The sequence below is a fragment of the Pseudomonas sp. A-B-19 genome (assembly GCF_019947515.1).
In the GTDB taxonomy this organism is placed as follows: Bacteria; Pseudomonadota; Gammaproteobacteria; order Pseudomonadales; family Pseudomonadaceae; genus Aquipseudomonas.
Genome location: NZ_JAGYGN010000014.1, coordinates 1 through 56,173 on the forward strand (window position 1 = coordinate 1; position 56,173 = coordinate 56,173).

Here is a 56,173-nt window from a genome sequence, read left to right on the forward strand (position 1 = left end):
CCCCAACGCCAGCCCCGACCCCAACGCCAGCTGTCGATCCGGCGCCGGTCGCGCTGACCCTGGATCAGATGCGCGCCCAAGTCATGGCGGCGGACGGAGCCCGCCGCACGGCGATCAATGCCGCGTTCTGCGGTTCGCTGGTCACTAGCCACACCGAGTTGCTCAACACCTGCCTCAATGACCTGAGCTGTACGGCCGAGATGGCGCGGGAAAAACTGCTGGTTGCGCTGGGCTCGACCACCACACCGACGGGTGGACCTCACCACCATGGCCACATCGGCAACGGCAACCTGGTCGGCGATTCGGTGCGCGCCTCGTTGGCGGGTCGTTTGGGACAGGCGGAAAACCAGAAAGACAACGCCTATAACCACATGAGCCTGCGCGAGCTGGCCCGCGCTTCGCTGCATGATCGCGGCATCCTGGTGGCCACCCTTGATCCGATGGCCATGGTCGGCCTTGCGTTCACCCATGACTCCAGCGACTTCGGCAACATTCTGGTAGACAGCGCCGCCAAGTCGGTCCTGCTCGGCTGGGACGAGGCGCCGGAGACCTATCACCTGTGGACAAAAAAGGGCCGTTTGAGTGACTTCAAGGTGGCATCCCGGGTCGGCATGGGTGCGTTCCCGAGTCTGCGTGAAGTTCGCCCAGGGGCTGAATACAAGTACATCACCACCAACGACCGTGGCGAAAAAATCCGCCTGGCCACCTACGGTGAGATGTTCAGCATCACCCGTCAGGCGATCATCAACGATGACCTCGACCAACTGAGCACCGTGCCTTACAACATGGGTCTGGCCGCACGCGGCACCATTGGCGATCTGGTCTATGACACGCTGATCCATTCGCCGGTGATGAGCGACGGCAAAGAGCTGTTCGATGCCTCGCGCAATAACCTGTTTTCCGGTACCGGCGCCAATATGTCGATTGAAGCGCTTAGCAAGGCCAAGACCGCCATGGCCTTGCAGAAAACCGAGGTCGAGGGCGGCAAGCCTCGCACCTTGAACATTCGCCCGGCGTTTGTCCTGGTGCCGGTGGCGCTGGAAGACAAGACCAATCAACTGATTCGCTCGGCCTCGGTGCCCGGCGTCGATACCAATGCCGGCATCGATAACCCGATCCGCAATTTTGCCACGGTGATCGCCGAGCCACGCCTGGACGATGATTCGCCGATCACCTGGTATGAAGCCGCTCGCCAAGGCGCCGACACCATCGAAGTCGCTTATCTGGACGGCGTAGAGCAGCCCTACATGGAGCAGCAACAGGGATTCACCATCGATGGCGTGACGAGCAAGGTGCGGATCGATGCCGGCGTCGCGGCGCTGGATTATCGTGGTCTGAACAAGTCGATCGGTGCGGTAGCAACAAAAGCCCGCTGACGGTAGTGATTTCCCTCAATACCCCGCCGCGTGCGGGGTTTGTTTTTTCTGATCAGGAGAAATACGTATGTCCAAGAATTATTCGGGTCCCGGCAGCACGCTGACTTTTGTGGCGCCAGACGGTGGCGCGACGGCGGGGGTGCCGTTGGTGCTGGTGGATACGGTGGTCATCCCGATCGCCAGTGGCGCGGCGGGTGATGTCCTGGTCGGCCATCTCGACGGCGTTTGGCGCCTGCACGCCGATGCGGCGCTGCTACAGGGGCAAAAGGTGGCCCTGCAAGCCGGCGTCCTGGTTGATCCGCTCACGGCCATCGGTGATTTGGTGCCGTTCGGCAAGCTGATGAGCGCTCCGGTCGGCGGTATTGCCGAAGCGTTGTTGATCCAGTGACCACGCTGGGCCGCTTTCGTGACGTCACGGCCCGGATGGATGCCGTGCTGGTCGATCGCCTCGGCGATCGCGCCATCAAGCCGGACGGCCTAGCGCTGTACGGTGCGTTCTTCTCGCCCTTTGTCGGTGCGGATGTCGGCGGCAAATCGAAGAGCGTGCGTCTGGGCAATGCCATCGTGACGGATAACGTTCTGGCGCCGACCTTCACGGCTCGCGTGGTGGAGGCAATGGGCATCGAGAAAGACACCTTTCTTACCATCGATCTACCGGCGGAGCAGGGCGGCGGTCGCTACAAGGTCAGCAAGCGCGAGCCGGACGGTGCCGGCATGGTCAACTTCATACTGAGTTTGAACAATGGATGAGCTCACGACCTTACACAATGCGATCGAGGCGACCTTCCGGGCGGGCTTACCGACGGTGGTGAGCGTCGAGGCTTTTCCCGAGCTGGATGCGGAAGTGGGGTTGCCGGCAGTGTTGTTCGCCCTGACGGAAATCGGCGAAGCCGCCGACAATGGCAGCGGCAAAACCTCCCTGAGCGGCCGCTTTCAGGTGTGCATCATGGTCGATTCCACCATCAGTAAAGCGGCCTTGCAGGCTGCGATCCTGGCCGCCGAAATCAGCAAAATCCTGCGCGGGCAGTATTGGGATCTGGACTTTGTCGAAGAGGTGCAGGACGTCCGTGCATTCCCGGACGACTCGATGCCGGAGCTGGCGCAATTTGTGGTGTGGATCGTTGAGTGGAAGCAGGTGTTCCAGATCGGCGAAACCGAATGGTTATGGGCAGTCGAGCCGCCCGGTTCCCTGTACCTGAACGTCGACGGCTGCACCGGTACCGGCAACGAAGACCACTACTTTCAGCCGGAGGATCTGGCATGGGATACGCCAGCGCTGAACACGACCGGATGATCGCGGCGATGCTGCTGCCCTGTGTGGTGGTCGGCATCGATCTGATGGCCGGCCGGGTGCGGGTCAAGGCCGGTACCTGGGTCAGTGCCTGGGTGCGCTGGCACAGCCTGGCCGCCGGCAAGGCCCGCCACTGGCGGGCGCCGAGTCCGGGGGAGCAAGGCGCATTGTTCAGCCCCAGTGGGGACCCGGCCATGGGCACTTTTATCCCGGGGCTGTATGGCAACGCCGGAACGCCGCCGGACAACCGCGATCACGTTGAGGCCTGGTACTTCGACGATGGCGGCTCGCTGATCTACGACTGGCAGGTCGGCAGATACAGCATTGACCTGCCCAATGGCAGCCGCGCGACCATCGCGGTGGGTGGCTCGCAGTTTGAAGTGACGCCGGCTGAAATCCGGGTGACGGCCAGCCAGATCACCCTGGCGGGTGAGGTGAGCATCGACGGCGCGCTGAGTGTATCCGGCGACATCACCGGCGCCGGCACGATCATGGACGCCGGGGGCAACAGCAGCAATCACTCGCATTGAGTTCACATTCACCTTCAGCCCGCCGCGCGCGGGCTTTTTCATGTCTGGAGAAAAAGCATGACGAGTAAAACCAAGGCGGTTCCGGTCACCACGGATGCGCTCGCGTCGGCCACGCTGAGCTTCTTTCGCGACACGCTGTACACCTCGCGGGTGCTGGTCCTGCTGGACGCCGAGCGCACCTTGAACGTCGAAAAAGGCCAGGTCGCGGTGGCGTCGGATGACACGGTCGCGCTCGAGTATTTGCGCGGCCGTAAGGATTTTGTCGCGGTCGAGGACTGATCCAATGATCGGGATGATTGGACTGGACCGCCGCACCGGCCAGCTCATTTCCGGCCTCGATCACCTGCGCCAGTCCATCGAGGACATTTTGTCCACGCCGCTGGGCAGCCGGCGCATGCGCCCGGAATACGGCAGCAAGCTGCGGCGCTTTGTCGACCTGCCGGTCAATGACGGCTGGAAGAGTGCCGTGCAGGCCGAGGTGGCCAGCACGCTCGGGCGTTGGGAACCACGTCTGAAGCTGGGGCGGGTGCGCGCCGTGGCCATTCTCGACGGGCGTATCACGTTCGAGCTGACCGGGCAGTACCTGGGCAGCGACGTGACTTTGGAGGTGTCCACATGACCATGGAACTGGCGGCCCTGCCGCCGCCGCAAGTGCTGGAGGACCTCGACTTTGAAGAGGTCTACCAGGAGAAGCTGGAAGCCTTCCGCCTGAGCATGGGCGACAACTGGAGCGCGGAGCTGGAAAGCGACCCGGTGCTCAAGCTGATCGAACAGGCCGCGTATGGCGCCTTGCAGAACCGGGCGCGGGTCAACGACGCGGGCAAGGCCTTGCTGTTGGCCCATGCCGAGCGGGCCGACCTCGATCACCTGGCCGCCAACGTCAATCTGCAGCGCCTGGTGATTCAGGCGGGAGATCCGAGCACGGTGCCGCCGACGCCGCAGGTGCTCGAAGAGGACGATGCCCTGCGCGAGCGGGTGCAGCTGTCGTATGAAGGGCTGACCACCGCGGGGCCGCGTAACAGCTACATCTTGCATGCACGCAACGCATCGGGCCTGGTGGCCGATGCCACGGCGGAAAGCCCGTCACCGGCCGTGGTGGTAGTCACCGTGCTCAGTCTCGACGGCAGTGGCGCGGCCTCGACGGAACTGCTGGAAGAGGTCCGGCTGCACCTCAATGATGAGGACGTGCGGCCGGTGGCCGATCGGCTCACGGTGCAGAGCGCCGTGGTCATCGATTATCACATTGAAGCGGTGCTGTACCCGCAGGCACCGGGGCCGGAGAACGAAGCCTATCTGGCTGAAAGCCAGAAACGCCTGAGCGATTGGATCAACCCGCGCCGTCGCCTGGGTCTCGAGGTGGCGCGTTCAGGCATCGATGCGCAATTGCACGTTCCCGGCATCGCCCGGGTTGAGCTGCTGGGCTGGACCGATCTCAAGCCGAGCAAGGCCGAGGCGGCGTACTGTACGGGCTACAACGTGGTGTTGGGAGCCAGTCTGACATGAGCAGTCAGCTGCCCCTCAACAGCACACCGCTGGAGCTGGCCGTCGAGGCGGCCAACTACGAACACACGCTGATTCCGCTGCGCAGTTTGTACAACGCCGACACCTGCCCCGAACACTTGTTGCCGTACCTGGCCTCGGCCTGGTCGGTGGACCGCTGGAACAACAACTGGTCCCAGGAGGCCAAGCGCACGGCGATCCGTTCCGCGTACGACGTGCATGCGCGCAAAGGCACCATCGGTGCGTTGCGGCGGGTGGTCGAGCCCTTGGGCTACCTGATTGACGTTGTCGAGTGGTTCGACACCAAGCCGGAAGGTGTGCCCGGCACGTTCGCCCTGGAGGTCGGGTTGAATGACGCCGGCATCACCGAGGAACTGTACGAGGAACTGGCGTGGTTGATCGACGACGCCCGCCCGGTCAGCCGGCACATGACCAACCTGGCGCTCAGTCTGCAGACCGAGGGCGTGTTGGGCATCGCCGTGTGCGTGCAAGAGGGCGAAGAGATCGACGTGTACCCCCCGGCTCCGAAAGACATCGACGTGACCGGCACCTTTGGCCCGGCGCTCTGCGTCGATGAAACCGATACTTTGGACGTTTATCCCTATGATTGATAAAACCAGTCAGTTTTTTGCCATTCTCACCGCGGTCGGCGAAGCCAAACACGCCAATGCCATCGCCATGGGCCTGGACTGGATGTTTACCGAGATGGGCTTGGGCGATGCCAACGGCACCGACCCGATCCCTGACCGTCTGCAGACCCAATTGATCAACGAATGGCGTCGCGCACCGATCAACCAGATCCGCGTCGATCCGGCCAACCCCAACACCGTGATTACCGAGCAGATCATCCCGCCCGAAGTCGGCGGTGAATGGATTCGCGAGATCGGCCTGTACGACGTCGACGGCGACCTGGTGGCGGTGGCCAACTGCGCGCCGAGCTATAAGCCGTTGCTGGACCAGGGCAGTGGCAAGACCCAAGTGGTGCGGATGAACTTCATCGTCAGCAGCTCGGCGAACATCGTGCTGAAGATCGACCCGGCCGTGGTGCTGGCCACGCGTGAATACGTAGACCTCAAGATTCAGGAAGAACTGGCCAAACTGGATCACAAACAGTCAGCGCGGGTGGCGGCCACGGTCGCCATCACCCTGAACAACGTGCAGACCATCGATGACGTGGCCGTGGTCGTCGGTGACCGCGTGCTGGTGACCGCCCAGACAGAAGCCCAGGACAACGGCCTGTATGTCGTCAGCGCCGAAGGCTGGACGCGGGCCGCCGATGCCGATAACAGCCTGGAAGTGACACCGGGGTTGTTTATCCACGTCGAGCAGGGCACGACCAACGGCGACAGCCTCTGGCAGTTGGTCACCGACGCGCCGATCACCCTCGGCACCACCGGTTTGCAGTTTGAAATGATCGCGGGCGGCAATGGGGGCGGTGTCGGCACGTTTCGCAGTGTCACCGTCGATGCCCTTGGGCGTGTGATCGCTGGCACCAACCCGACCACCCTGGTCGGCTACGGCATCACCGATGCCATGGCAGTCAGCGAAAACCTGGGCGATGTTGCGGATGTGGTCGAGGCTCGGAATAACCTCGGGCTGGGCACCGCCGCGACCGCTGCTGTGCAGGTCCATCTGCACGATGAAACGCCTGATGCGCTGATGAAGGTCGGAGCGTTCGGCTGGGGCGGGGCCGCTTATGCGGTCAGTGATGTTGACATCGGTGACCTGAACGCGGTGACGGCCCTCTATTTCGTCAGCAATGGCGCGGGAGGGCCAGGTGGCGCGCCCTTTGAGGGTTGGGTTCGCGTCTCGGCGATTACACCAGGTCAATACGCCTTTCAGGAGATCTATGGGAATGCCGACCACACTCTAAACCGCCGGGCCTTGACTGCCGGTGTTTGGGGCGAATGGGAAAGCATCTGGGACTCAACCAATCTGGTTAAACAAATCTACCCCCAAGATGACACACCAGGCCGTGTATTGCTCACGGGTGCTTATGGCATCGGTCACGGGGGGATTGTCCTTCCCGACGGCACCGATCTAAACACAGTCACCACCGTGGGTATTTACCGGGTGAACCCGGGCCCGAACGTTCCAGAGGGCGGTCAATTCTCCCCCATGCTGGTTGCGGTCAGTCAAGACACCCTCTGGCAACAAATCATCGGCTATGACACCGGTACAACGCTTACTCGTGGCGGTGTTCAGACCCCAGAGGGATACGTATTCAGTGCGTGGGTAACGGGTTGGGACACTAGTAACTTTGACCCTGCTGCGTACCAACCTGCGTTGGGCTTCACGCCCGTACAGCAAGGCGGAGTGGCGGGTCAGGACGCCAATAAAATCTACATTGGCTATGCAAACGCCTCGGGCAAAATAAAAATACAGGTTGATGCGCAGGATTTCGGGGGGATCTGGACCGAAAGCAATTTTGATCCTGCTTCCATATTTTCCGTCCCTGTCGGCGTGCCGTTTCCATGGCCAACCGCTACGCCACCCGACAAATGCGTTTTGATGGGGGGGCAGGCGTTCAATGTCGAGTGGTACCCGGCATTGGCAACCGTGTATCCCAGCGGCTTCCTGCCAGACATGCGCGCCGAGTCGATTCGTGGTTTGGATGGCGGGCGCGGAATTGACCCCGACTCTGGGCGGCCCGTGTTGAGCCTTCAACTCGACGCGCTACAAAACATGACGGGTGAACTCAGGCTACAGGACGATGATTCGATGTTGCTGGTGAATACCGCGACCGGCGTATTTACGGCTACTGGTTACATGACGGGTGATATACCCGCTGCACCACGAGTCAGTACAACGGGCAATATGTCTGTAACTTTCAATCCATCGGCGGTTGCCCGTGTGAGCACGGAAACCCGTATGCGCAACGTGGCGTACAACTACATCTGCAGGATGTATTAATGACGACTTTAGTGAATGGTTTTTTTGATGAGAACGGTTGGATCGACGTTTACACGTTCAGTGAAACCACCACCGAATACCTCGGCCAACACGAAACCTATGTGAGCTGTGGCTGCGGTCTGCCAGCGGGCGCCACGTTGGAAGAACCGCCCGAAGCCGGGGACGGGGAGGTGGTGGTCTGGAGGGATGGCACGTGGCTGGTGGTGCCCGACTACCGAGGCGTAGCTTACCGCACCACCGATGGTGCCGAGGTGACGCATTCGATACCTGGCGAGTTACCGGCCGAGCTGACGACCATGCCGCGACCGAGTGCGGCCTATGTCTGGAATGGTCTTGTTTGGGTACTGGATGCCGCGCGCGATCTGGCGATTCAAAGCCTGCGAGAACGGTCATGGATTGAAAATGAACTGCATTGGGCGGGCCGAGAGATCGACAAGCATCTGGATGCTGACCCGGCTGCGCTGAACACCGAACTGGCCTGGCGCACCTATCGCAATGAGCTGCGGGCTTGGCCTGGGTCGCCGGACTTTCCGGCCAGTGATAAACGGCCGCTAAAGCCGGACGGATCGACCAACACCGCGTCCTGACGCCCCGCATTGCCGGGGCGTTTTCTTTTCCGTTACGCGTCACGTCACTCACAGCCTCGTTCGTGCGGGGCTTTTTCGTTTCTGGAGCATCACTCTATGAGTTTCTTTCACGGCGTCACCGTGACCTTGGTGGACACCGGCGCCCGGCATATCGCCACCCCGTCCGCGTCGATCATCGGCCTGTGCAACACCTTCACGGTGGGGCCGCCGGCGACCGCGGCGGCCAACGAACTGCTGCTGATCACCCGCGAAAGCGAAGCGGTGGCGGCCTGGGGCCCGGATGCGGCGATCACCCAGGACTGCAAGGCCATTTTCAAACGCTCGAAGGCGGTGATTGTCGCCGTCGGCGTGCCGCTGCTGGAAGACCCGGCCGAGCAGCTGTCGGCAATCATCGGCGGGGTTTGGGCCGATGGCAGCCGTACCGGCATGCAGGCGTTGCTCAATGGCAAAAGCAAGTTCAACGCCCAGCCACGGTTGTTGGTGACTCCGGGGTACTCGTCGACGCTGGCGGTGGCCACCGAGCTGGTGGCACTGGGCGACAAGATGCGGGCCATGGCCATCCTCGACGGGCCGAACACCACCGACGAAGCCGCGATCGCCTATGCCGCCAACTTCGGCAGCAAACACGCCTACATGGTCGACCCGGGCGTGCAGTTCTGGGACACCGGGACCAGTGCCACCGTCAACGCACCGGCGTCGGCCTGGACCGCTGGCCTGTTTGCCTGGACCGATGCCACCTACGGTTTCTGGGCTTCGCCGTCGAACAAGGAATTTGTCGGCATCACCGGCACCACGCGGCCGATCGAGTTTCTCGACGGCGATGCCTCGTGCCGGGCCAATCTGCTGAACAACGCCAACATCACCACGATCATTCGTGACGACGGCTATCGCCTGTGGGGCAACCGCACGCTGTCCAGCGACCCGAAATGGAAGTTCGTCACCCGGGTGCGCACGTTGGACATCGTCATGGACGCCATCCTCTACGCGCACAAGTGGGCCGTGGACCGCTCGATCACTGCGACCTACGTCAAGGACGTGACCGAAGGCCTGCAGGCGTTCATGCGCGACCTGAAGAATCAGGGTGCGATCATCAACTTCGAAGTCTATGCCGACGAGGAGTTGAACACCTCCAGTGAACTCAGTGACGGCAAGGTGTACTGGAACATTCGGTTCACCGACGTGCCGCCGGCCGAAAACCCGAACTTTCGCGTGGAGGTGACCGATCAGTGGATCACTGAAGTGCTGGACACCGCCGCCTAAGGAGGCCGCTTTATGATTCCGGAAGTGCTCTACAACACCAACCTGTTTGTCGACGGTATCAGCCTGCAAGGCGATGTGCCGAGCCTGACCTTGCCCAAGTTGACCCTCAAGACTGACGAATACCGCGCGGGCGGCATGGATGCGGCGGTCGAACTCGACATGGGTATGGAGAAGCTGGAAGCCAGCTTCCTCACCAATGGGGTGCGCCGCGAGGTGCTGAAGTTCTTCGGCCAGTCCGACTTGACCGGGTTCAACGCCTCGTTCCGCGGTGCCTTTAAGGGCCAGAAAGGTGTGGTCAAGTCGGTGGTCGCCACCCTGCGTGGCAGCCTCAAGGAAGTCGACCCGGGGGACTGGAAACCGGGCGAAAAGGGCGAGTTCAAGTACGCCGTTGCGGTGACCTATTACAAGCTGGAGATCGACGGCAGCGTGATGTTTGAAATCGATCCCCTCAACTCGATCCGCGTCATCGATGGTACCGATCAACTGGCCGCTGTGCGGTCCGCCTTGGGCATGTAAGGAGCAGCACCATGAGCAACGCGAAAGACAACGTCCTGCCGAAATGGCTGCAACTGGGCAGTGGCATCGCCACCGTAACCCTATCCCGACCGAGCGAGGCTAACGGCATTCAGGTCGACAAGCTGACCCTGCGTGAACCGACGGTGCGCGAGATGCGCGCCGCCACCTTGCAGGGCGGTAGCAACGAAGAAGAACAGGAAATGGTTTTGTTCTGCAGTCTTGCGAGCATCGGCCGCGCGGATCTGGAGGGGCTGCTGATGCGTGATTATCGTCGTCTGCAGACCGCCTATTTTCGTGTGGGAGCAGATGACGGGGTTTAACCCCGCGCTGCAAAAGGCCCTGGCCAAACGCTTGGCCGTCGAGCTGAACTTTTCGGCGGCCGAGATTCAGGGGTTGTCGTTTTCCGAGATGGTTTGGTGGCTCACGGACTGAGCCTAATCCCGTCGCACACAGGTAACCTGCATGGCGAACAAACTCTCGCTCGGGCTGGTGATTGGCGGTGCCGTCGATTCCTCCCTCGGCGCCGCCTTCAAGAATGTCAGCGGCGAAATGAAAAAGCTCGAGGCGCAAACCACACGCGCCAAGGGCTTGCAGAAAGTCATCGGCGAGACCATACGTCTACGCGATGAATGGAAAAAAGCCCACGACAGCGGGGCGGCCAATGCCGACGCCTTGCTGCGCAAACTGGAAACCAACACCAACAGCTTGCGCAAGCAGGGTGTCGAAGTCGGGCGCCTACGTCAGGAGTACCTGACGCTGGGCAAGGTGGTGCGCAGTGCCGAGTTCAAGGCCAAAGGCATAGGCCAAGTGCAGGAAGGGCAGGAAAGCCTGCGCAGCGGGTTTGGCACCGCGGTGGCCGGCACGACCCTTGCGGCGGTGCCGACCAAGGTCAGCGCGGATTTTCAGGCGATCATTCGCGACATCGCGATCAAGTCCGGTACCGCCAACACCCAACAGGAAGTGGACACCGCCCGCGACATCGTCCAGACCTCAAAAGACACTGGCATGGCCAACACCCAGGTGGCCGACCTGGTGAACCAGTTGGTCGGCGGCGGCATGGAGTTGGCCGAGGCGCTGAAGTACGCCCCGGTGGCGGCCAAGTTTGCAGTCGGGCAGGGCGCGTCGGGTACCGACACGGCAAAAATGATTCTGGCGATGCAGAACAACGCCAAGATCACCGACCCCAAAAAAATGGAACAGGCCTTGGCGTCGGTTGCCCTGCTGGGCCAGCAAGGCAGCTTCGAGGCGGCCGACATGGCCAAGTGGTTTCCGGAGTTGTTGGCGCAGATGGCCAGCAGCGGCATCACCGGTCAGGAGGCGGTGACCCAGTTGGGCGCCATGCTGCAGGTGCAGGTCAAGAGCGCCGGCAGCGCCGATGAGGCGGCGAACAACCTGAAAAACTGGATCGCGAAAATCGGCTCGGGGGAGACGGTCAAAGGTTATGCCGATGCCGGGATCGACTATCAGGGCTCAATGAACGCCGCCATTGGCAAGGGCCTGTCGACCTTTGAAGCCAGCTTTGAACTGGCGCGCCGGTATGTGGAAAAGACCGACCCGAAAAAGGCCAAGCAGCTGAATCAGGGGCTGACCCAAATCAGCCAGGAGACGGACCCGGCTAAGGCGCAAGCGATGGCCGATGCCTTGGCCGCCACGTTGCGTACCGGCGATCTGTTTGCCGACATGCAGGTCAAGACGGCCCTGATGGCGTACACCCAGAACAAAAAATTCTACGCGGAGCTGAAAAAAGGCGCCTCGGACCCCGACGGCCCGCGCAAGGACATTCTCGACAAAAACCTAAACGAACGTCGCGAGAGCTCGTCGCAACGCTGGGCCGAAACCGGTCAGGCGTTCAACGATTCGCTGCGTGCGATCGGTGATGCCCTGCGGCCGGCGACAGATGCGCTGGCCACCGGTATCGGTGCGGCAGCGCGTGGCTTGACCGCCTTGTCCGAGGAGACGCCCAAGGTGGTGCTGGGCCTGGCGGCGTTGAGTGCCGGAGCGTTGCTGGCGGGCAAGGCCTGGGCCGCGCTGAAGATCGGTCGGGGGCTGGTGAACATCGCGCGCGGTTCGGCCGGCGACCGGTCCAATATCGTGCAGCGGGTATTCGTGACCAACGCGAATGACGGCGATGACGACGGGCTGGATCACGGCAAAGAAGGGAAGGGCGGAAAGGGCAAAGGCCCTGCAAGTCGGCTGTCCCGTGGCCTGAAAGTGGGTGGGGCGCTGGCGGCGGTCGGTGCCGGCGTTCAGGTGTTGGACACTTACCAGAATGCGACCACCCGCGATGAGAAGGCCGAAGGCTATGGCGCGGCGGCGGGAGGGCTTGCCGGTGGATTGGCTGGCGCCGCCGCCGGTGCCGCCATCGGTTCGGTCATACCGTTGTTGGGCACCGCAGTGGGCGGGATGATCGGTGCCTGGCTCGGGGCGTGGGGTGGCGGCGACGTGGGCGCGACCATGGGCAAGGCGTTATTTGGTGGGCCGGACACGCCAATCGTACCCAAAGCACCGCTCGGCATCTTTCCCATGGCCGCCGGCCAAGGGGTTGGCGCGGTCGTGCGCTCGATGGACAGCGCCCCCACCGCGCCGGTCACGGCGGCGGCATTGATGTCGAGCACCGCGGCTAAGACACCCGAATGGCCGAAGGTTGATCAGCAATTCACTTTCGCCCCGGCCCCGGTGTTTCAGGTGCACGGCGATGTGAAAGACCCGGCACAGTTGGTCCAAGAATTGATGCCGTACCTGCGCCGTCAGTTTGAAGACTTCGCCCGGGAAGCACGTGCCCGGCAGTTGTTTGATGCACCCCACGTGGGTTGAGGACGTGAAATGGCGAATGAAAAAACTTACCTGCAGCACCTGCAGGGCGGGCTGAAGTACATGGTCGACGCGGGGGAGGCAGGGCGCACTGACCTGGAGTCCATGACTGGGCCAATGAATGGCGCGCTCAATGAGATCAGTGGGGCGGCGGATGCGCTGGAAGGTCTGCCCTTTATCAGCGAGGACCTGAGCGACAAGACCCGGCGTCTGCAGGATGCGATCAACTCGGCGCAGGCCAAGATTGGCAAGGTCGCCAGCTACTACAACCAGACCCAGCGCGCCTTGGCGCAGTTTGAAGAGCACTTTTCCGCGCTGACCGAACAGATCGGCCGGTTTGGCGCGGCGTTCAACAAGGTGGCCGGCAAGGCCAATGCCGCGTTGGGCAATATCCTCCCCACGGAATGGTTTGCCGGCGACATGACGCCGATAGCCGACGCGGTGAAGCCGTTCCCACACCTGCTGATTCTCTACCCGCTCAAGGCCAATGAGCGGCCGTATTACTTCAACCTGGACACCGCAGCGTTTGACGAACTCCGCCGGCAGACGTCGTTTCGCTGGGCCGCGCAGGAACGCCTGACGCGGCGCCCGGCACAGCAGGCGGTGGGTCTGGGTGAGGAAAAAATCACCATCAAGGGCGCGATCTACCCGAGCTTCAAAGGCGGGCTGAAGCAGCTGGATACGCTGCGCAGCATCGGCGCCAAGTTGCTGCCACTGAACCTGACCACGGGTTATGGCGAGGTATTGGGCAACTGGTGTTTGACCAATATCGAAGAAGAGCAAAGCGCCTTACTGCCCGGGGCGATCCCGCGCAAGCAGGGCTTTTCATTGGAGTTTGTCCGCTATGGCGATGACCTGCAGAACAGCTGACGGGGATCTGCTCGACACCCTGTGCCACCACTATTACGGCCACCTGAACCGCAGCGTCGAGGCGGTACTGGCGGCCAATCAGGGCCTGGCCGATGAACCACAACCATTCCGGGCCGGCGTGCTGATCAGGTTGCCGGATCTGGTAGTGGAGACTGACAGCGTCATTTCGTTGTGGGATTGATCCCGTTACCCAGCCCGCCGCGTGCGGGCTTTTTCTTGTCTGGGGGTGCCGACATGCAACCGCTATTCCGTATTGTCGCCGACGGCGCCGACATCACGGCCTTGATCAATGATCGGCTGGTCTCACTGCAGCTGGCCGACCGGCCCGGGATGGCCTCGGATTCATTTGAGCTGCGCATTGATGATCGCGACGGAGCGGTGTCGCTGCCCGTGCGTGGCGCGAGTATCGAAATCTACCTCGGCTACGCCGGCGCTGACCTGACCCGCATGGGCCGCTACACCGTGGACGAAGTGGCCGTCTCCGGACCGCCGGACACGCTGGTGATCAGCGGCAAAGCCAGCGACATGCGTGGCAGCGGCAAGACCACCCGCAGTGGCAGTTGGGAGGACGTCAGCCTGGCGCAGATCGTTGGCGATGTCGCCGCGCGCAATGGCTGGCAGCCGTCGTGCCCGGTCGACACCCGGGTGCCACGCATGGATCAGCTGAATGAGTCGGACTTCAACTTCATCACCCGTCTGGCGAAGAAACACGACTGCACCGCCAAGGTGGCCGACGGCAAGCTGCTGGTCCTGCCACGACAGGGCGGACAGAGCGCCAGTGGCAAGGCGTTGGCGGTCATCACCCTGCAGCGCAGCGATGTCACCCGCTGGCGGTTTCGCTTGAGCGACCGCAGCACGCATCAGGGCGTCAACACCCAGTACCAGGACCCGGCCAGCGGCGAGCTGCTCATCTCGCACCTGGACAACCCGAACGTGCCCGAAGGGCTGCCGCCGGTGCATACCGATCGCCATATCTATCCGGATCGCACGGCGGCCGACGAAGCGGCCAAGGCCCGTCTGGCGGCGTTCAATCGTTCGACCGCCTCGGTACGTCTCGACCTGCCGGGTCGGACCGACCTGTTTGCCGAAGTCATGATCCAGGCGCAAGGCTTCAAGCGCGGCCTCGATGGTGAATACCTGGTGGAGTCGGTGGATCACACCTTTACCCCGTCCGGGTGGACGGTGTCGATGGAGTGCAATGGCGGCAAGGAGGGCAAGGCCAAGGCGTCCGGCAAGCCGCAGAAAGTCGTGCTTGAAGTGCCGGATTGATCGCCCGGGCGCATGAGTCGTCCCGAGTCAAAAGTTTCAAAAATTAAAGTAAAAGGAGCGGCCAGTCTGGATGCGTCAACATCCAGCCTGGCCACCGTCCCCGCAGATTGTCCCTGCAAGTCCCGCCAAGGCTCCTGCTCTGTGCACAAAGCAGAGCGAGCCTAGCACCTGTTTATTTATACAGTAAAGGTCTTGCTATCCATGTCTTCACCCATCATCCCTTGGATGGGCGGCAAACGCCGTCTGGCCGATCGTCTTATTCCGCTGTTTCCACCCCACGAATGCTACGTCGAAGTCTTTGCTGGCGGCGCCGCGTTGTATTTCATGCGGCCCCAGGCGGCGCCCGTGGAAGTGCTCAACGACATCAATGGCGACCTGGTGACGTTGTACCGCGTGGTGCAGAATCACCTCGAAGAATTTGTGCGCCAGTTCAAGTGGGCGCTCAGCTCGCGCCAAGTGTTCGAGTGGCAGAAAATGACCCGCGTCGAAACCCTCACCGACATCCAGCGCGCCGCCCGATTTTTCTACCTGCAGCACCATGCCTTCGCCGGCAAGGTGTCCGGGCAGACCTTCGGTACCGCGACCACCACCCCGTCGATCAACCTGCTGCGGATCGAGGAAAACCTCTCGGCCGCTTGGCAGCGCCTGTCTGGCACCTACGTGGAAAACCTGCCCTGGCTGGAGTGCGCCGAACGCTACGATCGTGCCCATACCTTCCACTACATGGACCCGCCGTATTGGCAGACTGCAGGCTATGGGGTGGATTTTCCGTTTGAGAACTATGAGCGTATGGCCGATTTCATGCGCCGCTGTAAGGGCAGGGTGATGGTTAGCATCAACGACCACCCAGACATCCGCCGGGTATTTGAAGGCTTTCATTTCGAGACGTTGGATATCCGCTACACCACGACCAACCAGCGGCAGGGCAAGGCTGAGGTCAGTGGTGAATTGGTGATCATGAATTGGGAGCCCGTAGCTCTGGGAGGATTATTTTAAATCTTAGACAGATGATCCATGGAAAAGGCTCGCTATTGCGTCAGGAGTGATAACTGAGTCAGGCTCTCCTGGATGGCTCTGTGCCATGCTATGGCGCCGATGCGTGAATTCACGGGCAAAAGCTCAGCTAGTGACGTGTTAAATGGAGATTAAAATGATCATGTATCCGAGAGGTTCAGAATGGCGGAAATGGGACTTGCATGTTCACACGCCGGCTTCTGTCCTGCGAAACGAGTTTGGTCAGGACTGGGATACATATGTCGTTGAGCTATTCACTCGCGCCATTGCTGCTGAAATAAGCGTCATCGGTATAACCGACTATTTTCTTCCAGAGGGATATAGAATTTTAAAGCGGGATTATCTTGATAATGCGCAAAAGATGGCATCGCTTTTCGATTCTCAGACTCTGGATGCAATCAGAAAAATAACTATATTTCCGAATATTGAATTTCGTTTAACCAAGCTGGTCTTGGGTAAGGAACGGGATTTATCTTGGAATAGAAAGGTTAATTATCATGTGGTGCTTTCGGATGAGTTGTCTCTCGAGAAGATAGAGAGTGATTTCATTTCTCAAGTGAAATTGTGTTTTGATGCATCAACAGGATCTCAAGCCGAACTCCGTCCACTAACAAGGTCAAATTTAGAAGAATTAGGGCGAAGGTTGATTTTAGAACATCCTCCCTTTGCGGATTTGGGCGGCGAACTATTTGTCGGAATGATGAATGCATCGGTCGATGAAGATGATTTGATAAAGATTTTGAGCCGCAATGCCACATTTAAAGACAAGTATCTAATTGCGTTGCCCTGCGATGAAGATCTAAGTGATGTGCACTGGAATTCCCAAGGGCACAACATACGCAAGACTCTCATAAAGCAGGCGCATTTTATATTTTCCTCCAATCCTAAAACCGCAAAATTTTTCCTGGGTGGTGTTGATAAAGTTTCCTTTGTTAAAGAATTTGGTGCGATTAAAGCTTGTTTGTGGGGGTCCGATGCTCACACCAAGGAAGAAATGTTTCGCCCGGCCATGAACAGACATACGTGGATCAAAAGTGATCTGACTTTCGAGGGTTTGAAACAAGTTGTGTACGACCCAAGCTCCAGGGTATCAATACAAGAGCTATGTCCACAACAAAAAAGTAGCTATCAGACAATTGACCGTGTTCGGTTTTTAGAGCATGGTTCAGATAAATTGTTTAGTAATGACTGGCAGCTTTTAAATCCCGATCTTAATACTATTATCGGTGGGAAATCTTCTGGCAAATCTTTATTGCTCTATCATATGGCGAGAGCAGTCAATGCCGAAGAAGTTGATCAAAAAGTAAGGCTGTCTAAGTCGTCAGCCTACACTGGGCTGAGTTCTGTCGACTTTGAAGTTGTTTGGTCGAATGGTGATGTAAGCAAGCTGTCCGAGCTTGACGATAGAAAACCTATTACCTATATCCCTCAGTTGTATATTAATCATTTAGCGGAGGAGGACGGTAAAGGGCAGTTGAATTCATTGGTAAAAAATATACTCCAACAGAACTCGGGTTTTAAAAATTTCTCGGAGGCTCAGGAGAGGGTCATAACTTCTGTTGATAAGGAGATTGGCGCAAAGATTGATTCTTTTTTTGAATTACGGAAACGATACCATCTGTTGGGTAAGGAGTCGGAGGCGTTTGGCACACGACCAGCGGTAGAATTAGAAGTTGAGCGGTTGAAGGTGAGCATTGCTGCCTTGCGAGATAAGTCAGGATTTACAGAGTCTGAGGAAGCACAATTCAAGCGATTGACCTCTCGTAAGGCTTCGTTGGATAACCGGGAAGCAGTTCTCGTAAAGATAGAAGAGGCAAGCCGACAGGCAATAAGCGCAACAAAAGATGCTTCAGATGCTCTGGTTGAAGATTTCAAAGATAAGTTGCTTTCGGGAATTGAGTTGCCGGGTGATTCTTTATATGTCATTAAAATGATGGCATCACTGGAGGTGAATCTAAACGAAGCCCTAGCAAAATTCCACAAAGGAATTCTGTCTAGGATTGACTGCATTCCAGGCTCGAAAGATAAACTTAAAAATATATCTTTTGCGAATGAGCAAGCACTTCAACCATTGCTAATTAAAATTGTTGATCAAGAAGCGCTAAAGCTTGCGATAAAACAACTTGGCGTTGAGGAGGCAAAGCTAAAAAATATCGACGATATACTTGAGAAGCAAGAGTCAATTAAGCGGCAGGGAATTGAATGCAAAAACGAGTTGTTTTCGTTGTACGAAAAGCTTGTGAGTGCTTACAAGGTATATGCTGAGGAAATTAAAAAACCTGAGTACCAATTTGATGCCGGTGTTAATGTTTCCGCGGTGGTGGCATTTAAGGAAGATCGCTTTAATGAATTTGTATTGTCATTTGATAGGCGCGGAAGTTTGGATGCTTTACTTGGTTCGCTAGTTTTGCCAAGTGGTGAATTCAATTTTGACATAAATCAGCAAGCTGCACGCGTTAAGGATATTCATGACAACTTCATGAAAAAGTCGCGAGTTCCGACGGTCCGTAAAGGTGTGGAAGATATTGATGTGCTGAAAAGGCTTTACAGTGACTGCTTTTATATAAATTACATTGTTCGTTATAAAGATGATGATATTGCCACAATGTCGCCGGGAAAACGAGGCTTGGTGCTGTTGAACCTGATATTGCATTTAAGCAATTCGTCGCATCCTATACTAATTGATCAGCCTGAAGATAATTTGGATAACAGAACGATTTATGATCAATTGAAAGATTTTGTGAGGCAAAAAAAAGCTTCGCGGCAAATTATCATGGTTACACATAATGCCAACTTGGTAGTCGCTGCGGATGCAGAGTGTGTAATTGTGGCGAACCAAGCTGGGCAGCAAATAGATGGTGATGTCGGAAAATATCGTTTCGAATACTTTAGCGGTAGCTTGGAGTGTACATTTGATACCTTGGTTCATGATGGGGCGTTGAGAAGTCAGGGGATACGCCAGCATGTATGTGAAATACTCGAAGGTGGAGTTTCAGCATTCAAAGAGCGCGAAATGAAGTACGGCTTCAAAGTTTAATACTCTGATGGTAAGCGCTGTAAAGGTTATTGGTTCAATAATGTGTTCATGATAAGCGAGTTCCGGGAAAGCGCGACAGGGCGTCGATCGTGAATGTTCACCATCCCGCTAGCGCTTTCGGTGATGATCACAATGCCGTCATGTTGGAACGCGCCTGCATGAAGAAAGTCATCGCTTTTCGGAGGCGGCCAATCGCGCGAGAGATATGCATCCTTCGCTCGTGACAAACCCTGTCGCCTCCGCCTCCGCCGGCAGCATAAATAGAACGTCGAGCGGTAACTCCTTTCCTGCAATTCTCAATTCCGCCTTCAGTCGAGACAGAGGCTCGCCAGACGGGCCGACGATCAAAATGTCAAAATCGCTGCCCACACCGAACAGCGAAGAGCCAAACATGAAGGACTCGAACTCCCGCAGGGTCTCGCAGGATCTAAGTAGGTATTTTGCGACTTCACGTGCCGTCATCAGCGGTTCTGTAACAGCACTTTTAACTCGTCCCATTTCATTACCTCGCATCCAAGGCTTCGCCCTGCTTCTATGGCATTCTGAGTAGGATACCCATTGGGATTGATGTGCCAGGCAATATCGATGGGGCCGAACCGATCCCAGAAGGTGCGAATGGCATCGGCTGTCGGCTCGTACTCCATAATCATGCCTACCCGGAAGGTGCGCCCATTGGCGAGCGTCATCGTGAAGACGCGATCAAACTCCCTATCGAGGTTCGTAACGGATCTAATTTGCCGTATGAGCCGATACGAGAAGAAGTAGTCCTTCTGGGCCGCAGTCTTTACGTCGCCTGTGTAAATGGCGGAACCGAGTGTGCCGGCGTTTCCCCAGCCTACTGTGTTGCTTTCTAAATATCTAATCGCCTCGCCTTCCCAGATACACTCCTTTCGATATCCGCATAGGAAATCCATGTCGGGGAAATCCGCATGGTATCTCATTGCTAATTCGGCGTTGATCGCGTAGGCGGCCGAGATAACCGCCACTACATCGGGTCGGTCAGGCATCGTGATCTTGATAGCGTCATCGCGGATATGCTGCGCCGACGCCGCTCCGTGATTTGCCCAAATATTTTTAAGTGCGTAATTCACCTGCCAGTTCATTTGAAGATTCCATCCATTTCTGCGGGATAGCGGATAGCACCGCCGGCGACACCACAAACGTGACGTTCTGAGAGACCTCGAACATGTTCTTGATATCGAGCGAATGTCTGTCGCTCAGCTTCCGTCATGTGGTGCAGGTTTGCCTTGATGATGGCTTGGATGCGGAAATGATTAGGCAGAATGACCCCTCGCATCCTCTGCACCCACGTCATAGCTGCTTCAGATTCCGGATCATATTCGAAGCTCGATCCATCGGAAGGCGCGAACTCCTTCCATACGGCCTTGTTTTCGGCCATGGCGGCGACCACAGCGTCTCTGACTTGGCCGCGCTCATCGTAGGCACGAATTCCTTGCTTGGTTGCCAAGGCAGCGAGGTGGTTACTTTTCCAGCCTAGCAATGTACCCCGGCTATATCCGTCGGGATCCTTGTCGATGATCGTATGGCAGGTCGGGCATAACAGAATAAGGTTTTCAAAAGAGTCAGCCTTGAACTCTCCGGCGGGCCTTTCTTCGTGGCGCGGTCCCGATTCTCCGTGCGGAATCACATGAGCCATTTCGGCTATATGCTTGTCTCCGCCCATTTCAGCTGGGAATAGAGGCTGGAGGCACTCGGGGTGTTGGCAGTGACCTGCGGCTTCAGAAAACAGCCGCAGTTTCGTTTCTTTAGGTATATGTTTGCGATCTGCCATGGTTGGGAGCCTAAAATCCGACGAGACTAGAAATGGTGCAGAAGGTACAGCCCAAATAGATCAATAACGACAAATACTGACGCTGAGAGTTGACGAAGAAAACATGCTTCACCATTTTGTAGGGGCGACTATAAATCGAGCGACTACTTTAGCCGATTGCAGTCATTCCGGCGCCATCATCACCGCGAGCGTCATTTTGATGAACTCTTCATTCTTATCGATTGCTTCCAGGGCACCGCGCACGTTATCGGCGACGTCAGCCGATCCGCGCTGCTCGACCCAATTCGAAAGCTCCATGATGGCGGCTTCCAGGGCGAGCTGGTTTTCGTTGATCTTGAAGAGCAGGGAAGGGAGCAGGTCTGAGTTTGGCATCGCGAATCCTCCGTGGAGATTTCATCGTAGCATCATGAAATCGGGCATGAAGGGATTGATGCTCGGTCGGCAGGACGCCGGGAGAGAGGTGCGCAAAACCTCCTCTGGAGGCCGCGAGTTTCCGTTTGCAAAAACACAAAAAAGCGGATTCTTTGTTACCCGCAGAGAAGTGAATATTCTTTTAAAAACAATAGGTTAGGTTATTATTGGCCCAAGCATGGGGTGCTAGGGGTCGAGTGTTCGAATCACTCCGTCCCGACCATATTTTTCAATGACTTAGGCCAATGTTCATAGCATTGGCCTTTTTCATGTGCGTGACTTTTGCGTGACTTCTCGATTTTTCACGCCTGTTTCCTCTTCAATATCGTCAGGACCGGTCCACGCGAATCGGTGGCTGATACCCTGTTCTCAGCTTCAATCAGATGCCCGAGCTCAGCGCCCGAGTAGTGGCTGGTGATGCTGCCGTTCTTGTGGCCCAGAAGTGCCTTGCGGTCTTCCTCGGTGACGCCTGCTGCGCGTAGCCGACGGCCAAATGTGTGTTTGAGGTCATGTATCCTTATGGATGCATAACCTGGGTGAGCGGGGCGAAGGTTTTCCTTCTGCCAGAGTTTCGCCGCTCTCACCCGCGCCTTCTTCCTGGCCGAGTCATTCATCCGGCGCATCGCGGTGTCCTTGTAAGGGAAAACCCATTCCTTGCTCAGGCCCCGCTGCTTGTCGATGATCGACTTCGCCACGTCGTTGAGCACGACCAATCGCTCATCACCGTTCTTCACCCCGGACCGTTCATGTCTCCCGCCAAAATCAGCCGGTATCAGAAATACACTGCTCCCGAGTTCCGGTACCGCAATCTCCCAATCCCATCTCAGCTTGCAGACTTCCTGCTCCCGGGTGCCGGTGTTCACCTTGAACTGCGCCATCGTTTGCAGGTGAGCCGGCAATTCCGCAAACAGAATCGACTGCTCCTGCCATGACATCGGGTACGGCTTGCGGCTCGACTTCTTCTCTTCCAGCTTCGTGAGCATCGGCACGCTATCCAGCCACGGCCTTCTACTTGGGCATGTGCCGCGCTGAGTTCGACAAAACCGTGCGCCCTTATGTCAGCGAATTTCCATCGGCGAGCGCGGTGTCGGCTTCGACCGGCAGAAGGTGGCGCGTTACTGGGGATTCGTACAGGCGAAAAAAAGCCCGCACTCGGCGGGCCTCGTCGTCGATGAGGACGTGTTATGCATGAGCTTCTTCACGCTCAGGTACAAGGCGAACCTCTACCCGCTGGCCCAGCGCCCGAGCTGCGCTGGAGAGAGTTGCCAGAGTCATGCCGGGATCATTTTGGTCGAGCGCACGGTCCACAGCAGTTCGGCTTGTGTGCATGCGCTCGGCCAAGGCCTTCTTTGTTACCTTCTGGGTCTTCATGGCTTCAGCGATCTGCCAAGAGATGACACGCTTGAGGGCAGCAGCAGACACTTCCTCTGCGAGACCTTGTTCTGCAAGAAAGTCGTCGAAATCGGAGCCGATGTGCTGGTTCATTGCTTGTTCCTCTCTAGTGTTGCTTTGCGCTGTCTGGCGGTTTCCAGGTCGGACGCAGGTGTTTTCTGGCTCTTCTTGATGAAACCGTGAAGCAGAACCATGAAGTTGCCGTCTACGGTGAAGAGCACTCGGGCTATGGTATCAACTAGGTTTACCCGGACTTCCCACAGGCCTTTTTCGAGCTTTCTAACAACAGGCATTCCGATTGGCCATCCGATCTGCACCGTTTTTATTTCAGTTCCAATCATTCGCTTGTGATCGCGATGGATTTCGGTCAGCCATTCGCGCACCGGTTCGTTACCCGCTTCCGTGCGAAAAAAGCGGACGTTCAATGTTGGTTGCTTTTCACTCATATGGTGAGTGTACCAAAATTGGTGCGCTATTCAACCTGTAGTTGAATACGGAGAAGAATGCGGTGATCAATGCGGTGAAGAGTTCGGCGGCGAATTCGTAGCTCAATGCGTGGGAAAACCCTGCGGGCCGGACTACTCTTGGGCTGCTGCAGACTGCGGATCAAGAATTCCGAGCAGCATCTGATCGTGCTCCTCGCGCGTTGCTCTGTAGAACATGCACCGATCCAGCAGGATCCTTTTCATGCTTCGGGCCGAGGCAAGGTGCCTGGGCTCGACTGAGACCGTGGCGGTCTTGCCACTCCGGGTATCGGTCACTTCTAGGTGGTAGCGCCCAATCAGGCCGTCATCCCGCTTGGTGTGGCCGAGACATTTGAAGGTGAGGGTGGGCATTCCACATTCCTTGTTTGCATTTGAACTAGTGAAGAAAAAGTAAATTGGATCTCAGCCAAAAGCCCAGCCCACCCGCTGGGCTTTTTGGAGGTGGGGCAGTCTTGCGCCGGCACGTGGGTCAATTCGGTGTCGGCGTGAACACACAGTAGTGGCATGCTGAAATACCGCAAGACCACCATTCACCAAGCTTGTGAGCCAACCCACTCTCCAGCGGTGGGCGGCCTGCAGGAGAAAATGGAAGCGTAGCGTCTGCCCGAAGCGTGCTACTGATTGATGTTGGATCCTTGTGTCGTGGCACCCCAACCGCCGGTTCACCACGGGGTGATCTTCCCGAGGGTGATGATGCTCGCTGAGGCTCTGCTTCGCCATGTCGGCTCCTGGGCACCGTCGCTGATGGTGCCCAGGTTCTTGGCTTACGCTGCCTGAAAGTTCCGGCGGGTACGGCTATCAGAAAAGGCTGATGTTATAGCTGAGGATCAGCCGGTTCTCATCAATATCGCTACGGTAGTTGGAGCGAGCAATAGCGTTGCGGATGCGGATACCCACTCCACGCAGCACTCCACTCTGGACAGCGTAGCCAATATCCAGATCCCGCTCCCAGTCCTGACCTTCAAACCCCCGCCCAGTGGTGACGTTGTCTCCAGTCACGTAGCGCAGAGTGGTGGTCAGACCGGGAATTCCGAGGGCGACGAAGTCGTAGTCGTGCCGGACTTGCCAGGAGCGTTCATCCGGTGCGGCGAACTCGTAGGTAGGCAGGGTGTTGCCAAGCGGGTTGGTGTTGGCGCCAACCTGGATGAAACCATCGTCACCGCCGATCTGTTGGTAGCCCAGGTAGAAGGTATGGCCGCCGCGCTTCGCCGACAACAGGTTGAACAGTGCATGGTTATCGAGCTTGCCGGCGATGCTCCGGCCGTCATCGCGGGCATCGAAGTAGCCGACACTTATGCCGAGCGTCCAGTCACCTACTGGCTCGGCGTGCTTGAAGCTGTAGTAACGCTGCTGGTAGATGTCTTCCAGTTGCGCCTGCCAGAGACCGACGCTGGTGCGATTGGCGTTGAAACGGTAGTCGGCACCCAGATAGTTGAAGCGATCGCTGGTGAAATTGGCGATACGCGCCGGGTTGATCGGGTCATTGATCAGTGCATACATCTCCTGGGTGTTACTCGAGTCGCGCAGGCTGGTGGAGTGCAGTTGGCCAGCGTTTACGGTCAGTCCGGACAATTCGTTGGAAACCAGCGAAGCGCCCTGGTAGGTCGGCGGCAGCAGGCGCAGATCGCTGTAGACCAGTACCGGCAGGTTGGGCCGCAGCTCACCAACTTTCAGCTCAGTGCTGGAGACCTTGAGTTTCATCGCCGCACCCAGGCGGCCGTACTCATCGGCGGATCTGCCGTCGACGTGTGTCGGCAGCAGTCCGGTCCTGGCCCGGCTCGGGCTGCTGTCGAGCTTGACACCGTAGAGGCCGAGCACGTCCACGCCGACACCGATATTGCCCGGTGTGTAGCCTGAGCGGGCATCAAGGATAAAGCCCTGGGCCCACTCCTCGGCCCTGGATTGCTTGTTGGGGCCGACGATGTCAGAGAAATCGCGGCTGAAGTAGTAGTTGCGCAGTTGCACGTTGGCCGTCGCGCCTTCGATGAAGCCTGTTTCTTCGGCGAGCAGGTGCGGAGCCAGGCCGAGTGTCAGGCAGCCGCCTAGGGCGCCGCTGATTGCATGGGTTTTGCGCAGTGCTGGAGTGTGCATGCTGTTGATACTCCGGAATCAGGGCATAGCGCCTCCCGTCAGACGAAGCCGAGGCTTGTCCGCATGGAGGGCTTGAACATGGGGTTGGCCGGCGGCTCGCGGCCCGGGCTCGATCTGCTCCACGTCGGAGGGATCAGTCGCAAGGGAGCCGTATGAGGCCCCCTTGCGACTTGCGCCAGGACACGCAGTCGCCTGGCTTACGTGTCTTAGCGATTGACCAGCTTGGCCGGCAGGGCGATCACCAGGAAGCTGCTGAGAATCAGGCAGCCGGCGAAGAACCACAGTGCGCCGGCGCTGCTGCCGGTGACGTCGATGGCCACGCCCATCAGCGAGTTGCTGACCAGCCCGGCAATGTTCGCCACCGAGCAGGCGAGGGCGAAGCCGGTGGCCGCCGCGGTGCCTTTGAGAAAGGTTGCTGGCAGGCTGAAGAACACCGGCACCGCGCCGATGATCGCCGCCGACGCAATAGCGAACAGCGCCACGGTCGCCACCACGTTGTGGACAAAGAAGGGCGCACTGGCCATGGCTGCCGCGCCCACCAGAAAGGGTACGATGATGTGCCAGCGGCGTTCGCGGTGTTTGTCGGAGCTGGCGCCGATCAACAGCATGCCCAGCAACGCGGCGATGCTCGGCAGCGCGGTGAGCACGCCGATGTGAAAGGTATCGACGACGCCTGCGTTGCGGATGAAGGTCGGCATCCAGAACCCCATGGCATAGGCGCTGAGCAGGATCGAGAAGTCGATGCCGCCGAGCATCCACACCTTCAGGTTGAAGAAACCGTCGCGAAAGCTGTGCTTGCTGCCGGAGGAGTCGGCGTCGTCGGCGCGCAGTTCCTGTTCCAGCAGGTTTTTCTCGTCATCGTTGAGCCATTTGGCCTGGCGGTAGTTGTTCGGCAAGGCCCAGAAGGTCAGCACACCGAGCAATACGCTGGGTATCGCTTCGAGGAGGAACAGCCACTGCCAGCCGCGCAGGCCGCCAGCGTTATCGAAATGCCCCATGATCCAGCCGGACAGCGGGCCGCCGAGCACGCTGGACAACGGCAGGCCGATCATGAACAAGGCGATGATGCGGCCGCGGCGATAGGTCGGGAACCAGGTGGTCAGGTAATACAGCACCCCCGGCAGAAAGCCCGCTTCGGCGGCGCCGAGCAGGAAGCGCAGGAAGTAGAACTGCGTGGTGGAAGTGACGAGCATGGTGCAGGCCGAGAGCAGCCCCCAGGTGATCATGATGCGGGCGATCCAGATCTTCGCCCCGACTTTTTCCAGGACCAGATTGCTCGGAACCTCGAAAATGATATAGCCGACGAAAAACAGACCGGCGCCCAGGCCGAAAGCCGTTTCGCTGAACTGCAGATGCTCGAGCATTTGCAGTTTGGCGAAGCCGACGTTGATCCGGTCCAGATAGGAGGCCAGATAGCAGAAGCAGAGGAAGGGAATAAGCTTCCAGGTGATCTTGCGGTAAAGCGCCTGGACTGGGTCTGCGACGGTGGTCGCAGTGGGTGTACCTACATTTGCAGAGGGCATGGGTGTCTCCTGGCGGTGACTTTGTGATTGTTGTTTAGCCGCGGATCAATGCTTTGGTAGCACCGGTCGGCGGCTTCCAAAGGCAGTGTCAGAAGACTGGGCAGGGTTTGATGTCGACCCTTGCTCAGTATTTGGCGACCAGTGCTCTACGGCCTGGTTCTACGGCAGATATCCATTTCTGCCGGTTATTCGGTAAAACCGTGAATCTGTAGAGGTTGCAGGCTTGCCCGGGAGGGCACTGTATTAGCCCGGGAAAACCAATGGCCCTCTCATTTTCTGAACTGCGTCATGGCCTCCTGTTTACTCACCACGTCGCCATATTTGCTATCAATGTCGAACAGGTTGGCTTCGTGTGGTGCGGGGTGTCGATCGCCGACGCATTCGCGAACAACGATGGTCCGGAATCCGTGCTGCACGGCATCCACCGCGGTCGCACGAATACAGCCACTGGTCGAGCAGCCGGCCAGTACCACTGTGTCGATGCCTTGGGCGCGCAACATCGACGCCAGGCTGGTACCGAAAAACGAGCTGGCGTACTGCTTGCTGAGTACCACTTCATCGGGGTTGGGCAGCACTGGCTCGCAGAAAGCAGCCAGTGGGTTGCCCTCGACCATGTCTTTCATGACGGGTGCTTTTTTGACCCACATGCCGCCGTCGGCAAAATGCCCTGGGTGGTAGCGAATGTTTGTATGCACTACCAGGATTTCATGCTGGCGGGCGCAGGCCAATAGTTCGACGCTCTCGGCTACAGCGCTGACCACGCCTGGCGCGTACAGCGGTGCGCCTTCTTGGGTATAGCCCTGCATGAAATCGATCATCAACAGCGCAGGCTTATTGCCAAAGCCGATGCGCTGGCCCCACACGCCCTGATAGTTGGCGTCGGCACTTTGTTCTTGGCTCATGACAGGCTCCTATTTATAAGCACCGGACAGCAGCGCGCCAGCACCCGGAACGATAGGCTCCAGGTCCAGTGCCTTGAGCATGGCGTAGGTGGTGGCGATGGCGGCGGTGAGTACCGGTTTGCCGGTTTCGGCCTCGACTTGTGAGACCACTCCCAGCGATTGCATCTGCACGCAGGCCGACAGGACGATCACATCCACGCCTTCAAGGTTCATGTCGCGCACAATGGCGGGCAGGTTGGCCGGGTCGTGGCGGGCGACGGCCAGGTTGTCGGGAATTTCCAGGGCGCGCCAGTCCACCACCTCGAAACCTTCTTCGCGAATGTAATCCACCACCAGCTCGGTCAGCGGCTTCATGTACGGCGCGACAATGGCAATGCGTTTGGCGCCCATTACTTTCAAGCCATCGATCAAGGCGCCAGCACTGGTGATGACCGGTGCGTTACCGTCGTTGTCGGCGGTGGCCTGGCGCAGGCGTTTCTCGGACTGGCGATGGTAGCCCAGGCCCATGGCCATGATTGCCACCAGGCAGGCATAACCCAGCACGTCGACCTTGGCGTCAGACAGCTCGACCGCGCAGCGATCGGATTCGCCATCCATCGCCGCCAGCTCTTCCTTGCGCACCTGCTTCATGCGCATGCGGCTGGAGTGAAAGGTGAAACGTTCGGGGCGGATCAATTGGCGTGCTGCCAGCATCGCCGGGATCTCGGTTTCCATGGTGGTGTTGGAGCTCGGCACAATCTGGCCGATACGATAAGGCTTGATCACAAGCTATCTCCTTTGCAACGTGCGTTGAATTCAGGTCAGGGGTTGGCCGAGGAAATCGCCGAAAGCCGCGAAAAAACCTTCGAGGTCATCCCACGGAATCATGTGCCCGGCGTTTTCAACGTGAGCAATCTGGATCGCGGGTTGCAGGTCGCGAATTTCCGCTTCGTCCCCGGCCTGGATTACGCCGCCGCGACCGGCAACGATCAGCAGGGCAGGGACAGGCAGGTGCGGCAGATCCTGATGAAAGTCCACGTCATGGAAATCGTTGAAGGCGCGGACGATGGCAGGTGCGTAGCAGGTGTGCAGCCACTCGGCGCGGACTTGCAGTTGCTCCTCGGTCCAGGTCGGGCAGAAGGCGCGCATGGCGTTGGCGTCCATCCCGCTCAGTGATTGGCGGATCGAGTCCACGTACCACGACAGCTTGCTCGGGTACGCGCTCCGGCCGGGGCCGGAGACGGGTGGATCGATCAGTACCAGGCTTTGCAGGCCTTCTGGATTGCGTACGGCGCTACGCACGGCAAAGCGCGCGCCCATGGAGTGGCCCATCAGGTGATAGGCATTGATGCCCATGGCCTTGGCGAATGCGCCGATGTCATCGGCGCAGGCGTCGGTGCCGTAATCCAGTTCCGGTCCGGTGGAGGACAGGCCGCGGCCACGAGCGTCGAGTACGTAGGTATCGAAATACTGGCCCAGGCGCTCGGCGACAAACCCCCAGGTGATCGCCGGGCTGGTGATGCCGGGAATCAGCAACACTATCGGTTTGCCGGTGCTGCCCTGACCGCCGTAACGCAGGTAGTGCTGGCGGATACCATTGGCTTGAACGTTGCCGCCCTGAATGAAGGTGCTCATGCGGCCACTTCCGATTTCAGTGGGTGGCCGTAGAGGTCATAACCGTAGACCCAGGCCGGATCTTCCTGTGTGCGCAGCCAGGTGTTGGCATTGGACACCGCCTGTACTCGCGAGGCGCGGTCCTTGCGGTTGGCTTCGTATAGCTTGAACGCGGTTCGGTAATCGGTGAGCCCGGTTTCCTGCAGGCAGCGGGTCAACATGGCGGCATCTTCGATAGCCATGCCCGCGCCTTGCGCCATGTGCGGTTTCATCGGGTGGCAGGCATCACCCAGCAACACCATCCGTCCTCGGCTCCAGAGCGGCAGCGGGTTGCGATTGAGCAGCGGCCATTTGGTCACGCTTTCACTGGATTCGATCAACGCTTGAACGGTGGGGTGATAGCCCTGGAATGCGTCGTACATTTCGTCGCGGCTGCTATCGACAAAGCTGCCCTGGAAGTCCCAGGCCGGGTGCGGTACGCCGGTGACGTAGTAGTACTCATCGCGCTTGCTGGTGGTGTGGTAGACCATCATGTGACGATCTTCGCTCCACCACTTCACGCAGTTTTCAAAGTCCATGTTGTACTTGGCCAGCACCTCGCCGCGAATCAAGGCGCGGTGGGCAACCCAGCCGCTGTACAGCGGTCTTTCCGCGCCGAGCAACTCTTCGCGAATTCTGGAGTTGATGCCATCGGCACCGATGACAATATCCACCTCTGTGGTGCTGCCGTCGCCGAAGTGCAGGCGCACCAGTTCATCGGTTTCCTCGATCCCGGTCAGGCGCTTGTTGAAGTGCACAGTGCCCGGCGCAATGGTCGACATTTGCAGTGCATGCAGGTCCCCGCGGTGCACGGTGATGTAAGCCGCGCCGTATTCCTTGCGAGCGAATTCACCCAGGGGGATGCGGGACAGATAGTCACCGCTGGCACCGTCGCGGCTGAACCAGAAGTCGGGGTGCGAACCCATGTCGCTCAGCTTCTGTTCAATGCCCATGCGGCGGAAGATTTTCATGATGTTGGGGCCCATGTGGATACCCGCACCAATACGGGAAAACTCTGGCGCCTGTTCATAAACATCGACCTCGAACCCGGCTTTCTGCAACAGCGTGGCAGCAGCAGCGCCACCTAGACCGGCGCCGACGATTGCGATTTTTTGTTTGTTTCGCATGGGGCTTTTCCTTCGATTTGAATATTTGGCTGGTGAGATCGGGTTGTCGTCTCGCCGCGAATTGGAGTGTATACGCTATTGTTTTTCGAATGGAAGAGGCCGATTGAAAAATAAAAAATCAACGATAAACGATGCGCGTAACGCGTAGTAACCAATAAATAGTGGTGGTGTGTCGCTTTGTAACGTTTCATTCCTTCTCTTGAGACGTTCGTTAATTTGCTGTGCTATTGTCATTAAATAGCGTATACACTTCAAATTCGTGCAGTTGCCAAGCCCGCTGCCTTGCTTTGGTGCACAGGGTGCGAGGCGTCGAACGAACTCAACAGGTTAAGAGGAAGACAAAAAATGCCGGTAAGCGATTGCGAACTGACCCAGATGTTTGAACACGTGTTGAAACTGTCGAAAGTGGACTCGACTCAAAGCGTCGCGGTACTGAAAAGCCACTACTCCGACTCGCGTACCGTGCGGGCGGCCATGGACGCCGCACAGCGTCTTGGGGCCAAGGTCTACGCGGTCGAGTTGCCGTCATTCAATCACCCTATGGCCATGGGCAATGACATGACCGCTTACTGCGGCGACACCGCGCTGACCGGCAATATCGCCGCGCAACGGGCGCTGGAAGCGGCGGACCTCGTGGTCGACACCATGATGTTGCTGCACTCGCCGGAGCAGGAGCAGATCCTCAAGACCGGGACGCGCATACTGCTGGCGGTCGAACCACCGGAAGTGCTGGCGCGGATGCTGCCTACGCTGGCGGACAAAGAGCGGGTGATGGCGGCCGAGAAGCTGCTGAAGCAGGCGCGCTCGATCCACGTGAAGTCCAGGGCCGGCAGTGATTTCAAGGCATTGCTCGGGCAATACCCTGCGGTCACCGAGTACGGTTTTGCCGATGAGCCGGGGCGTTGGGATCACTGGCCCAGCGGTTTTCTATTCTCCTGGCCAAACGAGGAAACCGCCGAGGGCGTACTGGTGATCGACGTCGGCGATATCCTGTTGCCGTTCAAGAATTACTCGCGAGAGAAGATCACCCTGGAAATCGAAAAGGGTTTCATTACCTCGATCCATGGTGGCTTCGAGGCCGAATACCTGCGCGATTACATGAAGTACTTCAACGACCCCGAGGTGTACGGCATTTCCCATATCGGGTGGGGTTTGCAGCCGCGTGCGCAGTGGACCGCCATGGGCTTGCATGACAAAAACGACGGCATGTGCATGGATGCCCGGGCGTTTTATGGAAACTTCCTGTTCTCCACCGGGCCCAATACCGAGGTGGGCGGTACCCGAAAAACCCCGTGCCACCTGGACATCCCGCTACGCCATTGCGATATCTACCTAGATGATCAGGCGGTGGTCCTGGGCGGTGATGTGGTAGCGCCGCAGGCCTCTATCGCGCAGTGATATAAAAGAGGGGGGTACGGGACAGTGACTCACCACGATTGAGTTACCTTGATCCCCCTCGCAGGTTAATGTAAACGCCACTCACTTTTTTTTGATAGAGCCCGCCGTGCCGGATACGACAGACAACACCCCACAGACAACCGTTCCCTATGCCTTTTCCGAGCAGGTCGGTCATTTGCTGCGCAAGGCTTACCAGCGCAACATGGCGATCTTTCAGCAGAACGTCGACGATTCGCAGCTGACCGCTGTGCAGTTCATCACGCTGTGCGCCGTGCGTGATGCCGGACCTAGCTCATTGACCGAGCTGGTCAAGGCCACTGCGGTGGACCAGGCAACCATTCGAGGCATCGTCGAGCGGCTCAAGGCGCGCGACCTGATCACCCTGGAACCAGACCCCCAGGATCGGCGCAAAGTCATCGTTGGCCTGTCCGACAGTGGCCATCAATTAGTGCGTGACACCGTGCCTCATGCTGCCCGCGTCAGCGAACTGACCATGGGTAACCTCAACCCGGCCGAGCGCGTCGCGATCCTGTATCTGCTGCGCAAGATGATCGATGACGCCGACGATTGACGAGTAAGAAACCGCCCCTGGCATTCTTTTTGCGTCTGATTCATGAAGTGGATACTTCATTAAAAATTGTAGTCAGGGGTAACGTGAGGAGTCGGGTAGCCATCCCCCTCATCGAGCTCTAGAACCCGCATGGCACTGCGCAGGATCTGTGCAGCCTGCGCATGTGGTACCGGTCACGCCTTTTTCATGTAGTGATTACTTAATAAAAAGCCGCACCTCATCAAGAGAGCGAGCGGTAACACCTGGAGAGTGCGACATGAGTGAGCAAGCACTGGCGCCGGAAAAGACCGTGACGCTTCACGTCAATGGCCAGACCACTACGGTCTGTGCCATGGCTGACACGCCGCTGTTGCTGGTGCTGCGCAATGATTTACAGCTCAACGGCCCGAAATACGGTTGTGGCCTGGGCGAGTGCGGCGCCTGCACGGTGATCATCGATGGTGTTGCGGCGCGGGCTTGTGTGTTCCCGTTGTCCGGCGCCGAGGGTCGGGAAATCACCACCCTCGAAGGCATTGGCAGCCGAGAGCATCCGCACCCGGTGCAGCAGGCCTTCATTGAGGAGCAGGCGGCGCAGTGTGGCTACTGCATGAACGGCATGATCATGACCGCCAAGGCCCTGCTCGATCGCACCCCGCACCCCAGCGAGGCACAGATTCGCAACGAACTGTCGGCCAATCTCTGCCGCTGTGGCACCCATATCGAAATTCTTCGTGCGGTACTGCGTGCCGCCCGTCAAAAGTCTTGAACGGATTGATGACCATGACCCATGCAACGCTCACCCGTGCTCAGCTGTTGGCCAAGTCCGGCGTCTTGTTGATCGTCGATCAGATCCAGCCACCGTCCGGCCCCGTCGCCAAAGGTGGTGTACCCGTGATCAAACCCCAGGAGCTGGCGTTGTTCATTGCGGTCAACGACGACGGCAAGGTCTATGGGTTCAACGGCCACGTGGACCTGGGCACCGGTATCCGTACTTCGCTGGCACAAATCGTCGCTGAAGAGCTGGACCTGGCGCTTGATCAAGTCTGTATGGTCCTTGGCGATACCGACAGCGCGCCGAACCAGGGCGCAACCATCGCCAGTGCGACCATCCAGATTTCGGCCATCCCCTTGCGTAACGCCGCGGCTGAAGCCCGGCGATTTTTGCTGGCACGGGCGGCCCGGTGTTTTGCCGTTGCAGCTGACACCTTACGGATAAACAGCGGGGTAGTCAGCAGCGAAGACGGTCGTCAGCTCACGTTTGCCGAACTGGTGGAGGGCGAGCGTGACCAGTTGACGATTTCCGGCGATGCGCCGCTCAAGCGTCTGGAAGATTATCGGCTGGTGGGCAAGGGCGCAGCGCGGGTGGACATTCCGGGCAAAGCCACCGGTGAGCTGACCTACGTGCATGACATGCGGCTGCCGGACATGCTGCATGGCCGGGTGATTCGCCCACCTTACGCCGGGCTCGACAGCGGTGATTTCGTCGGTAACAGCCTGCTGGAGGTGGACGAGTCCTCCATCGCGCACATTCCCGGCATCGTCCGGGTGGTGGTGATTCGCGATTTTGTCGGCGTGGTCGCCCTGCGTGAAGAGCAGGCCGCGAAAGCCGCCCAGGCACTGAAGGTCACCTGGAAAGCCTGGAACCACAAATTGCCGAACATGGATGACATCGCGCAGGCCATTCGCGACAACCCCAGGGTGCAGCGCGTCGTGCTGGACAAGGGCAATGTTGATCAAGCCTTGGAGCAGGCCAGCGAGCGCATGGCCCGCACCTACCTGTGGCCGTATCAGCTTCACGCCTCCATCGGTCCTTCCTGCGGGCTGGCGGACTATCAAGAGGGCGGCATTCGCGTCTGGTCCGGCACGCAAAACCCGCACTTGCTGCGCGCTGACCTGGCATGGCTGCTGGAGTATCCGGAAGAGCGGATCGAGATCATCCGCATGGAGGCGGCAGGTTGTTACGGGCGTAATTGCGCCGACGACGTGTGCGCCGATGCGGTGTTGCTGTCCCGAGCCGTCGGCCTGCCGGTACGGGTGCAACTGACCCGCGAGCAGGAGCATGTCTGGGAACCCAAGGGCACGGCGCAACTGATGGAAGTCGATGGCGGCATCAATGCCGATGGTGGTGTGGCCGGTTACGATTTCCAGACCAGCTACCCGTCCAATGGTGCACCGACCCTGGCACTGCTGCTGACAGGGCGTGTCGAACCGGTAGCGGCGATGTTCGAAATGGGCGACCGCACTTCGATCCCTCCGTATGATTTTGAACACATGCGCGTGAGCGTAAATGACATGGCACCCATTGTCCGGGCTTCGTGGATGCGCGGCGTGTCGGCGCTGCCCAATACGTTCGCCCATGAGTCGTATATCGATGAATTGGCCTTTGCCGTGGGTGTCGACCCCGTCGAGTACCGTTTGCGTTATCTGAATGATGAGCGCGCCTCGGATCTGGTCAAGGCCACGGCTGCCCGCGCCGAATGGACGCCGCGTACGCAGCCGATGCAAATCCCGGAACAAGACAACATCCTGCGCGGCCGTGGTTTTGCCTATGCCCGTTACATTCACAGCAAATTTCCAGGTTTTGGCGCTGCGTGGGCTGCGTGGGTCGCGGACGTGGCGGTGGACAAGCGCAGCGGCGAAGTGTCAGTTACCCGGGTCGTGATCGGTCATGACGCCGGCATGATGATCAACCCGGCCGGCGTGCAGCATCAGATTCACGGCAATGTGATTCAGTCCACCAGTCGCGTGCTCAAGGAGCGTGTGACCTTTGAAGAGTCCGCCGTTGCCAGCAAGGAATGGGGCGGTTACCCGATCCTGACATTCCCCCAGGTGCCGCAAATCGATGTGCTGATGATGCCGCGCCAGAACGAAGCACCCATGGGGGCGGGTGAGTCGGCGGCAGTGCCGAGCGCGGCAGCGATAGCCAATGCGATTTACGACGCCACCGGGATTCGCTTTCGTGAACTACCGATCACCGCTGAGCGTGTGCTGGCCGCGCTCAAAGGCTCGGCGGACGAAGCGAATGCCAATCCCCCTGATTCGCCAAAGGCCAAGCGCTCGAAATGGTTGTTTGGCTCATTGTTCGCAGCGTTCGGCGCGCTACTTGGCGTGGCTGCCACGGCTTTGCCCTGGCGTGCGGAAATCGCACCGATCACGCCACCCAGCGCGGGCACCTGGTCTGCGGCAACACTGGAGCGAGGGCGTTTGCTGGCGGCAGTCGGCGATTGCGCGGTGTGCCACACAGCGCCAGGCGGCGCGACCAATGCGGGCGGGTTGGCCATGCAGACGCCTTTCGGAACGCTGTACAGCAGCAACATCACACCTGACCCGACAACCGGGATTGGCAGTTGGTCCTATCCCGCGTTCGAGCGGGCCATGCGCGATGGCATCAGTCGCGATGGCAAGAATCTGTATCCGGCATTTCCTTACACTGCTTTCCGAAATATCAACGACGCCGATATGCAGGCGCTGTACGCGTACCTGATGTCACAGATCCCGGTGAGCCAGCCAGCCAAGGTCAACGATATGCAGTTCCCATTCAATATGCGGCCGCTGATGGCGGGTTGGAACGCGTTGTTCCTGCGCAAGGGTGAAATCCAGGTGCAGCCGCAACGCAGCGAGCAGTGGAATCGCGGCGCCTACCTGGTCAATGGGCTGGGTCACTGCGCGGCCTGTCATTCACCGCGCAACCTGATGGGGGCGGAGAAGGGCGGTAAAAATTTCCTGGCGGGCGGCATGGTCGATGGCTGGGAAACTCCTGCGCTCAATGGCTTATCCAGGTCGCCTACGCCGTGGACTGAAGATCAATTGTTCACCTACCTGAGCAGTGGTTATTCCGATGCCCACGGTGTCGCGGCGGGACCCATGGGGCCAGTGGTGAGTGAATTGGCGAAGCTGCCCAAAGCAGACATACGGGCGATGGCGGTGTACCTCGCGTCGCTCGATGGCACGGCGCAAGCACAGGCTCGCTCAAGCACACAAACCGTAGCGCAACCCAGCATCACAGAGGTGTCGTTGAGCAATGGTCGGCGGGTGTTTGAAGGTTCCTGCCAAGGCTGTCACGCCGATGGTCTTGGGCCGAAACTGTTTGGTGTCAGTCCCTCGTTGGCGCCTAATACCAACCTTCACAGTACGCTGCCAGACAACCTGCTGAAGGTCATTTTGCAAGGCATCTCCAACCCGGCGACGCCGGACCTTGGTTATATGCCAGGCTTCAAGGACAGCCTGTCCAACAGGCAGATCGCCGAACTGACGGCCTATCTGCGCAATCGCTTCGCCTCAGCTGAACCTGCGTGGCAAGGGCTGGAGCAGAAGGTCGCGCACTTGCGGGCCAATCCCGGAACTCATTGATCAGAGAGTCACTGAGACGCAGGCAGTGTCAGCACGCTGCGCACCACCAGATCGCTGATGAACGCCAGCCAGTCCTGCTGCTGGCCTTGATCCGCCAGGTCTTGACCCAGAAATGAGGTGAGGGTGTGCCGGTTGGAGTTATAGAAGTAGCAGAGTGAGGCGATCATCAAGTAGACGTGATTGATGTCGATGTCCTGGCGAAACACCCCTTGTCGCTGACCCGCTTCGATGATCGGTGTGATCACGCCCAGCGTGGTGCCGGACAAGCGACGAAGCTCACTGGACTGCCTGGCGTGCGTGCCCTCGTGCAGGTTTTCGATATTGAGGATAGCGACGAATTCCGGATGCTTTACGTAGTAATGCCAGACGAATGCTACCCGATCACGCAGGGCCTGCACGGGGTTCGAAAGGTCCGGGCGTAGCATGCTTTCGGCCTGGTTGAATGCTTCATAAGTGTGCTCAAGCACCCGTACAAAGAGGTTTTCCTTGCTGCCGAAATAGTAATAGATCATCCGGTCATTGGACTCGGCTTCACTGGAAATCTGTTCGATCCGCCCGCCCGCATAACCATCACGGGTGAAGACCTTGACCGCGGCCTTGAGAATACGAGCCTTGGTCTGGTCGGCCTGCTGGGCTCTGATACCGGTTTTTTTGTTCACGCTGTTGCCCTTGACGATTATGCGTAGCGATATTCATGGCCAGTAAATGACATGCCATTGCGTGGTCGTGCGCCACCGATCTCTGAACTGGGCACTCCGGCCAAAGGGTTTCTTTGGGCGCCCCGGGTTTCATTATCCGATTGGGTTGGATTTGAGGGGCGATACCCTGGCGAGCGTGGCCTTGGCCATTGTTGGCGAGATCACGGCCTACTTCAATGAGCGCAGTGGCGGCAAGAACCAACAACCTCCGAGCCCCCCGTTTGCGTTTCGAGAGCGTACGCCTTACTAAACCACCGCTCCGAACAGCGATCCCACCAGCGCTGTGATGCCCATGGCCAGCGCACCCCAGAGGGTCACCCGCCAGGCTCCGGTCATGACCTTGGCCCCGCCGGCCCTGGCAGCAATGGCACCCAACATCCCGAGAAACACCAATGACATGCCCGATATCCAGGGCACCACGCTGTGCTCCGGTGCAACAAGCGTCACCGCTAGAGGCAATGCGGCGCCCACCACAAAACTGGCGGCCGAGGCCAGGGCGGCCTGCAAGGGTTTGGCGGTGAGGGTGGCGCTGATGCCCAGTTCGTCCCGGGCGTGAGAGCCCAGCGCGTCGTGGGCCATCAATTGATCGGCCACCTGATGCGCCAGTTCAGGTGACACGCCGCGATGCATATAGATATTCGCAAGCTCAAGGTGTTCGGCTTTCGGGTCGCTTGTCAGTTCTGCCCGTTCGCGGGACAGATCGGCCCGCTCGGTATCGGCCTGGGAGTGTACGGAAATGTACTCGCCAGCGGCCATGGACATGGCCCCGGCCATCAGTCCCGCCATTGCGGTGATCAGCAACGTGGCATGGCTGGCGTTGGCGGCAGCGACGCCGATCAGCAGGCTGGCGGTAGAGACAATCCCATCGTTGGCACCCAGGACAGCGGCGCGCAGCCAGCCGATACGATCGCTTCTGTGTGCCTCGGTATGCCTGTGCATGAATTTCATTGTTTAACGGGACTCCCTGTCATCAGGCGGTTCACATCGGACGGGTTCCGAGCGGGCCGGCAATCGGCGTCAGCGGGTTTCAATTTGCGCCTGCAACTGGCCGCCGACAATGGATATTTCTTTGAATTGTTCACCCGCGCGCAGCACGAACAACGCGTCCATCCCGCGCTCCTGAGCCAGACGTGGGCCCTCGGTTTCGCCCAGGACCATTAGCGCCGTGGCCCAGGCATCGGCGAGCATGCACGAGGCCGCCACCACGGTGACGGCGGCGAGCGGGTTGCACAGCGGCGAGCCGGTGGCCGGGTTCATGGTGTGAGCATAGGACTGACCGGCCACGTCGACCCAGTGTCGATAGTCCCCGGAGGTCGCGATTGCGGCATCGCTGAGTTCCATCACGCCCATGACTTCACGCACGCCCCGGTTGGGCTTTTCCAGGGCCACAGCCCAGCACTGGCCGTCAGGTTTGACGCCCCGGGCGCGCATCTCGCCATCGATACCGACCAGGTAGCGGGTGATGCCCAAACCCTCCAGGCAACGGGCCAGTTCATCCACGCCAAAACCTTTGGCGATGCCACTCAAATCAAGGTTCAGCGGCACGCGCTTGTGCACCTGATTGCGTTGCGGCTCAATCACCAATGCGGCGCTGGCTAACAGCCGGGTGCGTGGCGCAATCGTGCCGATCGCCTGCTCTGTGACCGTCTGCTCCCCTGGGCCGAAGCCCCAGGCGTTCACCAGGTCACCGACAGCGATGTCGAAGGCGCCGCCGGATTGCAGACTGACGCGCAATGCAGCAGACAGCACCGTGGCCAGTTCCTTGGGCACCGACACCCATTCCTGCTCGGGGGCGGCATTGAGGCGGTTGAGGTCCGAGTCGGGTTTCCAGGTGGACATTTGCTGGTCCACCCGGGCCACGGCGCAGGCCAGGCGCTGGCCAACTTCGTCGGTATCGATCCCGGCCCCGGCATAAAACAGGGCGGTGTAGCGGGTGCCCATGGTTTCGCCGTTCAGGCTATAGCGCTGCAACTCAGTAGACATCTTCACGGTAGCGTCCTTGTGCCTTGAGGGTCAGCACACTCAGGTTGAGAGGCGCCAACACTTCATCAAGGGCCTGCATCACGCCTTTGGCCATTTCGCGACTGCCACACACCAGCACCTGGGCACCTTTTTCCATCAGCCGGCGCAAGGCCAGGGCATCGCTGATCAGCCGGTCTTGCACGTAGCAGCGGTCCTGAACCTGAGAGAAGGCGGCGCGCAATGCGGTGAGGCGGCGGTCTGACAAGTATTGGTTGAGCTCCGGTTCGTAGAGAAAGTCCGAGGCCGGGTTGCGCCCGCCCCAATACAAGTGCATCGGGTGTCGGGCCTTGTTGTTGCGGATAAAACCGGCCAGAGGACCGATGCCGGTACCGGCGCCGATCAGGATCACCGGGTGTGTGCCCGATGCCGGACGAAATTGCGGATTGGGCTGGATGAAGGCTTCGATCTGCGCGCCGATGTTCAGGCCATGAAGGAATTCCGAGCACATGCCACCGTTGTGTTTACGCACACAGATCTCCAGCACGCCGTCCTGGAAACCGCTGGCCAGCGAGTAGAAGCGCGGTATCGGGCTGCCCGGGGGCAGAATCCCGACCAGGTCGCCGGCCAGAAAGCCCGGCAGTTCGCCGCAGGCTTTGAAGCGCAGGACGTGGGTCGGTGCATTCACCTGTTCGCCATAGGCAATCCGCTCTGTCAGCTCCAATTGATGGGTACGCGGCTGCTGCGGGGTGTGAACCAGCGCCAGCTCCTGCCCCAACACGTCGCCCAACGCGTGGCCCCAGCGCGCAAACTCCTGAGGGGACTGGCGGTTGACGGTTTCCAGCTTCAGCAATGGCGAGCCACCGGCCTGCAACATTGCGTCCTGCACTTGATGAGCGTACTGACAGAACTGCGCAAACTGGCGCTCGCCCAGGCCCAGCACCGCAAAGGGCAGGCCGGGCTTGAGGCCGGTTTTGGCCAGCCGCGCCAGGAACTGCGAAGCCGAGGCCGGCGCATCGCCGTCACCGTGGGTCGCGGTGAGGATGAACACCCGTTGGGCATTGCGGTAATCGCCCACCCATTCATTCATCGCCGCGCTGTGCACCTGATGGCCACTCTGGTGCAAGGCGTCGTGCAAGGTTTTGGCAAAACCCCAGGTGCTGTTGTGTTCACTGCCCACCAGAATCACGCTGTCGGCGGAGTGGGCAGGGCTATTGTGGCGGATGTTCGGGCCAGCCTTGCGGCGGCGCCACCACAACAGGATGCCGGTCACGCTCATCAACGGCACGCAGAGGGCGCAGAGCCCAAGCGTCAGGCCCAGCCACCAGAGGCCTTCGCCGGTGTGCAGCTGATAGATCCATTCGTAGAGGTTGTGCATCGAGTCGTGGACTTGATAGGACAACAAGGCGCCGCTGGCCTGATCCACGTAGCCGTCGCCCTGGGCCGTGCGCAGGGAAAACACGTTCTTCGGGTTACCGGGACTGGGGTAGACCAGCTCGCGCAGGTCGTTCAGGTCGGTGGCCTGCAAGGCTTGCAGCTTCGCCACCGGCAAGGCCGGGCCGGCGCTGACGTGGGCGGGGAAGGCGGGTTCTCTCTGACTGCCGTCGGCGATAAAACCAAAGGTGGTGGCGCACATGTAGAGCCCGCTCAATGCCGACAGCAGCAGCCCGAGCGATGCCAGTCGCCCGACTTCAGCATGCCAGCGCTGGCTGAAGGTGCCCCGCAGTGGCCGCAGCAGGTTGCGCCAGCCACCCAGGCGCCGAGCCAGCAATAGTGCGCCGGACACCGACAGCATCAGCATGAACAGCGCGCCGACCCCTGATACCCCATGGCCCGGCGTGCCAAGGAACAGCGAGCGGTGCAGGCCTTTCATCCAGCGGGAGAACGCGGATGGCTCGTAAGGGGCGAGGCCTTGGCCGGTCAGTGGGTCGACTTTTTCCGCCCCGGCCTGGCCGTTCTGGTTGTAGTAGACGATCACCGTGCCGGACGCTGAGCGCTGGATCTGCTCCACGCCCGGAAAGTGGCTGGCAACGCGTCCGGCCAGTTGGCCGACGTTGAGTTGTCCGGCAGAAGTGGACGTGCTGTGCAGGCGTTCCAGCGCCGGGTCCACAGACAGGATCGCGCCGCTGACGGCTAACACCATGACCAACAGGGCGGCGATCAGGCCAGGAAGGGAATGGAACTGACGAAGCATGTTCAGCCTCCAGAGATGGCGGGTGCTACAGATCGTAAGTAAAGGAGTCGACGTAGGCACTGCCGGTCGCCGGCTTGCCTGAGTCCCTGGACGTCAGGGGTACGCTGACATCGCCGCGGGCGTCACGTTTGTCCTCGACGGCGCTGTCGATGCGGATCTGATACCCGGCATCAATCAGGGTGTCTGCCAGTTCGACGCTGACTTTGAGCGTGCGCCCACTGCCGACACTGGCGCCGCTGACCCCGTCAAACTCGCTCGGGTTCATCCCGCTGCCACGGGCCCAGTCGCCCAGGTGTTTGTAATATTTGGCCTTCTTGCCGGCCACCCAGAGGGTTTTCTGGTATTGGCCATTGGTGTCGGTGACGTAGATCGCCAGGTAGGCATCATTGCCGCTGTAGTCCTTGAGCTGCGTGGTCAAGGTCACTTCACGGGCCTGGGCCAGCCCCGGCAGGGCAATGGCACCGACGAGACAGGTTGCTGCGATGATCTTGTTCATGAAGGCGTCCTTTTGATCGTTAGATCGAGAGCCTGGACCTGCTTGCTGACAGCAACCTGAAGCGCAGGAAAAACTCATCGACAGGTGAGGTGTCATTCGGCGAGCGGGCTGCCGAGGTAATCCCTGGCATCGTCGTCGTCGCGGAAATGGATCTCGAGTGTGTGCAGGCGCAGCGATGCCGGTGAGTAGCTGGCTTCGATGGCATTGCCTTTGCGGTCCAGGCCCTTGAGCTCGTAACAACCGTCATCGACTTTGATGTGCTGCACGCTCCAGCCGTATTGCCGCTCTACCTGCTGGCGCAAGGTTTCGCGCGGTTGCCAGTCGCTCACCGGGTCGCTGCAGTCGTCACCGGCCAGGGCGTAACCGCTGAGCAGCAGGCTCAACAGCGTGGCATTGACAATAAAACCTGATTTCATGATCTGTCTCCTGCCGAGGTCGGCGTCTGTGGCATACCCTAAGATGCATTCCTGACAACCAGCTGAATCTTCAGATTCACGTCAGGTAAGGCGATTAAGGTGCTGCACGACAACCATCACAGGAGGTTCCAGATGCGGGTTTTATTGGTCGAGGACGCTCCAGGCTTGGGGGAAGCGGTGCGCGAGCAGATTGCCGATGACGGCCACGCCGTCGATTGGGTGCAGCGCCTGGACCACGCGCGCAACAGCGTCCGCACCACGCCTTACGACCTGATCCTGCTGGACCTGATGCTCCCGGACGGTCGCGGGCTGGACTTTTTGCGTCAGCAACGCTCGGCAGGGGACGTGACACCGGTGATTATCCTGACCGCCCAGGATCAGATTTCCGAACGCATCGCTGGCCTCAACGCTGGCGCCGACGACTACCTGGTCAAACCGTTCGACCTGTTTGAGCTCTCGGCCCGTGTGGCAGCGGTGGCCCGGCGCTATAGCGGCAACCCCAATCCGCAGATCAAACTCGGTGATTTGCGGGTCGACATGAGCGCTCGCACGGTACAGCGTGCCGGCGCCACCGTGGACCTGACGGCCCGCGAGTGGGCGCTGTTCGAAGCGTTTGTACAGCGTCCCGGCGCACTGCTGTCGAAGTCGCAACTCGAAGAACGGTTGTATGCCTTCGGCGCCGAAATCGAGAGCAACACCATTGAGGTCTACATCAGTCGCCTGCGTAAAAAACTGGGACGTGACCTGATTGAAACCGTGCGCGGCATGGGTTACCGGTTGATGTCCGCATGAAGCCGGCTTCAAGCCTGCAAAAACGTCTCGGCCTGGGATTGACCCTGGGCATGACCTTGCTGTGGCTGGGGGCGACGGTCGGCGCCTGGCTGGTGGTGCAACATGAGTTGAACGAGGCGTTCGACAGTGCACTGGAAGAGACTGCACAACGCATCCTGCCTCTGGCCATATTGGAAATCAGCAACCGGGAAGAGCCCCGTGAGGCACAACACGTAGCTACCCTGAAAATGCACAAAGAGTACCTGACGTACTTGGTGCGCGATGCCAAAAGCAAGATCCTGATGCAGTCCCACGACGCCAACCCGAAGATCTTCAATCAACGACCAACCGAAGGTTTTTCCACCTCTGAAAAGTACCGCTTGTATGGTGCCAGTGCGTTGCGCGAGACGCTGTTCATCGAAATCGCCGAGCCACTGGATCATCGCCGAGAAGCTGCGCGGGAAGCCTTGTTTGCCTTGTTGTTGCCGTTGTTGGCGCTGATTCCCATCAGCCTGTTGGGCACTTGGTTGTTCGTGCGTATCAGCCTGCGCAGCGTGTTGGCTTACGGTCGTGCCGTAGAGACCCGGGGAGCGGGTGATCTGTCGCCGATCAAGGTGGCACGTCTTCCGGCAGAAATCGATCCGTTGGCCGACGCGGTCAACCACCTACTGAAGCGCTTGCGCAAGGCACTTGAGGCCGAACGTAGCTTCACCGCCAACAGCGCTCATGAACTGCGCACGCCACTGGCCGCGACCCTGGCGCAGGTTCAGCGGTTACACAACGAGGCGCCCGAAGGTCCGTTGCGAGTGCGTGCGGCGAAGATCGAAAACGCCTTGCGCGATCTCGCGCGGCTGTCAGAAAAGCTCATGCAACTGGCAAAGGCCGAGGGCGGCGGGCTGTTGTCCGAAACGCCTCAGGACCTGATTCCGTTGCTGGCGCATGGGGTGGACGAGTGGAACCAACGCAGCGGTCGGCGCATTGAGTTGCAGCTGCCAAACCAGGCCAGCGTGTACTCGACCATTGATCCGGACGCCTTTGGCATCCTGTTGCGCAACCTGATCGAGAATGCGCTGAAGTACGGCGCAGTGGATCAACCGATCGAAGTCAGCCTCACCGAACAGGCACATTTACGGGTGGTCAATAGCGGCCCGACGGTGCCGCAGTCGGTATTGCAGCACCTGACAGAGCGCTTTGTGCGTGGTCAAAGTGAAATCAGTGGTTCAGGGTTGGGGTTGGCGATTACTAAAACCATCGTGCAAGGGGTCAACGCGAGAATGAAATTGGTTTCCCCTGCAACAGGTCGACAGGAGGGATTCGAAGTCTGCATCTGGTTACCGCTTGCCTAGTTCCAATCAGGTCGCCAGGCTCCACTACTTGGCTCTTTCTCAGCGTCGAGAATAACGAACGAAAGTTAAGTTCGGGGCGTCCACCGGCAACAGATCAGTCACGGATTGCTGGAGTGTTGACGTCAGGTCTCCAGCGCAGTAAACAACAACATGCCGGTCAGCATGGCCAACATGAACACGATCACTTGCCAGTGTCCTGTCAGCAGTATTGCCACTGCGGGGCCAGGACAGATGCCCGCTATTCCCCAGCCGATGCCGAACAACAGGCTCCCGCCAATCAAGCGCGGGTCTAACTCACGCTTGATCGGTAGCTGCATTGGCCTGCCCAGCAGCGAACTGGATTGTTGGCGCGCCCAGGTTAGCGGGCCAACGGCTATGCCAATGGCCCCGACCATGACCAGCGCCAAGGAAGGGTCCCAAGCACCGGCTAAATCCAGGAAAGCCAACACTTTTCCCGGATTGGCCATGCCTGCCAGAAGAAGGCCGAAGCCGAACAGTAAGCCGGCAATGAATGCACTCAGTTTGATCATGTTCAACCCCCCAGCAGATGACGCAAGACAAACACCGTGGCGAAACCACTGAACATGAAACACGCCGTGGCGACCATCGATCGCGGCGAAAGGCGCGATATGCCGCACACGCCATGTCCACTTGTGCAACCTGAGCCGTAACGGGTGCCGATGCCCACCAATAAGCCAGCAGCGGTAAGTCCGAGCCCGCCACTCCGGAACTCGATTTGGGGCAGGGTGGCAAACAGTCCCCATAACAGCGGCGCGATGAGCAGGCCCAGGAGAAACAGCACTTTCTCTATTGCGCCTTCGCTACGGCGCTGTAAAAGACTGCCAATCAGACCGCTGATACCTGCGATACGTCCGTTGGCGACGACGAATAGACTGGCAGCCAGGCCAATCAAGGCGCCCCCTGCAAGGGATGACCAAGGAGTGAAGTTGAGCCAGTCGACATTCATGATGCTTCTCCGGAGCAAAATTGTTGATACAGCGTCTGGGTTACCACCAATGCTGCGGGGGCTGCTGACACCTCTAAATGCTCGTCGTATGCCTGCTCAATCTCACCCGAGCGATACATCTCGCGGAGCGCAGTATCGACGACCAACCGAATGAGGGCACGCTCAACTCGGACTTTATTGTGTTGACGATGTTCAAGCAGAGATCAATCGCATAACCGTTGGCCTTGTCACCTTGCTGGGTACTAAACGGGCGAAACCACCCACACGCTACAGGGCAACTTGTACAGCACATGTTCCACCGTACTGCCAACCAACCGCTCCATGCCGCGGTGACCAATGCGTCCCATGACAATCACATCGATGTCGTAGGCCTGCGCGTAACTGGAAAGCACCCTGGCCGGATTGCCCATGATCATGTGCTGATGCTCCGGCGGGATACCGTTGCGCTCAGAAAGTTCGCGAAACGCATCAGCCTGCGCCTCGAACAGCGTCTTGGCTTTTCCCGAGGAGAAAAACGCCGATCCATTGCTGAAACCGAATTCGTCCGCACTGATACTGGAAAGGTCATGGGCGTAGATCACGTCCAGTTCTGCATTACAGGTGCTCGCCAGTTTGGAGGCCTCACGCAGAATTCTGTCGTTGAAGCCTTCGTATTGCTCATCAGAATGAAAAGGGTCAACGGCGGCGACGATCTTGCGCGGCAAAGCGTTGTGCAAATGACTGACAAAATGCAGGGGGACCGGGCATTCACGTAGCAGGTGGATGTCCAACGGCGTAAACATCAGGCGTGACAGCAACGATTCGTGCTCCAGGGCCTTGATCAACACGGCCATCGGCTGTTCTTTGAGATGAATGAGGATCTCCTGCAAGGGCCTTTCGACCCAGACGACTTCCGTGGTGACGTGCACACCGATCTTGCGCAAGGGGCGAGCCTGGTCTTCGAGCCACTGGCGATGGCGCTCGACATAGCCCAGTCGCATCTGCTCCAGCGCCTGTTCGTTGACCATTGCGGCAGTCGCCAGCCCTTCAAGATAATCGAACGCCACGATATGCAGGGCGGCACCTGAAGCCTTAGCCAAGGCAGCGGCCCGGTCGAAGGCGGGGCTGTTTTCCATCAACGGCGAGACGACCAGCATGAAGCGTAGTTGATCGGACATGACAGATCTCCGGTAGGTAATCGCTTGCCCCGATGGCTGCGGTGATTGGGCAGTGAAGCCTTGTACCTAGCCTGCCGCTGTTCAGGGCGCCGGGTTTGATCTTTATCAAATGGAAGGCAATGGATGGTATTGCCTGACGTGCGGTAATCCGGACTTCGTCCCGTGACGAAATTGTTGACCATGATCAATCTTTCGCCCGGCTCCCCGGTGCAGTCTTTGGACTCGTGCTGAATTTTGGCTTAACCGACGTGCCCATCCTGCGCGGCCCAGGAAGGGCCAGATACGCCGTGAGGTTGTGCGCGCTGATTCTTTAGTAGTACGGAGGTTTCTATGATCATTGATATCACGGAGAAGCCGGCAAACCATTGCTGGGTCGTGTGCATGGATGCCTTGCAAGTGAACTTCAACAGTCAGGGAGAAGCACAGGCGTTTGTTGGCCAGCTCAAGGCACGTATCGAGGCGCCCCATGTCTGGCCAAGTGTAGCTGACCCAGGCGTTGTGGGCGGGGATGGTGCTGCTCGAAAGGAAATCGTGCAGGCAACTGATAAAAATCAAGTGGTCGGAACAAGGAGCAATCAATCTGTGGTTCTACTCCCGGATTGAATTGGCCGTGTACCGAGGTGCCCCATGTCGCAATCTCAGTGTTTACTCTTGATCGTTCCTTCAGCCATGACTCGGACACCGGCATTCGACCGGGCTGCTGCGCTTGCGCTCGCGATGCAATTGCCGTTGCACATCGTGGCGTTCGACTATTCACAGGTCCTGGCGCTAGCCGGACTGTTCGCCCCGGAACAATTCTGCCTGGCTCGGGACGGCTATCTGCAAACCCATCGCCAATGGCTCGTGGAGCAGGCCGGATTGATGAGCAAGCATGGCGTCGAGGTCACCAGCGAGGTGGTGTGGGTACAGCATCCTTATGAGGAGATTCTGAGCTTCATCAATGAGATGCCGCTGATGCTGATCATCAAGGACGCTCAGGAAGAATCGGCGTTCAAGCGCGTGTTTTTTACCCCGCTGGATTGGCAGCTGCTGCGCGATTGTCCTGTGCCGGTGCATCTGGTGACGACTGCGCTGAATGCCCGACCACGCAACGTACTGGCCATCATTGATGTGTTGCGCGATGAAGATCAGGACCGTGTGTTCAACGACCAGATCATCGACGCTGCTGCGAAACTGGCCGCGGTCTGTGATGCCAGTCTAGAGTTGCTGCATGTGTATGACTGGACGGCTGCATACGTCCAGGACATGGGCTTTGCCGCATTGCCGCTGGCCACCGGTGTTTATGAAATGCTGGGAACGGCACAGCATGAGACATTTACCGCCATCGCTGAACGTCACGGCGTGCCCCCGGAACGTCGTCACTTCATCGAGGGGGCACCCGTGCCGAGCATCTGTGAATTCGTCTCGGACCACCGTACCGATGTCATTGTCATGGGCACGGTGCAACACAATGGCCTGAGCAAATTACTCGGAACCACGGCCGAGCAACTGCTGCATCGGGCGCCGTGCAGTGTGCTGGCGATAAAGCCGGGAAGAATGCTGCAATCCTGGGGGCTTGATCGCCCCGCGACAGCACGTGGCGACCGTCCTTGAGCGCTTCGATCCAGTATTGGCCGTCGACCGCGGCGTAGGTGGCTGCAGCCCGATCATTGTGGTCTCTGACGGTAAGCATGAGGGTGTTCCTCCAGTGCGGTTTGAAAGCTTGGCATGCGGCAAATGAACCGCGTTTGAATCCTTTTCTACACCGCGGTCGATGCTTGAATCTGATCTGGATCAGACAGCTGTGCCGACGGCACTGGTTTGCGTGTGCTTGATGTAAATCAAACCGCACGAGGTGATAGAGCGCAGTCTTGAAGACATGCCGGCACTGTGTGACCGGAGTCGAATGGAGGTGTGTGATGGGGCAATATCAACGTTTTCTGCTGATCGCTGACCAAACTCTGCATCAGTCTCCCGCCCAGTTGCGTGCCGTCGCCTTGGCCAAGGCAGCCGGGGCCGTACTGGATGTGCGGGCCTTTGTCGAACCGGCACCGGTGGTTCATTTATGGCAAGAAAAAGTCGATGACGCAGAGCATCAGCGCTATTTGCGTCGCTACCGCCGCTGGGAGGCGGAAGAGCTGGATCGACTCAGCGACCTGGGGCTGGAGGTGACGGTCAAAGTCGTCTTCACCACCCATCCGCTGCTGGATATTTTGAAGACGGTCGAGGATCTCAAACCCGACCTGTTGATCAAAGATGTCACCCTTGAACCTGTGCTCAAGCGAGTGTTCATCACCCCGCTTGATTGTCACTTATTGCGTGAATGCCCGATCCCCGTGCATCTGGTCAATCACGTCCGCTACGCCTTGCCGCACAGGATTGTGGCGGCAGTGGACCCGTTCGATCCGTCGACACAAATCAGCGGATTGAACGACATAATCATTCAGACTGCCAACGCCATGGCCCTGCAATGCGATGCGCCGCTGCACCTGCTTTACGCTTTTGATTTATCGCCCGCCTTCAACGGCGACGCGCCAATGGCCGGGGGCGGTTGGGACGTGGATCTCAGCGAAGAGCTGCGTCAATCCTTGCACCAGGCGTTTGTTGCACTGGCCGAACGCTACGGAGTGCCACCGGAGCGACGGCATTTCGTCATGGGACTGCCGGTGCCGGTGATCAGTGAGTTTGTCGAGCAATACCTGGCCGATGTCGTGGTGATGGGCACTGCGCATCGGGTGGGGCTCGACCGGTTGATCGGCAGCAACACAGAGCGAGCGCTGTACTCTGTGCCAGGCAGTATTTTGGCGGTCAGGTCGCGTGTCAGGGAATGAGCACTATCGCGCCGTTCAACTGACCTGTGCACAGCAGCGCCCGCCAGAACCATGGCATGCATGAAGATTTTCCAGTCAGCAGGTGTCAGCGGAGGTTGCGATGGCAGCCCACGATCAGTTGCTTGAGCCCGTCCATGTTCAGGATGTTGACGTCGCGGCCGTTTATTTCCACCAGTCCCTGGTCACGCAGGTGCGCGATGCCCCGACAGATGGTTTCAAGGCGCAGGCCCAGGTAAGAGCCAATTTCCTCCCGACGCATTTTCAGCACAAAGCTGCTGGACGAATAACCGCGCGCATTCAAGCGCTGCGACAAATTCAGCAAAAAAGCGGCCAAGCGTTCATCCGAGTTCATATTGCCCAGCATCATCAGCATGTCGTGATCGCGAACGATCTCCCGACTGAGGATTTTGTTCAGGTTGTGCTGCAATGAGGGCAATTCTCGGGCCAGCTTTTCCAGGTGAGCAAAATGGACTGGGCAGACCTCGCTGTCTTCCAAAGCAACCGCATTACACGCATGCAGCTCGGTGCTGATAGCGTCTAGACCAAGCATTTCGCCCGGGATCTGGAACCCCGTGACTTGCTCGCGACCATCGACCGAAAGCACGCTGGTCTTGAACGAACCGATTCGCACGGCATAAAGCGAACGCAACGGATCGCCTGCGCGGTAGAGTGCTGCGCCTTTTTTGACCTTGAATCGTTGAACGATCAGCGTGTCCAGACGTTCAATTTCCAGACCGGTCAGGCCAAGCGGCAGGCACAGCTCCAGGACACTGCAGTTGGAGCATGCAGACTTGAGGTATTGACTTTGGAACGGCCTGGTTTCAGACATGATCTAAATGCCCCCGGTATGGATGGGATAAGCATAGGTGCTACCTGCCCAAACCACTTCATTGAGGGACACCCGGTCACGGTGTTGAGTGAGTTTGCTAATGAACACAACGTGGATGTGATTGTGATGGGCAGAGTCCAGGCCCATGGTGTGGACAAGCTTTTGGGGAGCACGACCGAGCATATTCTGTATCAGGTGCCATGCTGCGTTCTGGCGGTCTGGATCGAATCTGTACCGGGCTTGATGGCATGCCGTCAGTTCGACAGTTGAGTCTGATACGAGTGAGAAAAGGGGTTAGTTGCGCTTCCAGTACTTTTGCATTTCCAGAAACAGGAAGGATGCGGTCCAGGTGATGAGCACCAGCCCGGTCAGGGCTTGCAGGCCGGTCAGGTATTTGAGGTTGCCCACCGGTGAAATATCGCCGAAGCCGATCGTCGTGTACGTCGTAAAGGAAAAGTAAACGCAGTCCATCAGCGTTCCGTCGAAGTTGCCCGTCAGGCTGCCCCATCTGCCTGAGTGCACCATCAGGTAATAGACCAGCGCAAAGCACCAGACCTCTATTGCGTGGGCCAGGAGGGCGCCGAATACGCCAACTACGATTCTGAAGCGGCTCCACAGCTTGAGCCGGGGCAGCCAGTCATTCAGGCGTAACAGGCATTCGTAGTGGATCACTACGGCGGCGATGACCACCAGCGTATTGATCAGCGTGACTGCCAGCATGGCAAATCTCCAGCGATAGGGGAGGCGGTGAATCAGAGTGTTTCTACGCCAGGAAGCCGGGAAATCGTTGAGCCGGATCAACAAGGTTTCAAGTAATCTAAAATCAATCGTCCCGTTAACGATAGCTGCTGATTAGTTGATAAAAGTCAGGTCCCCCCGCGGCATAAAGCCAAATAATCAAACTACAGCTTTCCGGTCGCAACCCATCGACAGGACGATTATGAAAACGTACTTGTTCGTTGTATTGCGGGATATTTTGCTGGCTGCAGTCATGAGCCTGCTCGACGTCACAAGGGTTTGACTCAAGGCTTCGACAGCCAGGCGGGTTTGCACTCAGGCAGGTTTCAGGGCGAGGTATGTGATGCTCAAACTCAAACGCATTCTATTGATAGCCCCCAGCGAAATGACCCTGACCCCGGCCTTTGAGCGTGCACGAGCCTTGGCGGGTGCAACCGGTGCCCTATTGCACATTGTCGCGTTCGATTATGTCCAGGCACTGGAGGTAGCCGGTCTGCTTGACCATTATGCGATGGCTCAGGCACGAGAAGGCTATCTGCAGGTGCATCGTCATTGGCTGGAGCAGCAGGCCCGGTTTCAAAGATGCGACGGCATACAGGTGACCACCGAAGTGGTTTGGGCCAAGTCGAGCCTGACAAACCTGCTTGAGTACGTGAACGACTTTCATCCGGACCTGGTGATCAAGGACACGCACTATGTGCGGGCACTTGACCGTGCCTTTCACCGGCCTGTGGACTGGCAACTGCTACGCGAGTGTCCGACCCACCTGCACCTGGTGACCAGCGCCAAAAATCCAAAACCCTTGAAAATTCTCGCGGCGATCGATCTGTCCCATCTGGAAGAGATGACTCAGGGATTGAATGACCGAATACTCGACCTGGCCTCTACTCTGGCGGCCAGTTGCGGTGCCGAGTTGCACTTGCTTAACGTCAGTCGCTGGTCAGAGATAAACGATGTGCCGATGAGTGTGCCGACAGGGAGTCTTGACGACAGTTTGAGGGACGCAATCGAAGATGCCCAACAAGAGGCTTTCGATGTGCTTGCCGAGCGCTATTGCATCAAGGATGCCCGTCGACATTTATTGACGGGCTCCCCCCACAAGGTCATTGGATTGTTCTCTCAACAGCATGCCTTCGACATGGTGGTGCTGGGCACGGCTTATCACCATGGGCCTGACCGGTTTATCGGCGATACTGCCGAGAGCGTGTTAAACCGGGCGCCGTGCAGTTTGATGATCGTCAAGCCATTAGCCTCGTCCAATTGAAAGCAACGCCGTCCAGCTTGCAGTTGATAAAAATCAACTGGCCTTGAACCAAAAGGAGCGATCAATAGCGCTCCCCCTGAATGCGCAATGAAAACGGCCATGGGAATCGCATTTTGAGGTGCCGCGGGCACGGTGACGGGAAGCAAGTACTTACTGGACCATCGCAACCAACATGTGCTGATCGATTGCGGTCTGTTCCAGGGCTACAAGCATATGACCATCCAACTTCGTTGCGCCGGGCATATCCTGGGTGCCGCGACGGTGGCGGTGATTGCTGGCGGCCAGACCCTGGTGTGTTCAGGGGATTTGGGGCGGCCTGACGATCCTTTGATGTTCGCTCCGGAAGCTGTCGAGCAAGCGGATTATCTGCTGGTGGAGTCTACCTACGGTGATCGCCAACATCCGGACGAGTCGCCACAGGCGCAATTGGCTGAGGTCATCACCCGCACGGCGCTACGCCGAGGGATTAGCCTCGTGCCTCCACCTGCCCTATGGGCGTGTCCGCGTCGCAGCTGGCTGAAAGCTGCGCAAGGCAGCCTTCAGCTATAAACCATGCGTACTGGGCAATAGTGACGCAGAGTAGAACGCCTACCAGATTGGTAAGGTGTAACTGACGATCAAACGGTTTTCATCCAGGTCGCTGCCGAAGTTGGTCGAACGCACCGTCGCATTGCGCCACTTCACGCCGACATTCTTCAGGGGCCCGCTCTGCACGACATAACCGATGTCGGTATCACGCTCCCATTCCTTGCCTTCCGGGCGGTTGCCGCCCAAATCGATATTGTCACCGGTGAGATAGCGGGTCATGAAGGTCAGGCCAGGTACCCCGATGGCCGCAAAGTTGTAGTCGTAACGCGCCTGCCAGGACTTTTCGTCCTTGCTGGCGAAGTCGCCGATTTGCACGAAGTTCACCAGGAAGGCATCGGTGCCGTTGACGTAGGCGTAGCCGGTATCGCCGCTCATGCCCTGGTAACCCAGGCCCAACGCATGCCCGCCGACGCTGTAGGTGAACATCGCGCCAATCGCATTGTTATCGACATTGCTGCCACCGTCGTCCGTGGAGCGGGCGAAACGCAGATCGGTCTTCAGCGACTGGCCGGTTGTGACCGGCAACAGGTAGGTCAGGTTGACCAGGTGCTGGCTGTAGAAGTTGTCGAGATGACCGGAGCTGTAGCCGGTGGCGAGGTTGCTGGTCCATTTGTAGTTCAGGCTGGCGAAATCGAAGCTGTCGCTGTCGAGATGACGTGTGGTGATGCCCTTGGCGCCGGTGCGGGTGATGCCCATGTCTTCGTAATTGGAGGAGTCGCGCTGATTGACCTGCGTCAGTCGCCCGGCATCCACGGTCAGGCCTTCGAGTTCCAGCGACGTCAACTGACCGCCCTTGAAGGTTTGTGGCAACAGCCGTGAATCGTTGGCCAGTACCGTCGGCAGTTTCGGCAGCAGCGTGCCGAGTTTCAGTGTGCTTTTTGAGGCCCGCACTTTGGCGGTCAGGCCCAGTTCGCCGTACTCGTCCTGGGAACCATTGCGGGGGTTGCTGTGGCGTTTGAGCAGGCCGGAACCCGCGCGATCAGGGCTGGAATCAAGCTTGACGCCCTCCAGACCAAGGGCATCGAAACCGACACCGATCAACCCTTCGGTGAATCCCGATTCATAGCGCAGCAGGAAACCCTGTGCCCATTCCTCTTGCCTGGATTGGGGAGCGTTGGTCTGACGATAATCTCGGTTGAAGTAAAAGTTGCGCAGTTCAAGGCTGGCCTTGCTGTCCTTGATAAAGTCAGCAGCAGCCGGGGCTGAAAGGCTGATGACACCACCCGTGAGCAGGATTCGGGTGGCGAGAGTGCGGGTGCTGCGGTCCATGGTGAAGCTCCTTTGTTTTTATTTTTGGAATCATGGGTCTGCCACCGGGCGACTGGGGCGCGATGTCCGTGGGGCAGTAGGTGTGAAGCAGCCCTCGCCAGAGGGGCGAGAGCTAATGGATAAAAAACGCCAACGCCGAAAGAGAGGAGTTTTTTGACGCGGCGTCGGCTCAATCGTTAGAACTGTTCCGCGCTCAGGCCATACAACGAGGTGCTGCCGGCCCGAATGGATTGCTCCAGGCTCAAAATGCGTGGTAGCAAGCGCTGGATGTAAAAGTCGGCGGTGGCGATTTTCGCATCGTAGAAACCTTCGTCTTCGGTGCGTTTTTGCCGGGCGACCTGAGCCATGCGCGCCCAGAGCCAGGCGTAGGCGACGTAACCGAAAAGGTGCAAATACTCCACTGAGGCAGCGCCGACTTCATTGCGGTTGGTTGCCGCCCGATCCTGCAGCCAGTCGCTGATGTCCTCCAGCCGCTGCACGGCATCGAGCAACTGCGTGGCATAGGGTGCATCGGGCTGAGCGGCGAAACGGCGAATCTCACCGGTGAACTGGCGCAGCACGACGCCTTTATCGGCGAGTACTTTGCGTCCGAGCAGGTCCAATGCCTGGATGCCATTGGTGCCTTCGTAGATCTGTGCAATACGCACATCACGGACCAATTGTTCCTGGCCCCATTCGCGGATGTAGCCATGGCCGCCAAAAACCTGCTGGCCATTGATGCAGCTTTCCAGGCCGGTGTCGGTAAAAAACGCCTTGGCCACCGGCGTCAGCAGCGCAACCAGGTCCTGCGCACTGTCGCGCTCGCTGGCATCGTCGGAAAACTTCGACAGGTCCAGTTGTTGCCCGACATAACTGGCGAACGCGCGGCCGCCCTCGGTCATGGCTTTCATGCCGAGCAGCATACGCCGCACATCCGGGTGAACGATGATCGGGTCGGCCAGTTTGTCCGGGGTCACGGCACCGGTGGGCGCCCGACTCTGAATGCGTTCGCGAGCGTAGGTGACGGCGCTCTGGTAGGACGCCTCGGCGCAGCCAATGCCCTGAATGCCGATGGACAGGCGTTCGTAATTCATCATGGTGAACATCGCCGCCAAGCCTTTGTTCGCCTCACCGACCAGCCAGCCACTGGCACCGTCGAAGTTCATCACGCAGGTGGCCGAGGCCTTGATGCCCATCTTGTGTTCGATCGAGCCGCAACTCACGGCGTTGGCAGCGCCGAGGGAACCGTCGGCATTGACCAACACTTTAGGCACGACAAACAGCGAAATGCCTTTCGGACCAGCAGGCGCGTTCGGCAGTTTGGCCAGTACCAGATGCACGATGTTTTCGGTCAGGTCCTGGTCGCCGCCGGTGATGAAAATCTTGCTGCCGGTGATCTTGTAGCTGCCGTCAGCCTCAGGTTCGGCGCGGGTGCGGATGAGCCCGAGGTCGGTGCCGGCATGCGCCTCGGTCAGGCACATGGAGCCGGCCCAGCGGCCTTCATACATCGGTGGCAGATAGATTTTTTTCAGGGTGTCGCTGGCGTGGGCATCCAGCGCCAGGCAGGCGCCGGAGCTCAACGCCGAGTACAGAGCAAAACTTGAGTTGGCGCCGTAGAGCATCTCTTCGAACTGTATGGCGAGCATTTTCGGCATGCCCATGCCACCAAACCCGGGGTTGCCGGACAGTCCCACCCAACCGCCTTCGATGTAGGTTGCGTAAGCTTGCTTGAAACCGATGGGGGTGGTGACTTGACCCTCATGCCACTGCGCGCCTTCTTCGTCGCCGCTGCGATTGAGGGGTGCAATCAGGTGCGAGGTGACTTTTGCTGCCTCCTCAAGGATGGCGTCCGCCGTATCGGTGTCGATGTTGTCGGCCAAGGCCGGCAGGCGCGCCCACATGGCCGGGGCATCGAACACTTCGTGCAGCACAAAGCGCATGTCGCGCAGCGGAGCTTTGAATTTGGGCATAACGTGAACCTCGTTGGGACGGTTGTGTCACGGGCACAGCGCCGCACGGGCGGGCCGTGCCCATTCAGTCAATGGCTGGAAGCGGCGGCAGCGCC

57 protein-coding genes and 5 pseudogenes (1 of these 62 cut by a window edge) are annotated in these 56,173 nt (G+C 58.8%); 32 read left to right on the plus strand and 30 right to left on the minus strand.

The features are described from left to right. From KGA81_RS16695 to KGA81_RS16790, 20 genes are all read left to right on the plus strand, one after another. Nucleotides 1-1,376 (plus strand): ClpP-like prohead protease/major capsid protein fusion protein (locus tag KGA81_RS16695; RefSeq protein ID WP_223547290.1); only part of this gene is annotated, 1,376 nt, incomplete at its 5' end. Nucleotides 1,377-1,443: 67 nt separating this feature from the next. Next, the gene (locus tag KGA81_RS16700; protein ID WP_223529367.1) at nt 1,444-1,764 is read left to right on the plus strand and encodes a capsid cement protein; all 321 of its coding nucleotides are present in this window, start codon (nt 1,444-1,446) and stop codon (nt 1,762-1,764) included. Continuing rightward, on the plus strand, nt 1,761-2,126 hold the full coding sequence (locus tag KGA81_RS16705; protein ID WP_223547291.1) for a hypothetical protein: 366 nt from the start codon (nt 1,761-1,763) through the stop codon (nt 2,124-2,126). Before KGA81_RS16700 ends, KGA81_RS16705 begins: the two co-directional genes overlap by 4 nt. Continuing rightward, nucleotides 2,119-2,670 carry a hypothetical protein gene (locus KGA81_RS16710; protein ID WP_223547292.1) on the plus strand — a complete coding sequence of 184 codons (552 nt, stop codon included), beginning with the start codon at nt 2,119-2,121 and terminating at the stop codon, nt 2,668-2,670. Before KGA81_RS16705 ends, KGA81_RS16710 begins: the two co-directional genes overlap by 8 nt. Then, the gene (locus KGA81_RS16715) at nt 2,637-3,197 is read left to right on the plus strand and encodes a phage baseplate assembly protein V (RefSeq protein WP_223547293.1); all 561 of its coding nucleotides are present in this window, start codon (nt 2,637-2,639) and stop codon (nt 3,195-3,197) included. Before KGA81_RS16710 ends, KGA81_RS16715 begins: the two co-directional genes overlap by 34 nt. Nucleotides 3,198-3,254: 57 nt before the next feature. After that, complete coding sequence (locus KGA81_RS16720; protein WP_223547294.1) at nt 3,255-3,476, plus strand: hypothetical protein; 222 nt, start codon at nt 3,255-3,257, stop codon at nt 3,474-3,476. Between the two features lie 13 nt (nt 3,477-3,489). Continuing rightward, on the plus strand, nt 3,490-3,816 hold the full coding sequence (locus KGA81_RS16725) for a GPW/gp25 family protein (RefSeq protein ID WP_223547416.1): 327 nt from the start codon (nt 3,490-3,492) through the stop codon (nt 3,814-3,816). Then, nucleotides 3,813-4,700 (plus strand): baseplate J/gp47 family protein, encoded by an 888-nt coding sequence (locus tag KGA81_RS16730; RefSeq protein ID WP_223547295.1) that lies wholly within the window; start codon nt 3,813-3,815, stop codon nt 4,698-4,700. The genes KGA81_RS16725 and KGA81_RS16730 overlap by 4 nt, the downstream gene beginning before the upstream one ends. After that, complete coding sequence (locus tag KGA81_RS16735; protein WP_223547296.1) at nt 4,697-5,308, plus strand: phage tail protein I; 612 nt, start codon at nt 4,697-4,699, stop codon at nt 5,306-5,308. Before KGA81_RS16730 ends, KGA81_RS16735 begins: the two co-directional genes overlap by 4 nt. Then, entirely contained in the window at nt 5,301-7,610 is a 2,310-nt protein-coding gene (locus KGA81_RS16740; protein ID WP_223547297.1) for a phage tail protein, read from the plus strand. Before KGA81_RS16735 ends, KGA81_RS16740 begins: the two co-directional genes overlap by 8 nt. Then, complete coding sequence (locus tag KGA81_RS16745) at nt 7,610-8,197, plus strand: hypothetical protein (protein ID WP_223547298.1); 588 nt, start codon at nt 7,610-7,612, stop codon at nt 8,195-8,197. Before KGA81_RS16740 ends, KGA81_RS16745 begins: the two co-directional genes overlap by 1 nt. 96 nt (nt 8,198-8,293) lie before the next feature. Further along, nucleotides 8,294-9,457 (plus strand): phage tail sheath family protein, encoded by a 1,164-nt coding sequence (locus tag KGA81_RS16750; RefSeq protein ID WP_223547299.1) that lies wholly within the window; start codon nt 8,294-8,296, stop codon nt 9,455-9,457. Nucleotides 9,458-9,469: 12 nt separating this feature from the next. After that, the gene (locus tag KGA81_RS16755) at nt 9,470-9,973 is read left to right on the plus strand and encodes a phage major tail tube protein (RefSeq protein ID WP_085725766.1); all 504 of its coding nucleotides are present in this window, start codon (nt 9,470-9,472) and stop codon (nt 9,971-9,973) included. A gap of 11 nt (nt 9,974-9,984) precedes the next feature. Further along, the gene (locus tag KGA81_RS16760; RefSeq protein WP_090455557.1) at nt 9,985-10,293 is read left to right on the plus strand and encodes a phage tail assembly protein; all 309 of its coding nucleotides are present in this window, start codon (nt 9,985-9,987) and stop codon (nt 10,291-10,293) included. Between the two features lie 142 nt (nt 10,294-10,435). Next, nucleotides 10,436-12,787, plus strand: coding sequence for a phage tail tape measure protein (locus KGA81_RS16765; RefSeq protein WP_223547300.1), 2,352 nt, complete (start codon nt 10,436-10,438; stop codon nt 12,785-12,787). Nucleotides 12,788-12,796: 9 nt separating this feature from the next. Next, nucleotides 12,797-13,654 carry a phage tail protein gene (locus KGA81_RS16770; RefSeq protein ID WP_223547301.1) on the plus strand — a complete coding sequence of 286 codons (858 nt, stop codon included), beginning with the start codon at nt 12,797-12,799 and terminating at the stop codon, nt 13,652-13,654. Beyond that, nucleotides 13,629-13,835, plus strand: a complete 207-nt coding sequence (locus tag KGA81_RS16775; RefSeq protein ID WP_108217354.1) for a tail protein X — start codon at nt 13,629-13,631, stop codon at nt 13,833-13,835. The genes KGA81_RS16770 and KGA81_RS16775 overlap by 26 nt, the downstream gene beginning before the upstream one ends. 53 nt (nt 13,836-13,888) lie before the next feature. Further along, complete coding sequence (locus KGA81_RS16780) at nt 13,889-14,923, plus strand: phage late control D family protein (RefSeq protein ID WP_223547302.1); 1,035 nt, start codon at nt 13,889-13,891, stop codon at nt 14,921-14,923. A 201-nt stretch (nt 14,924-15,124) separates the two neighbouring features. Next, entirely contained in the window at nt 15,125-15,919 is a 795-nt protein-coding gene (locus tag KGA81_RS16785; RefSeq protein WP_223547303.1) for a DNA adenine methylase, read from the plus strand. A 154-nt stretch (nt 15,920-16,073) separates the two neighbouring features. Beyond that, on the plus strand, nt 16,074-18,974 hold the full coding sequence (locus tag KGA81_RS16790) for a TrlF family AAA-like ATPase (protein ID WP_223547304.1): 2,901 nt from the start codon (nt 16,074-16,076) through the stop codon (nt 18,972-18,974). A gap of 65 nt (nt 18,975-19,039) precedes the next feature. Here KGA81_RS16790 and KGA81_RS16795 read toward each other — a convergent pair. The 15 genes and pseudogenes from KGA81_RS16795 to KGA81_RS16865 form a co-directional block, all read right to left on the minus strand. After that, nucleotides 19,040-19,123 (minus strand): annotated as a pseudogene (locus KGA81_RS16795) (DUF159 family protein); the annotation flags it as partial. A gap of 19 nt (nt 19,124-19,142) precedes the next feature. Then, a complete protein-coding gene (locus KGA81_RS16800) occupies nt 19,143-19,436 on the minus strand; it encodes a nucleotidyltransferase domain-containing protein (protein ID WP_223547305.1) in 294 nt (97 codons plus the stop codon). Continuing rightward, on the minus strand, nt 19,436-20,077 hold the full coding sequence (locus KGA81_RS16805; protein WP_223547306.1) for a hypothetical protein: 642 nt from the start codon (nt 20,075-20,077) through the stop codon (nt 19,436-19,438). The genes KGA81_RS16800 and KGA81_RS16805 overlap by 1 nt, the downstream gene beginning before the upstream one ends. After that, the gene (locus KGA81_RS16810; protein WP_223547307.1) at nt 20,074-20,766 is read right to left on the minus strand and encodes an HNH endonuclease; all 693 of its coding nucleotides are present in this window, start codon (nt 20,764-20,766) and stop codon (nt 20,074-20,076) included. The genes KGA81_RS16805 and KGA81_RS16810 overlap by 4 nt, the downstream gene beginning before the upstream one ends. A 162-nt stretch (nt 20,767-20,928) precedes the next feature. After that, nucleotides 20,929-21,138: a hypothetical protein gene (locus KGA81_RS16815; RefSeq protein WP_057714306.1), complete on the minus strand. Its 210-nt coding sequence runs from the start codon at nt 21,136-21,138 to the stop codon at nt 20,929-20,931. A 341-nt stretch (nt 21,139-21,479) separates the two neighbouring features. Beyond that, nucleotides 21,480-22,187: pseudogene (locus KGA81_RS16820) on the minus strand (tyrosine-type recombinase/integrase); the annotation flags it as partial. 172 nt (nt 22,188-22,359) lie between these two features. Further along, the gene (locus KGA81_RS16825) at nt 22,360-22,662 is read right to left on the minus strand and encodes a helix-turn-helix domain-containing protein (RefSeq protein ID WP_223547308.1); all 303 of its coding nucleotides are present in this window, start codon (nt 22,660-22,662) and stop codon (nt 22,360-22,362) included. Next, nucleotides 22,659-23,015 carry a type II toxin-antitoxin system RelE/ParE family toxin gene (locus KGA81_RS16830; RefSeq protein WP_223547309.1) on the minus strand — a complete coding sequence of 119 codons (357 nt, stop codon included), beginning with the start codon at nt 23,013-23,015 and terminating at the stop codon, nt 22,659-22,661. The genes KGA81_RS16825 and KGA81_RS16830 overlap by 4 nt, the downstream gene beginning before the upstream one ends. Before the next feature lie 132 nt (nt 23,016-23,147). Next, on the minus strand, nt 23,148-23,405 hold the full coding sequence (locus KGA81_RS16835) for a hypothetical protein (protein ID WP_223547310.1): 258 nt from the start codon (nt 23,403-23,405) through the stop codon (nt 23,148-23,150). A 447-nt stretch (nt 23,406-23,852) separates the two neighbouring features. Continuing rightward, nucleotides 23,853-25,145, minus strand: coding sequence for an OprD family porin (locus KGA81_RS16840; RefSeq protein ID WP_223547311.1), 1,293 nt, complete (start codon nt 25,143-25,145; stop codon nt 23,853-23,855). A gap of 206 nt (nt 25,146-25,351) precedes the next feature. After that, nucleotides 25,352-26,668 carry an MFS transporter gene (locus KGA81_RS16845; RefSeq protein WP_223547312.1) on the minus strand — a complete coding sequence of 439 codons (1,317 nt, stop codon included), beginning with the start codon at nt 26,666-26,668 and terminating at the stop codon, nt 25,352-25,354. 269 nt (nt 26,669-26,937) lie between these two features. Continuing rightward, nucleotides 26,938-27,570, minus strand: coding sequence for an N-carbamoylsarcosine amidohydrolase (locus KGA81_RS16850; RefSeq protein WP_150727180.1), 633 nt, complete (start codon nt 27,568-27,570; stop codon nt 26,938-26,940). A 9-nt stretch (nt 27,571-27,579) separates the two neighbouring features. After that, entirely contained in the window at nt 27,580-28,335 is a 756-nt protein-coding gene (locus tag KGA81_RS16855) for an Asp/Glu racemase (protein ID WP_411736563.1), read from the minus strand. A gap of 30 nt (nt 28,336-28,365) precedes the next feature. Further along, the gene (locus tag KGA81_RS16860) at nt 28,366-29,184 is read right to left on the minus strand and encodes an alpha/beta fold hydrolase (protein ID WP_223547313.1); all 819 of its coding nucleotides are present in this window, start codon (nt 29,182-29,184) and stop codon (nt 28,366-28,368) included. Next, on the minus strand, nt 29,181-30,329 hold the full coding sequence (locus tag KGA81_RS16865; RefSeq protein ID WP_150727182.1) for an FAD-dependent monooxygenase: 1,149 nt from the start codon (nt 30,327-30,329) through the stop codon (nt 29,181-29,183). Before KGA81_RS16865 ends, KGA81_RS16860 begins: the two co-directional genes overlap by 4 nt. Before the next feature lie 345 nt (nt 30,330-30,674). On the opposite strand from KGA81_RS16865, the gene KGA81_RS16870 reads away from it, so the two are divergent. The 4 genes from KGA81_RS16870 (at nt 30,675) to KGA81_RS16885 (ending at nt 36,627) form a co-directional block, all read left to right on the plus strand. Continuing rightward, nucleotides 30,675-31,727, plus strand: coding sequence for a 2,5-dihydroxypyridine 5,6-dioxygenase (locus KGA81_RS16870; RefSeq protein WP_223547314.1), 1,053 nt, complete (start codon nt 30,675-30,677; stop codon nt 31,725-31,727). Nucleotides 31,728-31,833: 106 nt separating this feature from the next. Then, the gene (locus KGA81_RS16875) at nt 31,834-32,298 is read left to right on the plus strand and encodes a MarR family winged helix-turn-helix transcriptional regulator (RefSeq protein WP_411736564.1); all 465 of its coding nucleotides are present in this window, start codon (nt 31,834-31,836) and stop codon (nt 32,296-32,298) included. A 256-nt stretch (nt 32,299-32,554) separates the two neighbouring features. Beyond that, nucleotides 32,555-33,043: a (2Fe-2S)-binding protein gene (locus KGA81_RS16880; protein WP_223547315.1), complete on the plus strand. Its 489-nt coding sequence runs from the start codon at nt 32,555-32,557 to the stop codon at nt 33,041-33,043. 14 nt (nt 33,044-33,057) lie between these two features. Further along, nucleotides 33,058-36,627, plus strand: a complete 3,570-nt coding sequence (locus KGA81_RS16885; protein ID WP_223547316.1) for a molybdopterin cofactor-binding domain-containing protein — start codon at nt 33,058-33,060, stop codon at nt 36,625-36,627. Nucleotides 36,628-36,635: 8 nt separating this feature from the next. Here KGA81_RS16885 and KGA81_RS16890 read toward each other — a convergent pair whose 3' ends face one another. The 6 genes from KGA81_RS16890 to KGA81_RS16915 all read right to left on the minus strand — a co-directional run bounded on the left by KGA81_RS16890 (nt 36,636) and on the right by KGA81_RS16915 (nt 42,390). Beyond that, nucleotides 36,636-37,286, minus strand: coding sequence for a TetR/AcrR family transcriptional regulator (locus tag KGA81_RS16890; RefSeq protein WP_223547317.1), 651 nt, complete (start codon nt 37,284-37,286; stop codon nt 36,636-36,638). Nucleotides 37,287-37,571: 285 nt separating this feature from the next. Then, nucleotides 37,572-38,273: a VIT family protein gene (locus tag KGA81_RS16895; RefSeq protein WP_223547318.1), complete on the minus strand. Its 702-nt coding sequence runs from the start codon at nt 38,271-38,273 to the stop codon at nt 37,572-37,574. Between the two features lie 69 nt (nt 38,274-38,342). After that, nucleotides 38,343-39,308 carry an FAD:protein FMN transferase gene (locus KGA81_RS16900; protein ID WP_223547419.1) on the minus strand — a complete coding sequence of 322 codons (966 nt, stop codon included), beginning with the start codon at nt 39,306-39,308 and terminating at the stop codon, nt 38,343-38,345. Beyond that, the gene (locus tag KGA81_RS16905; RefSeq protein ID WP_223547319.1) at nt 39,298-41,478 is read right to left on the minus strand and encodes a PepSY domain-containing protein; all 2,181 of its coding nucleotides are present in this window, start codon (nt 41,476-41,478) and stop codon (nt 39,298-39,300) included. The genes KGA81_RS16900 and KGA81_RS16905 overlap by 11 nt, the downstream gene beginning before the upstream one ends. Before the next feature lie 25 nt (nt 41,479-41,503). Continuing rightward, complete coding sequence (locus KGA81_RS16910) at nt 41,504-41,974, minus strand: DUF2271 domain-containing protein (protein ID WP_223547320.1); 471 nt, start codon at nt 41,972-41,974, stop codon at nt 41,504-41,506. A 92-nt stretch (nt 41,975-42,066) separates the two neighbouring features. Then, nucleotides 42,067-42,390, minus strand: a complete 324-nt coding sequence (locus KGA81_RS16915; protein ID WP_223547321.1) for a PepSY domain-containing protein — start codon at nt 42,388-42,390, stop codon at nt 42,067-42,069. A gap of 132 nt (nt 42,391-42,522) precedes the next feature. Here KGA81_RS16915 and KGA81_RS16920 point away from each other — a divergent pair, with 132 nt between their 5' ends. Next, complete coding sequence (locus tag KGA81_RS16920; protein ID WP_223547322.1) at nt 42,523-43,182, plus strand: response regulator transcription factor; 660 nt, start codon at nt 42,523-42,525, stop codon at nt 43,180-43,182. Further along, entirely contained in the window at nt 43,179-44,507 is a 1,329-nt protein-coding gene (locus KGA81_RS16925; RefSeq protein WP_223547323.1) for a sensor histidine kinase, read from the plus strand. Before KGA81_RS16920 ends, KGA81_RS16925 begins: the two co-directional genes overlap by 4 nt. A gap of 122 nt (nt 44,508-44,629) precedes the next feature. On the opposite strand, the gene KGA81_RS16930 is transcribed toward KGA81_RS16925, so the two are convergent. The 3 genes from KGA81_RS16930 to KGA81_RS16940 form a co-directional block, all read right to left on the minus strand. Beyond that, the gene (locus tag KGA81_RS16930) at nt 44,630-45,037 is read right to left on the minus strand and encodes a DUF6691 family protein (RefSeq protein WP_223547324.1); all 408 of its coding nucleotides are present in this window, start codon (nt 45,035-45,037) and stop codon (nt 44,630-44,632) included. Between the two features lie 2 nt (nt 45,038-45,039). Continuing rightward, the gene (locus tag KGA81_RS16935) at nt 45,040-45,474 is read right to left on the minus strand and encodes a YeeE/YedE family protein (RefSeq protein WP_223547325.1); all 435 of its coding nucleotides are present in this window, start codon (nt 45,472-45,474) and stop codon (nt 45,040-45,042) included. 242 nt (nt 45,475-45,716) lie between these two features. Then, nucleotides 45,717-46,631 (minus strand): universal stress protein, encoded by a 915-nt coding sequence (locus tag KGA81_RS16940; RefSeq protein WP_223547326.1) that lies wholly within the window; start codon nt 46,629-46,631, stop codon nt 45,717-45,719. Between the two features lie 330 nt (nt 46,632-46,961). Here KGA81_RS16940 and KGA81_RS16945 point away from each other — a divergent pair, with 330 nt between their 5' ends. Next, a complete protein-coding gene (locus KGA81_RS16945; protein ID WP_223547327.1) occupies nt 46,962-47,234 on the plus strand; it encodes a hypothetical protein in 273 nt (90 codons plus the stop codon). 24 nt (nt 47,235-47,258) lie between these two features. Next, the gene (locus KGA81_RS16950; protein WP_223547328.1) at nt 47,259-48,224 is read left to right on the plus strand and encodes a universal stress protein; all 966 of its coding nucleotides are present in this window, start codon (nt 47,259-47,261) and stop codon (nt 48,222-48,224) included. On the opposite strand, the pseudogene KGA81_RS16955 reads toward KGA81_RS16950, so the two are convergent. Continuing rightward, nucleotides 48,196-48,303: pseudogene (locus KGA81_RS16955) on the minus strand (GNAT family N-acetyltransferase); the annotation flags it as partial. The gene KGA81_RS16950 and the pseudogene KGA81_RS16955 overlap by 29 nt on opposite strands. A 226-nt stretch (nt 48,304-48,529) precedes the next feature. Here KGA81_RS16955 and KGA81_RS16960 point away from each other — a divergent pair. Continuing rightward, entirely contained in the window at nt 48,530-49,441 is a 912-nt protein-coding gene (locus KGA81_RS16960) for a universal stress protein (protein ID WP_223547329.1), read from the plus strand. A gap of 85 nt (nt 49,442-49,526) precedes the next feature. Here the strand turns inward: KGA81_RS16960 and fnr are convergent, their stop codons facing one another. Then, complete coding sequence (gene fnr / locus KGA81_RS16965; RefSeq protein WP_223547330.1) at nt 49,527-50,270, minus strand: fumarate/nitrate reduction transcriptional regulator Fnr; 744 nt, start codon at nt 50,268-50,270, stop codon at nt 49,527-49,529. Nucleotides 50,271-50,324: 54 nt separating this feature from the next. On the opposite strand from fnr, the pseudogene KGA81_RS16970 reads away from it, so the two are divergent. Next, nucleotides 50,325-50,540 (plus strand): annotated as a pseudogene (locus KGA81_RS16970) (universal stress protein); the annotation flags it as partial. A 24-nt stretch (nt 50,541-50,564) separates the two neighbouring features. On the opposite strand, the gene KGA81_RS16975 reads toward KGA81_RS16970, so the two are convergent. Continuing rightward, nucleotides 50,565-50,990 carry a potassium channel family protein gene (locus KGA81_RS16975; RefSeq protein ID WP_223547331.1) on the minus strand — a complete coding sequence of 142 codons (426 nt, stop codon included), beginning with the start codon at nt 50,988-50,990 and terminating at the stop codon, nt 50,565-50,567. A 361-nt stretch (nt 50,991-51,351) separates the two neighbouring features. Between KGA81_RS16975 and KGA81_RS16980 the strand changes: the two genes are divergently transcribed. Beyond that, entirely contained in the window at nt 51,352-52,272 is a 921-nt protein-coding gene (locus tag KGA81_RS16980) for a universal stress protein (protein ID WP_223547332.1), read from the plus strand. A gap of 132 nt (nt 52,273-52,404) precedes the next feature. After that, nucleotides 52,405-52,752: pseudogene (locus tag KGA81_RS16985) on the plus strand (hypothetical protein); the annotation flags it as partial. A gap of 108 nt (nt 52,753-52,860) precedes the next feature. Here the strand turns inward: KGA81_RS16985 and KGA81_RS16990 are convergent. The 3 genes from KGA81_RS16990 to KGA81_RS17000 form a co-directional block, all read right to left on the minus strand. Further along, nucleotides 52,861-54,129 carry an OprD family porin gene (locus KGA81_RS16990; protein ID WP_223547333.1) on the minus strand — a complete coding sequence of 423 codons (1,269 nt, stop codon included), beginning with the start codon at nt 54,127-54,129 and terminating at the stop codon, nt 52,861-52,863. 176 nt (nt 54,130-54,305) lie between these two features. Further along, complete coding sequence (locus tag KGA81_RS16995) at nt 54,306-56,078, minus strand: acyl-CoA dehydrogenase C-terminal domain-containing protein (RefSeq protein ID WP_223547334.1); 1,773 nt, start codon at nt 56,076-56,078, stop codon at nt 54,306-54,308. Between the two features lie 68 nt (nt 56,079-56,146). After that, nucleotides 56,147-56,173 carry the 3' portion of a cation acetate symporter gene (locus KGA81_RS17000; RefSeq protein ID WP_223547335.1) on the minus strand. 1,644 nt of this gene lie beyond the right edge of the window, so only the last 27 of its 1,671 coding nucleotides appear in the window; its start codon lies off the right edge, out of view; its stop codon occupies nt 56,147-56,149.

Coding starts and splice junctions, on each gene's coding strand:
- KGA81_RS16850 (WP_150727180.1), bottom strand. CDS start 27,570: ATGAGCCAAGAACAAAGTGCCGACGCCAACTATCAGGGCGTGTGGGGC.
- KGA81_RS16845 (WP_223547312.1), bottom strand. CDS start 26,668: ATGCCCTCTGCAAATGTAGGTACACCCACTGCGACCACCGTCGCAGAC.
- KGA81_RS16975 (WP_223547331.1), bottom strand. CDS start 50,990: ATGCTGGCAGTCACGCTGATCAATACGCTGGTGGTCATCGCCGCCGTA.
- KGA81_RS16700 (WP_223529367.1), top strand. CDS start 1,444: ATGTCCAAGAATTATTCGGGTCCCGGCAGCACGCTGACTTTTGTGGCG.
- KGA81_RS16765 (WP_223547300.1), top strand. CDS start 10,436: ATGGCGAACAAACTCTCGCTCGGGCTGGTGATTGGCGGTGCCGTCGAT.
- KGA81_RS16785 (WP_223547303.1), top strand. CDS start 15,125: ATGTCTTCACCCATCATCCCTTGGATGGGCGGCAAACGCCGTCTGGCC.
- KGA81_RS16835 (WP_223547310.1), bottom strand. CDS start 23,405: ATGCCCACCCTCACCTTCAAATGTCTCGGCCACACCAAGCGGGATGAC.
- KGA81_RS16905 (WP_223547319.1), bottom strand. CDS start 41,478: ATGCTTCGTCAGTTCCATTCCCTTCCTGGCCTGATCGCCGCCCTGTTG.
- KGA81_RS16790 (WP_223547304.1), top strand. CDS start 16,074: ATGATCATGTATCCGAGAGGTTCAGAATGGCGGAAATGGGACTTGCAT.
- KGA81_RS16980 (WP_223547332.1), top strand. CDS start 51,352: ATGCTCAAACTCAAACGCATTCTATTGATAGCCCCCAGCGAAATGACC.
- fnr (WP_223547330.1), bottom strand. CDS start 50,270: ATGTCTGAAACCAGGCCGTTCCAAAGTCAATACCTCAAGTCTGCATGC.
- KGA81_RS16720 (WP_223547294.1), top strand. CDS start 3,255: ATGACGAGTAAAACCAAGGCGGTTCCGGTCACCACGGATGCGCTCGCG.
- KGA81_RS16755 (WP_085725766.1), top strand. CDS start 9,470: ATGATTCCGGAAGTGCTCTACAACACCAACCTGTTTGTCGACGGTATC.
- KGA81_RS16880 (WP_223547315.1), top strand. CDS start 32,555: ATGAGTGAGCAAGCACTGGCGCCGGAAAAGACCGTGACGCTTCACGTC.
- KGA81_RS16825 (WP_223547308.1), bottom strand. CDS start 22,662: ATGAACCAGCACATCGGCTCCGATTTCGACGACTTTCTTGCAGAACAA.
- KGA81_RS16930 (WP_223547324.1), bottom strand. CDS start 45,037: ATGATCAAACTGAGTGCATTCATTGCCGGCTTACTGTTCGGCTTCGGC.
- KGA81_RS16960 (WP_223547329.1), top strand. CDS start 48,530: ATGGGGCAATATCAACGTTTTCTGCTGATCGCTGACCAAACTCTGCAT.
- KGA81_RS16815 (WP_057714306.1), bottom strand. CDS start 21,138: ATGCCAAACTCAGACCTGCTCCCTTCCCTGCTCTTCAAGATCAACGAA.
- KGA81_RS16895 (WP_223547318.1), bottom strand. CDS start 38,273: ATGAAATTCATGCACAGGCATACCGAGGCACACAGAAGCGATCGTATC.
- KGA81_RS16770 (WP_223547301.1), top strand. CDS start 12,797: ATGGCGAATGAAAAAACTTACCTGCAGCACCTGCAGGGCGGGCTGAAG.
- KGA81_RS16945 (WP_223547327.1), top strand. CDS start 46,962: ATGATCATTGATATCACGGAGAAGCCGGCAAACCATTGCTGGGTCGTG.
- KGA81_RS16990 (WP_223547333.1), bottom strand. CDS start 54,129: ATGGACCGCAGCACCCGCACTCTCGCCACCCGAATCCTGCTCACGGGT.
- KGA81_RS16925 (WP_223547323.1), top strand. CDS start 43,179: ATGAAGCCGGCTTCAAGCCTGCAAAAACGTCTCGGCCTGGGATTGACC.
- KGA81_RS16800 (WP_223547305.1), bottom strand. CDS start 19,436: ATGACGGCACGTGAAGTCGCAAAATACCTACTTAGATCCTGCGAGACC.
- KGA81_RS16775 (WP_108217354.1), top strand. CDS start 13,629: ATGGCGATGACCTGCAGAACAGCTGACGGGGATCTGCTCGACACCCTG.
- KGA81_RS16725 (WP_223547416.1), top strand. CDS start 3,490: ATGATTGGACTGGACCGCCGCACCGGCCAGCTCATTTCCGGCCTCGAT.
- KGA81_RS16900 (WP_223547419.1), bottom strand. CDS start 39,308: ATGTCTACTGAGTTGCAGCGCTATAGCCTGAACGGCGAAACCATGGGC.
- KGA81_RS16870 (WP_223547314.1), top strand. CDS start 30,675: ATGCCGGTAAGCGATTGCGAACTGACCCAGATGTTTGAACACGTGTTG.
- KGA81_RS16830 (WP_223547309.1), bottom strand. CDS start 23,015: ATGAGTGAAAAGCAACCAACATTGAACGTCCGCTTTTTTCGCACGGAA.
- KGA81_RS16910 (WP_223547320.1), bottom strand. CDS start 41,974: ATGAACAAGATCATCGCAGCAACCTGTCTCGTCGGTGCCATTGCCCTG.
- KGA81_RS16885 (WP_223547316.1), top strand. CDS start 33,058: ATGACCCATGCAACGCTCACCCGTGCTCAGCTGTTGGCCAAGTCCGGC.
- KGA81_RS16735 (WP_223547296.1), top strand. CDS start 4,697: ATGAGCAGTCAGCTGCCCCTCAACAGCACACCGCTGGAGCTGGCCGTC.
- KGA81_RS16920 (WP_223547322.1), top strand. CDS start 42,523: ATGCGGGTTTTATTGGTCGAGGACGCTCCAGGCTTGGGGGAAGCGGTG.
- KGA81_RS16995 (WP_223547334.1), bottom strand. CDS start 56,078: ATGCCCAAATTCAAAGCTCCGCTGCGCGACATGCGCTTTGTGCTGCAC.
- KGA81_RS16750 (WP_223547299.1), top strand. CDS start 8,294: ATGAGTTTCTTTCACGGCGTCACCGTGACCTTGGTGGACACCGGCGCC.
- KGA81_RS16740 (WP_223547297.1), top strand. CDS start 5,301: ATGATTGATAAAACCAGTCAGTTTTTTGCCATTCTCACCGCGGTCGGC.
- KGA81_RS16950 (WP_223547328.1), top strand. CDS start 47,259: ATGTCGCAATCTCAGTGTTTACTCTTGATCGTTCCTTCAGCCATGACT.
- KGA81_RS16810 (WP_223547307.1), bottom strand. CDS start 20,766: ATGGCAGATCGCAAACATATACCTAAAGAAACGAAACTGCGGCTGTTT.
- KGA81_RS16940 (WP_223547326.1), bottom strand. CDS start 46,631: ATGTCCGATCAACTACGCTTCATGCTGGTCGTCTCGCCGTTGATGGAA.
- KGA81_RS16780 (WP_223547302.1), top strand. CDS start 13,889: ATGCAACCGCTATTCCGTATTGTCGCCGACGGCGCCGACATCACGGCC.
- KGA81_RS16710 (WP_223547292.1), top strand. CDS start 2,119: ATGGATGAGCTCACGACCTTACACAATGCGATCGAGGCGACCTTCCGG.
- KGA81_RS16715 (WP_223547293.1), top strand. CDS start 2,637: ATGGGATACGCCAGCGCTGAACACGACCGGATGATCGCGGCGATGCTG.
- KGA81_RS16935 (WP_223547325.1), bottom strand. CDS start 45,474: ATGAATGTCGACTGGCTCAACTTCACTCCTTGGTCATCCCTTGCAGGG.
- KGA81_RS16915 (WP_223547321.1), bottom strand. CDS start 42,390: ATGAAATCAGGTTTTATTGTCAATGCCACGCTGTTGAGCCTGCTGCTC.
- KGA81_RS16860 (WP_223547313.1), bottom strand. CDS start 29,184: ATGAGCACCTTCATTCAGGGCGGCAACGTTCAAGCCAATGGTATCCGC.
- KGA81_RS16840 (WP_223547311.1), bottom strand. CDS start 25,145: ATGCACACTCCAGCACTGCGCAAAACCCATGCAATCAGCGGCGCCCTA.
- KGA81_RS16760 (WP_090455557.1), top strand. CDS start 9,985: ATGAGCAACGCGAAAGACAACGTCCTGCCGAAATGGCTGCAACTGGGC.
- KGA81_RS16865 (WP_150727182.1), bottom strand. CDS start 30,329: ATGCGAAACAAACAAAAAATCGCAATCGTCGGCGCCGGTCTAGGTGGC.
- KGA81_RS16805 (WP_223547306.1), bottom strand. CDS start 20,077: ATGAACTGGCAGGTGAATTACGCACTTAAAAATATTTGGGCAAATCAC.
- KGA81_RS16745 (WP_223547298.1), top strand. CDS start 7,610: ATGACGACTTTAGTGAATGGTTTTTTTGATGAGAACGGTTGGATCGAC.
- KGA81_RS16730 (WP_223547295.1), top strand. CDS start 3,813: ATGACCATGGAACTGGCGGCCCTGCCGCCGCCGCAAGTGCTGGAGGAC.